Origin of the sequence: Streptomyces sp. NPDC049541, assembly GCF_044465725.1 — a bacterium.
Taxonomy (GTDB): Bacteria; Actinomycetota; Actinomycetes; order Streptomycetales; family Streptomycetaceae; genus Streptomyces.
Genome location: NZ_JBITLY010000003.1, coordinates 631,634 through 687,985, shown reverse-complemented (window position 1 = coordinate 687,985; position 56,352 = coordinate 631,634). Strand labels below are relative to the sequence as shown.

At 71.3% G+C, this 56,352-nt stretch carries 49 protein-coding genes, 1 tRNA gene and 2 pseudogenes (2 of these 52 only partly in view); 16 read left to right on the top strand and 36 right to left on the bottom strand.

Features of this window, described 5'->3' with window-relative positions; translation table 11 throughout:
* A protein-coding gene (locus ACIBW9_RS15475; protein WP_398955067.1) for a DinB family protein crosses the window boundary here: on the bottom strand, nt 1–36 show its beginning. 504 nt of this gene lie to the left of the window's left edge; 36 of the gene's 540 nt are visible here — the first part of the coding sequence; it begins with the start codon at nt 34–36; its stop codon lies beyond the left edge, outside the window.
* 267 nt (nt 37–303) lie between these two features.
* Here ACIBW9_RS15475 and ACIBW9_RS15470 point away from each other — a divergent pair, with 267 nt between their 5' ends.
* A complete protein-coding gene (locus ACIBW9_RS15470; RefSeq protein ID WP_398955065.1) occupies nt 304–786 on the top strand; it encodes a hypothetical protein in 483 nt (160 codons plus the stop codon).
* Between the two features lie 58 nt (nt 787–844).
* Here ACIBW9_RS15470 and ACIBW9_RS15465 read toward each other — a convergent pair whose 3' ends face one another.
* Nucleotides 845–2,305 (bottom strand): aldehyde dehydrogenase family protein, encoded by a 1,461-nt coding sequence (locus tag ACIBW9_RS15465; protein ID WP_398955245.1) that lies wholly within the window; start codon nt 2,303–2,305, stop codon nt 845–847.
* A gap of 95 nt (nt 2,306–2,400) precedes the next feature.
* Entirely contained in the window at nt 2,401–3,225 is an 825-nt protein-coding gene (locus ACIBW9_RS15460; RefSeq protein ID WP_398955243.1) for a helix-turn-helix domain-containing protein, read from the bottom strand.
* Between the two features lie 360 nt (nt 3,226–3,585).
* On the opposite strand from ACIBW9_RS15460, the gene ACIBW9_RS15455 reads away from it, so the two are divergent.
* Nucleotides 3,586–4,080, top strand: a complete 495-nt coding sequence (locus ACIBW9_RS15455; RefSeq protein ID WP_398955063.1) for an ATP-binding protein — start codon at nt 3,586–3,588, stop codon at nt 4,078–4,080.
* A gap of 93 nt (nt 4,081–4,173) precedes the next feature.
* Here the strand turns inward: ACIBW9_RS15455 and ACIBW9_RS15450 are convergent, their stop codons facing one another.
* The 5 genes from ACIBW9_RS15450 to rpmG all read right to left on the bottom strand — a co-directional run bounded on the left by ACIBW9_RS15450 (nt 4,174) and on the right by rpmG (nt 6,490).
* Complete coding sequence (locus ACIBW9_RS15450) at nt 4,174–4,392, bottom strand: DUF397 domain-containing protein (RefSeq protein WP_115913352.1); 219 nt, start codon at nt 4,390–4,392, stop codon at nt 4,174–4,176.
* A 306-nt stretch (nt 4,393–4,698) separates the two neighbouring features.
* Nucleotides 4,699–4,932 carry a 30S ribosomal protein S18 gene (gene rpsR / locus ACIBW9_RS15445; RefSeq protein WP_398955061.1) on the bottom strand — a complete coding sequence of 78 codons (234 nt, stop codon included), beginning with the start codon at nt 4,930–4,932 and terminating at the stop codon, nt 4,699–4,701.
* Nucleotides 4,933–4,937: 5 nt separating this feature from the next.
* Nucleotides 4,938–6,065 (bottom strand): GTP-binding protein, encoded by a 1,128-nt coding sequence (locus ACIBW9_RS15440; RefSeq protein ID WP_398955059.1) that lies wholly within the window; start codon nt 6,063–6,065, stop codon nt 4,938–4,940.
* A complete protein-coding gene (locus tag ACIBW9_RS15435; RefSeq protein WP_398955057.1) occupies nt 6,062–6,316 on the bottom strand; it encodes a type B 50S ribosomal protein L31 in 255 nt (84 codons plus the stop codon). The genes ACIBW9_RS15440 and ACIBW9_RS15435 overlap by 4 nt, the downstream gene beginning before the upstream one ends.
* 9 nt (nt 6,317–6,325) lie before the next feature.
* Nucleotides 6,326–6,490, bottom strand: coding sequence for a 50S ribosomal protein L33 (gene rpmG, locus ACIBW9_RS15430; protein WP_030573688.1), 165 nt, complete (start codon nt 6,488–6,490; stop codon nt 6,326–6,328).
* Nucleotides 6,491–6,564: 74 nt separating this feature from the next.
* Here rpmG and rpmB point away from each other — a divergent pair, with 74 nt between their 5' ends.
* The 4 genes from rpmB to ACIBW9_RS15410 all read left to right on the top strand — a co-directional run bounded on the left by rpmB (nt 6,565) and on the right by ACIBW9_RS15410 (nt 8,454).
* Nucleotides 6,565–6,801, top strand: coding sequence for a 50S ribosomal protein L28 (gene rpmB / locus ACIBW9_RS15425; protein WP_344406276.1), 237 nt, complete (start codon nt 6,565–6,567; stop codon nt 6,799–6,801).
* Complete coding sequence (gene rpsN / locus ACIBW9_RS15420; protein ID WP_398955055.1) at nt 6,801–7,106, top strand: 30S ribosomal protein S14; 306 nt, start codon at nt 6,801–6,803, stop codon at nt 7,104–7,106. The genes rpmB and rpsN overlap by 1 nt, the downstream gene beginning before the upstream one ends.
* A 173-nt stretch (nt 7,107–7,279) precedes the next feature.
* The gene (locus ACIBW9_RS15415) at nt 7,280–7,810 is read left to right on the top strand and encodes a hypothetical protein (protein WP_398955053.1); all 531 of its coding nucleotides are present in this window, start codon (nt 7,280–7,282) and stop codon (nt 7,808–7,810) included.
* Nucleotides 7,811–7,914: 104 nt separating this feature from the next.
* Nucleotides 7,915–8,454 (top strand): DUF4232 domain-containing protein, encoded by a 540-nt coding sequence (locus ACIBW9_RS15410; RefSeq protein WP_398955051.1) that lies wholly within the window; start codon nt 7,915–7,917, stop codon nt 8,452–8,454.
* 53 nt (nt 8,455–8,507) lie between these two features.
* Here the strand turns inward: ACIBW9_RS15410 and ACIBW9_RS15405 are convergent.
* Nucleotides 8,508–9,709: pseudogene (locus tag ACIBW9_RS15405) on the bottom strand (DUF2786 domain-containing protein).
* A 34-nt stretch (nt 9,710–9,743) separates the two neighbouring features.
* Nucleotides 9,744–10,688, bottom strand: coding sequence for a S41 family peptidase (locus tag ACIBW9_RS15400; protein ID WP_398955049.1), 945 nt, complete (start codon nt 10,686–10,688; stop codon nt 9,744–9,746).
* Nucleotides 10,689–10,808: 120 nt separating this feature from the next.
* Here ACIBW9_RS15400 and ACIBW9_RS15395 point away from each other — a divergent pair, with 120 nt between their 5' ends.
* Nucleotides 10,809–11,543, top strand: a complete 735-nt coding sequence (locus ACIBW9_RS15395) for a Clp protease N-terminal domain-containing protein (RefSeq protein ID WP_398955047.1) — start codon at nt 10,809–10,811, stop codon at nt 11,541–11,543.
* A gap of 48 nt (nt 11,544–11,591) precedes the next feature.
* Nucleotides 11,592–13,283, top strand: a complete 1,692-nt coding sequence (locus ACIBW9_RS15390) for a bifunctional 3'-5' exonuclease/DNA polymerase (RefSeq protein ID WP_398955045.1) — start codon at nt 11,592–11,594, stop codon at nt 13,281–13,283.
* Nucleotides 13,284–13,318: 35 nt separating this feature from the next.
* Here ACIBW9_RS15390 and ACIBW9_RS15385 read toward each other — a convergent pair whose 3' ends face one another.
* The 6 genes and pseudogenes from ACIBW9_RS15385 to ACIBW9_RS15360 form a co-directional block, all read right to left on the bottom strand.
* Nucleotides 13,319–16,348, bottom strand: a complete 3,030-nt coding sequence (locus ACIBW9_RS15385) for a BTAD domain-containing putative transcriptional regulator (protein WP_398955241.1) — start codon at nt 16,346–16,348, stop codon at nt 13,319–13,321.
* 355 nt (nt 16,349–16,703) lie between these two features.
* A complete protein-coding gene (locus ACIBW9_RS15380) occupies nt 16,704–17,606 on the bottom strand; it encodes a glycosyltransferase family 2 protein (protein WP_398955043.1) in 903 nt (300 codons plus the stop codon).
* 115 nt (nt 17,607–17,721) lie between these two features.
* The gene (locus ACIBW9_RS15375; protein WP_398955042.1) at nt 17,722–18,159 is read right to left on the bottom strand and encodes a DUF3052 domain-containing protein; all 438 of its coding nucleotides are present in this window, start codon (nt 18,157–18,159) and stop codon (nt 17,722–17,724) included.
* Nucleotides 18,160–19,853: 1,694 nt separating this feature from the next.
* Nucleotides 19,854–20,261, bottom strand: a complete 408-nt coding sequence (locus tag ACIBW9_RS15370; RefSeq protein WP_398955239.1) for an ATP-binding protein — start codon at nt 20,259–20,261, stop codon at nt 19,854–19,856.
* A gap of 174 nt (nt 20,262–20,435) precedes the next feature.
* The gene (locus ACIBW9_RS15365; RefSeq protein WP_398955040.1) at nt 20,436–21,284 is read right to left on the bottom strand and encodes a helix-turn-helix domain-containing protein; all 849 of its coding nucleotides are present in this window, start codon (nt 21,282–21,284) and stop codon (nt 20,436–20,438) included.
* 15 nt (nt 21,285–21,299) lie between these two features.
* Nucleotides 21,300–21,647: pseudogene (locus tag ACIBW9_RS15360) on the bottom strand (DUF6879 family protein); the annotation flags it as partial.
* A gap of 10 nt (nt 21,648–21,657) precedes the next feature.
* Here ACIBW9_RS15360 and ACIBW9_RS15355 point away from each other — a divergent pair.
* Entirely contained in the window at nt 21,658–22,155 is a 498-nt protein-coding gene (locus ACIBW9_RS15355) for a transcriptional regulator (RefSeq protein WP_398955038.1), read from the top strand.
* Nucleotides 22,152–23,777, top strand: coding sequence for a tyrosine-type recombinase/integrase (locus ACIBW9_RS15350; RefSeq protein WP_398955036.1), 1,626 nt, complete (start codon nt 22,152–22,154; stop codon nt 23,775–23,777). Before ACIBW9_RS15355 ends, ACIBW9_RS15350 begins: the two co-directional genes overlap by 4 nt.
* Before the next feature lie 124 nt (nt 23,778–23,901).
* Here ACIBW9_RS15350 and ACIBW9_RS15345 read toward each other — a convergent pair.
* From ACIBW9_RS15345 to bldG, 11 genes are all read right to left on the bottom strand, one after another.
* Nucleotides 23,902–23,978, bottom strand: a tRNA-Thr gene (locus ACIBW9_RS15345).
* Nucleotides 23,979–24,085: 107 nt separating this feature from the next.
* Entirely contained in the window at nt 24,086–25,669 is a 1,584-nt protein-coding gene (locus tag ACIBW9_RS15340) for an alpha/beta hydrolase (protein WP_398955034.1), read from the bottom strand.
* Nucleotides 25,670–25,775: 106 nt separating this feature from the next.
* Complete coding sequence (locus tag ACIBW9_RS15335) at nt 25,776–26,981, bottom strand: DNA polymerase III subunit delta' (protein ID WP_398955032.1); 1,206 nt, start codon at nt 26,979–26,981, stop codon at nt 25,776–25,778.
* A gap of 176 nt (nt 26,982–27,157) precedes the next feature.
* Complete coding sequence (tmk, locus tag ACIBW9_RS15330) at nt 27,158–30,373, bottom strand: dTMP kinase (protein ID WP_398955030.1); 3,216 nt, start codon at nt 30,371–30,373, stop codon at nt 27,158–27,160.
* A gap of 123 nt (nt 30,374–30,496) precedes the next feature.
* On the bottom strand, nt 30,497–33,331 hold the full coding sequence (gene topA / locus ACIBW9_RS15325; RefSeq protein WP_398955028.1) for a type I DNA topoisomerase: 2,835 nt from the start codon (nt 33,329–33,331) through the stop codon (nt 30,497–30,499).
* Nucleotides 33,332–33,580: 249 nt separating this feature from the next.
* Entirely contained in the window at nt 33,581–33,778 is a 198-nt protein-coding gene (locus ACIBW9_RS15320; protein ID WP_398955025.1) for a hypothetical protein, read from the bottom strand.
* 344 nt (nt 33,779–34,122) lie between these two features.
* On the bottom strand, nt 34,123–35,664 hold the full coding sequence (locus ACIBW9_RS15315) for a methyltransferase (RefSeq protein ID WP_398955023.1): 1,542 nt from the start codon (nt 35,662–35,664) through the stop codon (nt 34,123–34,125).
* A 43-nt stretch (nt 35,665–35,707) separates the two neighbouring features.
* Nucleotides 35,708–36,301, bottom strand: a complete 594-nt coding sequence (locus tag ACIBW9_RS15310; protein ID WP_398955021.1) for a small secreted protein — start codon at nt 36,299–36,301, stop codon at nt 35,708–35,710.
* 192 nt (nt 36,302–36,493) lie between these two features.
* On the bottom strand, nt 36,494–38,899 hold the full coding sequence (locus ACIBW9_RS15305; protein WP_398955019.1) for a sodium-translocating pyrophosphatase: 2,406 nt from the start codon (nt 38,897–38,899) through the stop codon (nt 36,494–36,496).
* A gap of 296 nt (nt 38,900–39,195) precedes the next feature.
* Nucleotides 39,196–39,630: an ATP-binding protein gene (locus ACIBW9_RS15300; RefSeq protein ID WP_398955016.1), complete on the bottom strand. Its 435-nt coding sequence runs from the start codon at nt 39,628–39,630 to the stop codon at nt 39,196–39,198.
* Between the two features lie 120 nt (nt 39,631–39,750).
* Nucleotides 39,751–40,092, bottom strand: coding sequence for an anti-sigma factor antagonist BldG (gene bldG, locus ACIBW9_RS15295; RefSeq protein WP_003975386.1), 342 nt, complete (start codon nt 40,090–40,092; stop codon nt 39,751–39,753).
* Nucleotides 40,093–40,173: 81 nt separating this feature from the next.
* On the opposite strand from bldG, the gene ACIBW9_RS15290 reads away from it, so the two are divergent.
* A complete protein-coding gene (locus tag ACIBW9_RS15290) occupies nt 40,174–42,690 on the top strand; it encodes a DEAD/DEAH box helicase (protein ID WP_398955014.1) in 2,517 nt (838 codons plus the stop codon).
* Here the strand turns inward: ACIBW9_RS15290 and ACIBW9_RS15285 are convergent.
* The 6 genes from ACIBW9_RS15285 to ACIBW9_RS15260 form a co-directional block, all read right to left on the bottom strand.
* Nucleotides 42,593–43,033 (bottom strand): Rv3654c family TadE-like protein, encoded by a 441-nt coding sequence (locus ACIBW9_RS15285; protein ID WP_398955012.1) that lies wholly within the window; start codon nt 43,031–43,033, stop codon nt 42,593–42,595. The two genes, ACIBW9_RS15290 and ACIBW9_RS15285, sit on opposite strands and share 98 nt — an antisense overlap.
* Nucleotides 43,030–43,395, bottom strand: a complete 366-nt coding sequence (locus ACIBW9_RS15280) for a TadE family type IV pilus minor pilin (RefSeq protein WP_398955010.1) — start codon at nt 43,393–43,395, stop codon at nt 43,030–43,032. The genes ACIBW9_RS15285 and ACIBW9_RS15280 overlap by 4 nt, the downstream gene beginning before the upstream one ends.
* Nucleotides 43,382–43,591 (bottom strand): DUF4244 domain-containing protein, encoded by a 210-nt coding sequence (locus tag ACIBW9_RS15275; protein WP_266958184.1) that lies wholly within the window; start codon nt 43,589–43,591, stop codon nt 43,382–43,384. Before ACIBW9_RS15275 ends, ACIBW9_RS15280 begins: the two co-directional genes overlap by 14 nt.
* Before the next feature lie 76 nt (nt 43,592–43,667).
* Entirely contained in the window at nt 43,668–44,456 is a 789-nt protein-coding gene (locus tag ACIBW9_RS15270) for a type II secretion system F family protein (RefSeq protein ID WP_398955007.1), read from the bottom strand.
* A complete protein-coding gene (locus ACIBW9_RS15265; protein WP_398955005.1) occupies nt 44,453–45,313 on the bottom strand; it encodes a type II secretion system F family protein in 861 nt (286 codons plus the stop codon). The genes ACIBW9_RS15270 and ACIBW9_RS15265 overlap by 4 nt, the downstream gene beginning before the upstream one ends.
* Nucleotides 45,306–46,511, bottom strand: a complete 1,206-nt coding sequence (locus tag ACIBW9_RS15260; protein ID WP_398955237.1) for a TadA family conjugal transfer-associated ATPase — start codon at nt 46,509–46,511, stop codon at nt 45,306–45,308. Before ACIBW9_RS15260 ends, ACIBW9_RS15265 begins: the two co-directional genes overlap by 8 nt.
* A gap of 61 nt (nt 46,512–46,572) precedes the next feature.
* Here ACIBW9_RS15260 and ACIBW9_RS15255 point away from each other — a divergent pair, with 61 nt between their 5' ends.
* Entirely contained in the window at nt 46,573–46,839 is a 267-nt protein-coding gene (locus ACIBW9_RS15255) for a hypothetical protein (RefSeq protein ID WP_398955003.1), read from the top strand.
* 4 nt (nt 46,840–46,843) lie between these two features.
* Here ACIBW9_RS15255 and ssd read toward each other — a convergent pair whose 3' ends face one another.
* On the bottom strand, nt 46,844–47,947 hold the full coding sequence (ssd, locus tag ACIBW9_RS15250; protein WP_365831812.1) for a septum site-determining protein Ssd: 1,104 nt from the start codon (nt 47,945–47,947) through the stop codon (nt 46,844–46,846).
* 577 nt (nt 47,948–48,524) lie between these two features.
* On the opposite strand from ssd, the gene ACIBW9_RS15245 reads away from it, so the two are divergent.
* A complete protein-coding gene (locus tag ACIBW9_RS15245; RefSeq protein ID WP_398955001.1) occupies nt 48,525–49,370 on the top strand; it encodes an HAD family hydrolase in 846 nt (281 codons plus the stop codon).
* A 380-nt stretch (nt 49,371–49,750) separates the two neighbouring features.
* Here the strand turns inward: ACIBW9_RS15245 and ACIBW9_RS15240 are convergent, their stop codons facing one another.
* Nucleotides 49,751–50,575: an oxidoreductase gene (locus ACIBW9_RS15240; RefSeq protein ID WP_398954999.1), complete on the bottom strand. Its 825-nt coding sequence runs from the start codon at nt 50,573–50,575 to the stop codon at nt 49,751–49,753.
* A 101-nt stretch (nt 50,576–50,676) separates the two neighbouring features.
* On the opposite strand from ACIBW9_RS15240, the gene ACIBW9_RS15235 reads away from it, so the two are divergent.
* The gene (locus ACIBW9_RS15235; RefSeq protein ID WP_398954997.1) at nt 50,677–51,657 is read left to right on the top strand and encodes an ATP-binding protein; all 981 of its coding nucleotides are present in this window, start codon (nt 50,677–50,679) and stop codon (nt 51,655–51,657) included.
* 3 nt (nt 51,658–51,660) lie between these two features.
* Here the strand turns inward: ACIBW9_RS15235 and ACIBW9_RS15230 are convergent, their stop codons facing one another.
* Nucleotides 51,661–52,932, bottom strand: a complete 1,272-nt coding sequence (locus tag ACIBW9_RS15230) for a hypothetical protein (protein WP_398954994.1) — start codon at nt 52,930–52,932, stop codon at nt 51,661–51,663.
* A 335-nt stretch (nt 52,933–53,267) separates the two neighbouring features.
* Between ACIBW9_RS15230 and ACIBW9_RS15225 the strand changes: the two genes are divergently transcribed.
* Together ACIBW9_RS15225 and acs are read left to right on the top strand one after the other, a co-directional pair.
* Nucleotides 53,268–55,673, top strand: coding sequence for a SulP family inorganic anion transporter (locus tag ACIBW9_RS15225; RefSeq protein ID WP_398954992.1), 2,406 nt, complete (start codon nt 53,268–53,270; stop codon nt 55,671–55,673).
* A 315-nt stretch (nt 55,674–55,988) separates the two neighbouring features.
* Nucleotides 55,989–56,352, top strand: partial view of an acetate--CoA ligase gene (gene acs / locus ACIBW9_RS15220; protein ID WP_398954990.1) — the start only. The gene runs 1,595 nt beyond the window's last position; the window shows 364 of its 1,959 coding nt (coding positions 1–364); it begins with the start codon at nt 55,989–55,991; its stop codon lies off the right edge, out of view.

Below are 56,352 nucleotides of genomic sequence, written 5' to 3'. Positions count from 1 at the left end.
GTCGCCGTGTGCCTCTGCCGGTACGTGTGTGACCATGACCGCCGCCTTTCATTGGATCGGAGCCTTCGGAGGCCTCCTGACACCGATGAAGTTACGGGGCCTTTAGGTCAGGTTCTGTCCTCGATCGGAGGGCGGCGTGAGGAAGTTCCGCCCGGGGAGGATCATGACGGCAGAACATCAGGGGAGGGTGCGGTGGGCAGGGGCTCCAGGAAACGGCGGGCACGCAGGAAGCGGGACGGCAAGCGGCCGGCGCGACCGAGACCGCCGTTGAACCCCACTCGGCCCGCCAAGAAGGCCTCGCCCGTGAGAGCCGCGTTGGCCGTGACGGTGTTCGTCCTGCTCTTCGGTCTGGCGCCGCTGCTCGGGAGCGGCTACATGCTGGCGGGAGCGCTCGGTCTCGTGGGGCATCAGGGCGTCTTCACCGCTGTGGACTGCCACATGACAGGGTCCGGCAAGAACCGCCACAACGTCTGTGAGGGCGAACTGGTCGCCGCCCACCGGCCGCAGCGGTACGCCTCCATCGAGGCGGAGGTGCCGCTGCAGCGGGCGACGCGGGTCCAGGTGCTCCCCAGCGGCTCGCTGGAGACCGTCGGGCCGGCCGCGGTCACCGGCTGGGCGACGCTGGGCCTCGGCGGCCTCACCGTCCTGACCGCCGGTGCGCACACCGCGCTGCGGGGGCGCCTCGAGCCGCGGGCCCGCAGCCTCGGGCGCCGACTGTGCCTCGCCCTGGCCTCGCTGACCGGGGCCGGACTCGTCGTCTACGTCGTGGTCCGGGTCGTCACGTGACGACGTACCGCCCCGATGACGTACCGCCCCGACGGCCGGCGCCGGCCTCGTCGTGACGTCAGAACGGGAACTCGCTCCGCCCGTGCTGCACGGAGATCCACTTCTGCGTCGTGAAGCACTCGACGGTGCCCTCACCGTTCAGGCGGCCGAGGCCGGAACTCTTCTCGCCGCCGAAGGGGACGAGGGGCTCGTCGTGGACGGTGCCGTCGTTCACATGGAACATGCCGGTGTCGATCTGCTTGGCGAAGGAGACGCCCCGCTCGATGTCACGGGTGTGCACGGCGCCGCTCAGGCCGTACGGGGTGTCGTTGACGATGCGTACGGCCTCCTCCTCGCCGTCGAAGGGGATGAGGAAGACGACCGGTCCGAAGACCTCCTGGCGCAGCAGGGCGGAGCCGGCGGGGACGCCGGTCAGGACGGACGGTTCGACGAGGTTGTCGGTCCGGCCGCCGCGTACCAGAGCCGCGGCGCCCTCGGCGAGCGCCTGGTCGATCACGCCTGTCACGGCGTCCGCCTTGGAGCGGTTGATGAGCGGACCGATGACCGTCTCGGGCTCGCGCGGATCTCCGGTCTTGAGCGTCTTCACCTTGGCGACGAACTTCTCGGTGAACTCGTCGAAGACCGAGCGGTCGACCAGGACGCGGTTGGCGGCCATGCAGATCTGGCCCTGGTGGATGTACCGGCTGAAGACGGCCGCGTCGACGGCGTAGTCGACGTCGGCGTCGTCGAGGACCACCAGCGCGCTGTTGCCGCTCAGCTCGAGGACCGAGCGTTTGAGGTTCGCGGCGCATACGGCGGCGATGTGGCGCCCGACCTGGTCGGAGCCGGTGAAGGAGATGACCTTCAGGAGAGGGTGGTCGATGAAGGCGTCACCGGTCTCGGCTATGTCGGTGATGACGACGTTCAGCAGGCCGCCGGGCAGACCGGCGTCCTGGAAGATCTTGGCGACCAGTGAGCCACCGACGATCGGGGTCTCCTGATGCGGCTTGAGGACGACGGCGTTGCCGAGGGCCAGGGCCGGGGCGACCGACTTGATCGAGAGGAGGAAGGGGAAGTTGTAGGAGCTGATCACACCCACCACACCGACCGGAACGCGGTGGACGCGGTTCTCCTTGCCGTCGACGGGAGAGGGGAGGATCCTGCCTTCGGGGCTCAGTGCCTGGTGGGCCGCTTCGCGCAGGAACTCCTTGGCGAGGCGCAGTTCGAAGTCCGCCTTCAGCCGGGTGCCGCCGACCTCGGTGATGATCGCGTCGGCGATGTCCTGCTCGCGTTCCTCGACCAGGCGCAGCGCCTTTTCCAGGACTGCTCGACGGGCGTACGGATTGGTCGCGGCCCACGGCTTCTGGGCGCGGGCGGCCGCCTGGTAGGCCTCATCGACCTCGTCGACCGTGGCTATGGTGATCGAGGCCAGCTTCTCGCTGTTGTACGGGTTGAAGTCGATGACGTCCCAGGAACCGGTACCAGGGCGCCACTCACCGTCGATGTACTGCTGGGCCAGATCGGTGAAGTACGACGCCATGCGATCCCTCATCCCAACTTCACGGTGTGATCACGCGTCATCGTACTTGTGTTTCAAGTGAGTTGGGTGGCTCCGCTCACATTCGAGGGGAAACCCTAGGACAGCTGGAGCAGGCCCCGCAGCACGTCCCGGCTCTCGTCCGGACCCGGGCTGTCCTGCTGCAACTCCTTCATCGCCTTCTCGTACTGGGTGACGTCCTCGTGCTTGTCGAGGTAGAGCGCGCTGGTGAGCTGTTCCAGGTAGACGACGTCCGAGAGGTCCGACTCCGGGAAACTGAGGATGGTGAACGCGCCGGACTCGCCGGAGTGGCCGCCGAAGCTGAACGGCATCACCTGCAGCCGCACGTTCGGGCGCTCGGAGACCTCGATGAGGTGCTGGAGCTGCCCGCGCATGACCTCGCGGTCGCCGTAGGGGCGGCGCAGGGCGGCCTCGTCCAGGACGATGTGGAACTCGGGAGCGTTCTCGGAGACGAGGTACTTCTGCCGCTCCAGGCGCAGCGCCACGCGCCGCTCGACGTCCGCCTCGCTCGCGCCCTTCATGCCGCGCCGCACGACCGCGCGGGCGTATTCCTCGGTCTGCAGCAGGCCGTGCACGAACTGCACCTCGTAGACACGGATGAGACTGGCGGCGCCCTCCAGGCCGACGTAGGTGGGGAACCAGCTCGGCAGGACGTCCGAGTAACTGTGCCACCAGCCCGCGACGTTGGCCTCGCGGGCCAGGGCGAGCAGTGAGGTGCGCTCCCGCTCGTCCGTGATGCCGTACAGCGTCAACAGGTCTTCCACATCACGTGTCTTGAAGCTCACCCGGCCCAGCTCCATCCGGCTGATCTTCGATTCGGAGGCGCGGATCGAGTAGCCCGCCGCCTCACGCGTGATGCCGCGTGCCTCACGCAGTCGCCTGAGTTGCGAGCCGAGCAGCATGCGCCGCACCACCGATCCGGGCTCTCCCACGCTCACGTTCGCCAGCCTCCCCAACGCTTTCAGGGGCCGAAGTCTGCCACTAAATCACTCCGAGCAGTACTCGTCCGATTACAGAGAAGCAAAGAAGCCAAAGATCCTGCGCAGGAAGGAGGAAGGAGTTGGCAAGCAGTGGGAGAGAAGATGGCGGAAAAAATGGCCAACAAGCGGTACGGGAAGGTCCAATTCGGTCGCGTGCACGTGCATCTGCACCTTGCATCTGCACCGCGCATCCAAGACCATGGTCTCGCGCAACCGCTGCATCGCAACGCAACGACCGCGAATTCCTCGGGAGTGCCTCGCATGGGGACGAATGGATCGACCATGCTCGAGCCGTTACGGCAGGGCCTTCCGCCGCTGGATCCCGCGGCCGTGTCCAACGCCGCCTCCTGCGCTCTGCCCGCCCGCTACGAAGCGGTGCGCGAGGCCAGGCTGTTCACCCGCAGAACGCTCGACCAGTGGGACATAGGCGACCGCTTCGACGACGTCTGCCTGGTGGTTTCCGAGCTGGTCACCAACTCGCTGCGGCACGGCCTGCCGGCCGGCACCCTGTGCACCGCCGACCAGAGCCCGCCGGTACGGCTGCATCTGATGCGCTGGACGGAGCGGCTGGTGTGCGCGGTGCGCGACCCGAGCCATGCGACCCCGGCGCCGCGCGAGGCGGACGACTTCTCGGCGGAGTCGGGCCGCGGACTGTTCCTGGTCGACTCCTTCGCCGACAGCTGGGGCTGGCACCCGATGGCCGGCACGCTCGGCGGCAAGGTCGTCTGGGCGCTCTTCCAGCTACCGCACCCGCCCCGTCCGCTGCCCGCCGAATAGCGCGCCCCGGCGCCGTCCGACGCCGGGGTTCTACGCGCGTTACCGCACGTTAGGCAACGATTGCCCCGGTTGTACCCAGGGGTGGGCCGGGTGTCAGCCCGCTATCAGGTGGTCGAACTCGCCGTCCTTGATGCCCAGCAGCATCGCCTCGATCTCCGCGCGCGTGTAGACGAGCGCCGGACCGTCGGGGAAGCGCGAGTTGCGCACGGCCACGTCCCCGCCGGGCAGCCGGGCGAACTCCACGCAGGAGCCCTGCGAGTTGCTGTGCCGGCTCTTCTGCCAGGCCACACCGTTCAGCTCCGTGGCAGCCATGCCGTTGTACACGTCGTGGTCCACAGGTCGCTCCCGGTGGTGCGGTGGCTTTGGGGCCAGTGATGCAGTGGTCAACTGGTCCGGATCATAGCCGTGTTCACGTGCGTCTGCATGAGCAGATGCACGTGCACGCGGGGTGGTTCTGTGGTTACAGCTGTGACGTACGGAGTGCTCCATCCGTTCCTGCGCATGCCCCGAACTCCGAACGGCATGCGCAGGGTCGAACCCCCGTCCACCGGAAGAGACGCGTACCGCGGCCTTGTTGTTCCACCCTCCAACCAATCAGCCGACCTGTGGCCGAAAGTCTCAGCGGCCCGAGTACGGCAGGAGGGCCATCTCCCGGGCGTTCTTGATCGCGCGGGCGAGCAGCCGCTGCTGCTGGGCCGTGACGCGGGTGACGCGGCGGCTGCGGATCTTGCCGCGGTCGCTGATGAACTTCCGCAAAAGGTCGGTGTCCTTGTAGTCGATATAGGTGACCCCGGCCGCGTCCAGCGGGTTGGGGCGGGACTTGGCGGGGTTGCGGTCGGGTTTGCGGGGCATGCGGGTCAGACCTCCAGGAGGGTGTCGAAGGCGGGCGGCAGCCGCTTCCAGGCGGCGCGCCCGGCGGCGTACTCGGCGTCGGTCAGCAGACAGGACTCCAGCAGGTGTTCGAGTCCGTCGCGGTCGAGGCCGGGCGAGGTGAAGACGAGGTGCTGGCAGCAGTCGCCGTGCTCGGGATGCCAGTCCAGCGCGGCGGCGGCCCGGCGCACCGGCGGGACCATGTCCCAGGCGGCGTCGGGGAGCGAGGCCAGCCAGGGCCCCGCGCTCTCCACGCACAGGGCCCCGCCCGCCGCGTCCCAGTGCAGCAGGGTGTCCGGCTTGTCGGCGAGCCAGAACCGGCCCCGGCTGCGGGCGGCGGCACAGGTCAGATCCTCCAGGGCCGCGTACAGCCGCTCCGGGTGGAAGGGGCGGCTGCGGTGCCAGACGAAGGTGGAGACGCCGTGCGCGTCGGCCTCCGCGGGGAGGAGCGCGCAGGCCGGGTGCTGGGCGGCCGCCGCAGCCTCGACGTCGAAGCCAGCGAGGGCGGCCGCCGCCAGGTCGCCGTGGCCGATGACGACCTGGCGAGCCGTCGGGTGGAGCTGGGCGAGCAGCTCGCGGTCCTCCTCGTCGGCCTCCTCGGAGTCGGTGACGGCGAGGACGGGGGCGTACTCCAGCTGGCGCGCGAACGTGTCCGCGACCGTCCGCTGGTCGGTGGCCGCCGCGGCGAGGCCGCCGTCGGCGAGGTCGTCGCCGTTGCCGAGATACGGCAGGACGAGCGCCGGGTCCACGGCAGTGATCACGCCGGTCACGGTCAGGCCTCCGGCCACGACCACCTCGGCCATGGCCTTGGGCTCCACGGAGTCCCACAGCTCGACCACGGCGAGGCGGGTCTCCCCCGCGTCCGCGAGCCGGCGCAGCTCGGGGACCAGGTCCTCCCTGAGCGCACAGCACGCGCAGTCGTTGACCAGGGGCGCCTCGCCGGCCGACACGAGACCGGTGGCGTCGCGGATCGTCCGTACGACCGTGCCCGCCGTGGCCGTGGCGAGGTCGTGGTGGAGCACGACGCTGGCGGGGACGTCGGCCAGCAGCCGGGCGACGGCCGCCTTGCGGGCGTCGGCGTGCAGCCCGCCGACGATCACCACCGACAGGCTCACGCTCCGCCCCGCTTCCCGAACCGGCGCTCGAAGCGCTCCACACGGCCGGCGGTGTCCAGGACACGGGCGGTGCCGGTGTAGAAGGGGTGGCTGACGTCAGAGATCTCGACGTCGACGACGGGGTAGGTGTGGCCGTCCTCCCACTCGATGGTCTTGTCGCTGCTCATCGTGGAGCGGGTGAGGAAGGCGTGGTGCGCGGCACGGTCGCGGAAGACGACGGGGCCGTAGGCCGGGTGGATTTCCTTGCGCATGGCGGTGGTTCAGCGCTCCTCTCGGAAGTCGACATGGCGGCCGGCGACCGGGTCGTACTTGCGCAGGGTCATGCGGTCGGGGTCGTTGCGGCGGTTCTTGCGGGTCACGTAGGTGTAGCCGGTCCCTGCCGTGGAGCGGAGCTTGATGACCGGGCGGAGTTCGTTGCGAGCCATGGTGATACCTTACTGAAAATGAATTCCATTAGCGATATCGCTTCGAGGATCACTTCAGGAGAGGTACGTCACCCATGTCCGCGCACTGCATGCTGACCGGCGCCCGGCCGGGCTTCGGCAACCGCATCTCCCACTCCCACCGGCGGACCTCCCGCCGGTTCGACCCCAACATCCAGAGCAAGCGGTACTGGCTGCCGAGCGAGGGCCGGTATGTACGGCTGCGGCTGAGCGCGAAGGGCATCAAGACCGTCGACGCGATCGGCGTCGAGGCGGCCGTGGCGCGGATCCGTGCGCGGGGGGTGCGGGTCTGATGGCGAAGAAGAGCAAGATCGCGAAGAATGAGCGGCGGCAGGCGATCGTCGCCCGGTACGCCGAGCGGCGCGCCGAGCTGAAGGAGATCATCCGGCGGCCTTCGTCGACCGAGGCGGAACGGCTCGCCGCCCAGCGGGAGTTGCGGCGCCAGCCGCGCGACGCCAGCGCGACCCGGGTACGCAACCGGGATCAGGTGGACGGGCGGCCGCGGGGGTACTTCCGGGCGTTCGGGCTGTCGCGGGTGTCGTTGCGGGAGCAGGCGCATGCGGGGTATCTGCCGGGGGTGCGCAAGTCGTCCTGGTGAGGGCGGGCGGCCGCGGTCGGGTCGGTTGGGGCGGGTGGGTCCGGTGAATCTCACAGCCGCTCCTGGTGGGCCGGAGGACCGTCCCTGGTAGCTTGCTGCGGGCGCTCGGGCCTGCGGCCCGGCCCACCGGCTACGGCTTGCCCCTGCTCGTTGCTACTGCTTGGGAGCTACCAGTGACTTCGGCGACCTCCACCCGTCCTGCCCGCACGGTGTCGCGCCGGCAGCTGCGGATCGCGGCCGCCGCCGCGGGGCTGGCGGGTGCGCTCCTGCTCACCGCGTGCAGCAGCGGCGGCGGCGGCTCCCAGGACGACTCCTCGCCCAGCCCGTCCGCCTCGGCCTCCGCCACGGCGGACACTGGCGGCGGCACCGGCGGGACGACGGGTGCGTCCGACGGTCTGCAGGGCAGTTGGCTCGCCACGACCGGCGGCAAGGCCGTCGCCCTGGTGATCACCGGCAAGCAAGCCGGGCTCTTCTCTACCGGCGGCTCCGTGTGCAGCGGGACCGCGGGCAAGGAGGCCGGTATGCAGATGATCCACCTCACCTGCACCAAGGGCGGCAAGGAGCGGGGGACGGGGATGGTCGACTCCGTGTCCAGGAACTCGCTGAAGATCACCTGGTCGGGCACCGTGGGCAAGGAGACGTACACCAAGACCGAGGGCGGGGCCCTGCCGTCGGGGCTGCCGACGGCGAACCTCGGTCAGTAGTCCGGCAGGGCGGGCAACCGCTGCGGGCGATCGTGCGTGATGATCCATGCACGCGATCAACGGCATCGCGCCGCCGAGCACCAGCAGAGCACCAGAGGATCCCCATGCGCGCCACCCCCATCACCGTCGCCGCTCTCGCCGCGGCGCTCCTTCTGACCGCCTGTGACAGCAGCGGCGGTGACAGCGGCTCCAGCAACAAGAACGCCGACAACGAGAACAAGGCCGGAGGCGCCTGCACACTGGACGCCGTCGGCGTGCAGGTCGCGGCGAGCGCCGCCCCGTCCGCCGGGGACTCCGGCAATGTCACCGTCACGCTCACCAACCGCGGCCCCCAGTGCACCCTGAACGGCTTCCCGGCCGTCGACCTCCAGGGCGGCAATACGTCGGGTGCCGTCCCCGCCGACAAGGCCGCGAAGGCACAGAAGCTGACGCTCGCCAAGGGCGCGACCGCCTCCTTCACGATCACGTACGTGCGGGGCGAGGCGGGCGGCAAGAAGAGCCTTCCGGTGACGACGGCGAAGTTCACGCTGCCCGGCTCCGCCGCCGCTCACAGCTTCAAGTGGACGTACGGCGAGGTCGCCGTCAAGGGTGCGGCGGGTGCGGCGAACGCTTCGGTGAGTCCGTTCCAGCAGGCTGGGGACTGAGCACTCCGCGGGTTGTGCCCACGTTCCGCCACGTGGCCGCAATCGGTCTTCGTTCATGTGCGGCGCCCTCGTGGCTGGTCGCGCAGTTCCCCGCGCCCCTGTCGGGGCGCGGGTCGGTTCCCCACCTGCGCCCGGTCGGCAGCCTGGGCTCCCTCCGTCCAGCCCGCCTCGTCGTTCACACCGCGTAGGCGGGTTGTGGTGGTCTCGGGGAACATGCGGTCCGTGTGGGTCGTGACCGCGACCTCGCGGGAGGCCAGTACCGGGAGCAGGTCGTCGGTCACCTGCGTTTCGGCGGCCTTCGCGAGGCGGGTGCCTATGCGGTGGGCGTAGGCCGCGAGGAAGGACTGCCGGAAGGTCTTGGTGCGTCTGCGGCCGCCCGCTCGCTGGGCGGTCTCCGCCTTCGTCATCGCCGTCGTGGCCTGGACGAGGAGCGAGGTGTAGAGGAGTTCGACGGCTTCCAGGTCGGCTTCGAAGCCTACGACGGTGGAGAAGCCCAGCGGCTCGTTCCACACGGCCCGGCAGTGGTTGGCGGTGGCGACCGCGTCCAGCAGCACCGCCTTGGCCTGCTCGTAAGGCGCCTCGACTCCGATCCTGCAGGCGCCGGGGGCGTCCGGAGAGGGCGCCCGGGCCGCGAGCAGCGCCTCGTCGATGCTGTGCCGCGCCATCAGTTCCTGCGCCTTCGCGGACAGCGCCTCCGCCTCGTCCGGGAACCCGGTCGCCTCCGCCTTGGCGAGCAGCGCGCGGATGCGGGTGAGCATGCGCGACTCGGATGCCGGACCGGCTCCACGGGCGGAATCGGGCCGCCGCCCGGGCTCGTCGAGGGGTTCGAGGGCCGGCAGGCGCAGCAGCAGGCGGTACAGCTCCAGGACGGTGGTCGCGTGCGAGAAGCGGTCGGTGCGGGGCGGGGCGCCGGTGGCCTCGGCGGTCTCGGCCGCTTCGGCGGTGAGCTCGTCAAGCTGCGCGGTCCAGCGGGGGCCGCGCGGGCCGTCGTACGGCGTCTGCGCGCGGATGAGCGCCGACGCCAGGCGTGCGTGTGTGTCGTCCAGCTCGCGCCGTACGATCCGTACGACGTCGGCGGGCTGCCAGCCGCGCCGCCAGGCCGTCGCCATGAACTCCCGGCCGCGGCGGGCGAGTTCGTCGTCCGCCGCCGGGTCCGCGGCCAGCAGGGAGGCGCCCGTGTCGAGGCGGTGTCGGTCTCGGCGTACAGGGCGGCCTTGAAGGCGCGTTCGACGGTGCTGGACGGAGTGCTGGTCACTCGTCGATCGTGCCACGCGGCACTGACAGCCGGGTCAGCCGCCGATGAGGGCGAGCGCGCGGTCGAGGGCCTCGGGAGCCGGGCACGGGACGTCGGGGAGGACGCCGGTGCCTTCCCAGTTGGTGCCGGAGACCGGGTTGACGGCACGGGCGACCGGGATGGTGGCCTCCAGGTTCGGGTGGACCGTCCAGCCCTCGCGGGGGTGGGCGCCGCCGCGGGTGCTCTCCCCCACCACGGTCGCGCGGCCCAGCTGCTGGAGGTCGTAGGCCAGTTCCTCGGCGGCCGAGAAGGTGCGGGGACCGGTGAGGACGTGGACCGGCTTGGTGCCGCCGAAGCGGGCGCCGGGGACGTGCGGCAGGGTCCAGGACTGGTCGTACCGGTCGCCCACGCGCGCGTACATGGTGTTGAGGTGGGTGCGCTCGTCCAGCAGGTAGCTGCAGACGAAGGCGACCGTGTCCGGGTCGCCGCCGCCGTTGCCCCGCAGATCCAGGACGAGCGCCTCGGCCCGGGCGACCAGGGTGAGCGCGGCGGCGAGCGGCTCGGCCGACCAGGACAGCGGGAAGAGGAAGGGGGCCAGTTCGAGCAGGGCGGTGCCGCCCGTCAGCAGCTCGATCCGGGGCACCCCGCCCAGGGAGGCGTCGAACGCGCGGCGCATCGCGGCCTCCGCTGCCTCGCCCTGGCCCGTCGGCACCTGCTCGGGGTGGTACTTGAGGCGCAGATGCAGATCGCCGTTGACGGACTGCAGATCCGTGGTGACCAGTCCGCTCAGCTCCTCGGCGCTCTCCACGTCGTACGCCCCCTCCGCCAGGCGCCGGCGCAGCAGCACGGCCAGTTGCTCGGCGGCCTCCGGGAAGACGTAGTGCTCGGTGAGGAGCCGGGCCGTCTCGTCGACGACCGCGGGAACGTCGGTGACGGGGACCGGGGTCGGGACAGCGGCAGGGGCCGTGGAGGAGCTCGTCGTCAGCGTGGTCGCGGTCATGACAGACGAGTCAATCACCGTCACCGTGCCCCCCGCATGACCTTTCCCGGCACTCGTGGCGCCCCCGCAGGGTGTCAACTCGGGGTTGACACCCCCCTTGTGTCAACCTACGGTTGACACATGTCGACGAACCCGAACTTCACGCCATCCGTGCGTCTCGACGAACTCATCGCGGCCATCAAGAAGGTCCACGCCGAACCCCTGGAGCAGCTCCAGGACGCGGTGATCGCGGCCGACCACCTCGGTGAGGTGGCGGACCATCTGATCGGTCACTTCGTGGACCAGGCGCGCCGCTCGGGCGCCTCCTGGACGGACATCGGCAAGAGCATGGGGGTCACCCGGCAGGCGGCGCAGAAGCGCTTCGTGCCCAAGGAGTCCACCGACCTGGACCCGAACCAGGGCTTCGGCCGCTACACCCCGCGCGCTCGCAACGTGGTGATGGCCGCCCACAACGAGGCGCTCGCGGCCCGCAACACCGAGGGCCGCCCCGAGCACCTGGTCCTCGGGCTGCTGGCCGAGCCGGACGGCCTCGCGGCCAAGGCCATCACCGCGCAGGGCGTCCTGCTCGACACCGTGCGCCAGGCCGCGACCGCCGCCCTCCCGCCCGCGGCCGAGGAGGTCCCGGAGCTCGTCCCCTACGGCTCCGACGCCAAGAAGGTCCTGGAACTCACCTTCCGCGAGGCCCTCCGCCTCGGCCACAACTACATCGGCACCGAGCACATCCTGCTGGCCCTCCTGGAGTTCGAGAACGGCGAAGGGGTGCTGGCCGGCCTCGGCCTCGACAAGGCGACGGTGGAGGCCGAGCTCACCAAGGCGCTCGCGCAGTACCTGCAGGTCCCCGGCGAGGAGGGCTGACGGTCCGCCGGGAGGCCACTGTCAGACCCCCCTGCGACACTCGCAACCATGACCGACCGCTGGGCGCTCGCTCCGGCCGAGGACGGTGGCGTGGAGCTCGCCCCCCTCGGTCCGGACGGGCTGCTCGCCGGGCCGGTCCTGTGGGAGCCCGACCTCGCGACGGCCGTGCGGGGACGGCCGGAGGTCGTGCGGTGGGTGTGGCGTTCCACGGCCGAGGTGTATCCGCGTCTGCTCGCCACGGGGGTGCGAGTGGAGCGGTGCTACGACATCGAGGACGCCGAGACCCTCCTGCTGGGCCACGAGGGGCGGTACGGCGAGCCACGCTCGGCGGCCGCCGCTCTGGCCCGGCTCCGCGGCGGCCCCGTACCACCCGACCCACCCCTGCGCTCCGCCGAACCGGGCGCGCAGTCCCCGCTCTTCGAACCGCAGACCGTCCACGTGCCGCTGCCCGACCTCGTCGAGGTGTACGCCGAGCAGCAGCGCCGGCACGACGCCACCGCGCACCCCGACCGGATGCGGCTGCTGACCGCCGCCGAGTCGGCGGGGATGCTGGTGGCGGCCGAGATGAACCGCGCCGGGCTGCCCTGGAGCGCCGAGGTGCACCGCCGGGTGCTGCACGAACTGCTCGGCGAGCGGTATGCGGGCGGTGGCGAGCCCCGCCGCCTCGCCGAGCTCGCGGACGAGGTGTCCGCCGCCTTCGGGCGCCGCGTCCGGCCCGATCTGCCCGCGGACGTCATCAAGGCGTTCGCGCAGGCCGGGATCAAGGTGAAGTCGACCCGCCGCTGGGAGATCGAGTCCGTCGACCACCCGGCGGTGAAACCGCTGGTCGAGTACAAGAAGCTGTACCGCATCTGGGTCGCCCACGGCTGGTCCTGGCTGCAGGACTGGGTGCGGGACGGGCGCTTCAGGCCCGAGTTCCTGGCGGGCGGGACCGTCACCGGCAGATGGGTCACCAACGGTGGCGGCGCCCTCCAGATCCCCAAGGTCATCCGGCGCGCGGTGGTCGCCGACCCCGGCTGGCGGCTGGTCGTCGCGGACGCCGACCAGATGGAACCGCGGGTACTGGCCGCCATCTCCCGCGACCCGGGGCTGATGGAGGTGGCCGGGCGGGAGACCGACCTCTACCAGTCGGTCTCCGACCGGGCCTTCTCCGGGGACCGCGCCCAGGCCAAGCTCGCCGTCCTCGGCGCGGTCTACGGCCAGACCTCCGGAGACGGCCTGAAGAACCTCGCCGCGCTCAGACGGCGTTTCCCCAAGGCGGTCGCCTACGTCGACGAGGCGGCGCGCGCGGGCGAGGAGGGGCGGCTCGTGCGGACCTGGCTGGGGCGGACCTGCCCGCCGGCGGCCGGGGCGGGCGAGGACGCGGCGGAGGAGGCGGGCATCCCGCAGGACGAACCGGCGGAGTCCCCCGCCGGGGCCGAGTGGGTGCCGGGGTACGCCTCCACCAACACCCGCGCTCGTGGCCGCTTCGCCCGCAACTTCGTCGTCCAGGGGAGCGCCGCCGACTGGGCGCTGCTGATGCTCGCCGCGCTGCGGCAGGCCTGTGCGGGCATGGCGGCCGAGCTGGTCTTCTTCCAGCACGACGAGGTGATCGTGCACTGTCCCGCGCGGGAGGCGGAGGCGGTGGTGGCGGCGATCCGGAAGGCTGCGGAGCTGGCAGGACGGCTGACGTTCGGTCAGACGCCGGTGCGGTTTCCGTTCACCACGGCGGTGGTGGAGTGTTATGCGGATGCCAAGTGAGCGGTGTCCGGCCGTAGTGAAGCGGTACCCCCTGGCTACGGCAGCGTCTCGCCGAGCAGTTCCCTCAGTTCCGCCAGCACCGCTTTCTCGTCCGTGCCGTCCAGTGCGGCGAGGGCCGCGTGCCACTGTTCGTACGCCTGATCGGCGCTTCCCCGCTCCCGCAGCAGAAGCCCGTGCTGGTGGCGGGCGAGACCGCCCGTGTAGCGGTCGGCGCGGGCATCCGCGCGGTGGAGCAGTTCGGCGCACTCGGCGGCGGCCCGTTCCGTGCGACCGAGCAGCCGCAGGGCGCGCACCAGCCCGAGCCGGGTCTGGGACTCGCCGTGCCAGTCGCCGTGGCCGCCGAGGATGCGCAGGCTCTCCTCGAAGTGGGGTACGGCGGCGGCCGGCTCGCCCAGGGTGAGGTGGGCGTAGCCGATGTTGCAGTGCGCGGAGTGCTGCACGATCACGGCACCGATCTCGTTCCCGAGGGCGAGCGACAGCCGGTGCTGCTCGATCGCGGCCCGCGGGTCGGTGTGCTCGTACAGATTGCCGAGGTGGCTGAGGGTCACGGCCTCGCCGTGCGGGTCCTTCAACTGCCGTGAGTACTCCAGGCTCTGGCGCAGGGCCCGGCCCGACTCCACGTAGCGACCGAGCCCTTCGAGGAGCAGGCCGCGGTTGTTGAGGCAGCGCCGCATCCAGGAGATGTGGTCGAGCCGCCGCCAGATCGTCAGTGCCCGGTCGTTGAGGTCGAGGGCCTCGCTCTGCCGTCCGGTCAGGAAGTGCAGCCCGGCGAGGTCGCCCAGCGCGTACGCCTCGGCGGCCTCGTCCCCGAGCCGCCGGGCCACGCGCAGGGCGGCCCGGCCGAGCACCTCCATCTCGGCGACCCGGCCACTGCGCAGCAGGTACGGGAAGACGAGGCGGATCAGCGTCGAGATGCGGGCCGCTCTGAGGGCCTGTACGTCGGGGTCGGCATCGGCGTCCTCGGCGTACCGCTCGACCAGCGTGACGATGTTGACCAGCTCGGTGTCGCCCCACGCGAAGGCCTGTCCGGCGGATTCGAAGGCGGGGAGGGCGGCGACCCGTGCCGCGTGGTCCGGCGGCTGGGCAGTGGTCGGGCGGCGGCGGTCGTCCTGGTCGAGGCCGGGTTCGACGATCGCGGTGAGGGCGCGCTCGGCGACGGCGGCGTACCAGGGCAGGGCGGCATCCACCTCACTGGCGCCCCCGGCCAGTTCGCGGGCGAAGTCGCGGACCAGGTCGTGCGGGGCGTAGCGGCCGTACGCCGTCTCCTCCAGGAGGGCCACGTCGACGAGCCGGTCCAGTGCGGCCTCGGCGCGGCGCTCGTCGGTGCCGACCAGGTGGGCGAGGAGCGGGGCACCGTACGCGGGCAGGTCGAGCGCGCCGATCCCGCGCAGCACGAGGGCGGCGTCCCGGTCGGCCTCCCGCTCCGAGGCGGCGAGGGCGTCATGGGCGACGGCCAGGGAGCGGCGGACGCTCAGGTCGTCGTACTCCAGGTGGTGCAACCGGCTCTCGGCGGCGGCGAGTTCACCGGCCAGGACCTCGGGGGTGAGCGCGCGGCGCGCGGCGAGGCGGGCGGCGACGATGCGCAGCGCGAGCGGAAGGCGGCCGGTGAGTTCGACGAGGGGATGGGCCGCGTCCAGGGCGTCGCGGCCGGAGACCGCTCGCAGCAGCTCGGCGCTCTCCTCGCCGCTCAACGGGGTGAGCGGGAAGCGGCGGGCGCCGTCGAGGGCGGTCAGCGGCGAACGGCTGGTGACGATCACGGTGCAGCCCGCGCCGGCCGGCAGCAGCGGCCGTACCTGAGCGGCGTGCGCGGCGTCGTCCAGGAGCAGGAGGGTGCGGGTCGGGGCGAGCAGGGAGCGCAGCAACGCGGCGGCCGCGTCCGGGTGTTCGGGGATGCGGCGGGGCTCGGTGCCCAGGTCACGCAGCAGTGCGGCGAGGGCCTGGGCGGGCGGGAGTGGGGTCATGCCGGGGGTGGCGCCGTGCAGGTTGATGTACAGCTGACCGTCGGGGAAACGTTCCCTCAGGGTGTGGGCGACCTGGAGGGCGAGGGCGCTCTTGCCCACGCCCGCCATGCCGCTGATGACCGCCACGGCAGGGGTCCGGCCGGGTTCGAGGGCGCTGCGGAGGTCGTCGAGAGTGGGGGTGCGGCCGGTGAAGTGGGCAGGTGGAGGCGGCAGTTGGGCGGGGCGGGGCGGCCGCGGGAGGGCCGGTGCGGGGTCGTCCGTGCTGCCGGACGGGGTCTCGTCCTCGCGCGGGGCACCGGGGAGCCCGGTGGTGGCGAGCACCTCGACGTGTGCCTCCTGCATCGCCGGGCCCGGTTCCACGCCCAGTTCCTCCACCAGGCGGGCGCGCAGATCCCGGTGGACGGCCAGGGCCTCGGCCTGGCGGCCGGTGCGGTGCAGGACGAGCATCAGCTGACGGTGGTACGCCTCCCGCAGCGGATACTCGGCGGCCAGTGCGGCCAGCTCCGGAACGAGACCGTCCAGCCGGGCACCGTCCACGGCCAGCTCAGCGTCGTAACGCCACTCCAGAAGCAGCAGCCGCGCCTCCTTCAGACGCTGGACGAAGGCGTATCCGCCCAGCTCGGCGGGGAGCCCGTTCAAGGGGGTGCCGCGCCACAGGGCGAGCGCGGACGTGCACTCACGCACGACCCGCTCCCAGTTGCGGGCGGCGAACGCGCCGCGTGCCGTGGCGAGATGCCGCTCGAAGACATGCACGTCCAGTTCGCCCTGCTCGACGCGGAGGACATAGCCGGGCGGCACCGCCCGCAGCCGTTCGGGGTCGTCGAGCAGCCTGCGCAGCCGGGCCACATGGTTGTGCAGCGAGGCCTGCGCGGACGCGGGCGGCGCTCCGCCCCACAGCGCGTCCTTGAGCGACTCGACGGAGACGACCCGGCCGGCCTCCAGGAGGAGAGCGGCGAGCAGGGTGCGGACCTTGGGGCTGCCGATGGCCTTGACGTCGGCCTCGCCGGAGGCATCCGTGGCGTCACCGCAATCGCCGGCCTCACCGTGGACGTCGTAGAGAACCGGCGGCCCCAGCAGTCCGAACCGCAGCCGGCCCCGCCTCACGCCCCCCACTGCCTTTCCGCGTCCTTGGCGGATTACCGCCCTCGTCACGGCGGTTTCCCGCCACCTGTGCCACGGCGGTCGCCGCCGGAATCCTTACGGCTGCGGCCGTCCGGCGCCGCCGGCCGACGGCTTCACGCCAGTCGGCCGAGGCTGGAACGGAGAACCGTTGGCCACATGTTAGCGATCCGTTGGTGCCACCTGATGTGATCACTTCATCGGATCTGGCCCGGGGGTGCGCGCGTAGAACGCGCAACTCGGGGGAGTGACGCCGCCGTGGCCGGATCCGTGGGACGTCAGAGGGTCCCGGTCGGCGGAGGTGAACGCCCGGGACCCTCGTCCCCTCCGCCGTTTCCCGTCAGATGACGGGCGGCCGCCCCAGCCGCGAAAGCCGCCACACGGTCCGCCACCGCATGGGCCGCCGCTCGCCCGCCGGTTCCCTGAAGCCCTCCACGAACCCGCCGAACCAGGCGCGCAGCCCCGCCCCCGACCGGGTCCGTGCGAGGGTGAGCAGCATCCAGATCGCCAGGTGTACGGGGATGAGCGGCAACGGCAGTCGACGGCGGACGAGCCAGACCCGGTTCCGTGCGTTCACCCGGTAGTAGATGGCGTGCCGGGCCGGGGAGGTCTTCGGGTGCTGGAGCAGCAGTTCGGGTGCGTACAGGATCCGCCAGCCGGCGTCGGCGGCCCGCCAGGCCAGGTCGGTCTCCTCGTGGGCGAAGAAGAACTCGGCGGGCCAGTCCCCGATCTCGTCGAGCATGGCGGTCCTGAAGCCGTGGCCGCCGCCGAGGAACCCGGTGACGTAACCGCCCCGCATCGGGTCTGAGGCGCCGACCCGGGGCACGTGCCGCTGCTGGGTCTCGCCGTGCTCGTCGGCGATGCGGAAGCCGACGATGCCGAGCTTCGGGTCGGCCGCGAACAGGTCCCGTACCCGCCGCAGCACATCGGCGTCGACGAGCAACCCGTCGTCGTCCAGTTCCACGACGACGTCGACGTCCCCGAACTCCCGCAGCCGGGCCAGCGCCTGGTTGCGGCCGCCGGGGCAGCCGAGGTTCTCGTCGAGTTCCAGGAGGGTGACCTCACCGGGAAGCGCCAGCCGCTCGGCGAAGTCCGGCAGCGGACAGCCGTTGCCGACGATCACGATCCGCGCGGGCGCCAGATCCTGCTTGGCCACGGACTCCAGCAGGGCGTCGACCTCGGCGGGCCTGTTTCCCATGGTCACCACGGCGACAGCGATCCGCAGTGCGCCCAGGTCCTGCATGCCCTTCACCCCATCACGGCCGCCGGCAATCCCGGCCGCGATGCTAGCCGTTCACGGTAAGGACTTTCTGAGTACGCCGATTCTTGGGTCGGGCGTGGCGGTTCTCATTCCTGGGTCAGGACTGTCGGTTCGTACGACGGTTCTCCCTGCGCCGTACGAACTTCAGCCCCGACCAGTCCTCCCCCAGCGCGGCGACCTTCACGTCGACCACGCCGAGCGGCAGGAAGAGGTCCCGCAGATCGTTCTCGGCGATGTCGCTGACGTGCCCGGCGGCCTTGCGGGGCCAGGCGATCCACAGCATGGCGTGGTCGGCGAGGGCGACGGCCAGCGCGGGGGCCTCGGCGGCCAGGGCGGCGTGGGTCCGGTAGAAGGCGAGGGTGACGTCGGCGCCGCGGGGGCCGTCCGCCGTGAACTCCGCCCCGTCGGGGAGACCGGGGATCTCGAACGGATCCGGAGCGTGCAGAAGTGCCACCCGGTGCCCCGCCTTGATGCCGATCTTCCTGGCGAGCGGAGTACCGGAGTACCCACCGCCCGCAGCACCGGACCCGCCCATCGCCCGCCTCCACACCTGCCTGCCGCCTCGGTCGGCCTCCATCGTGCCGGAGGGCGCGGTCAGCCGACCTGGGTACGTGGTCGGCGTGCCGCATCGTGGACAGGCGGTGGGCGACGACCAGTGCCCTGGCCAAGGCCAGACGTTGCCGCCGGCCAGCGGAAGGAGACGCAGCCAGGCCCCCACGCCACCACGCCGTCGATCATCACCGCGTCCTCGCCCGAGTGCGGCGCGTTCACCGTGTCGTACGGCGGCCTTCTCGCGTTCCCGCGTGCCGACACCCGGAAAATCGCTCAGCGAGGACGCCGGAAAGGCGGTGAAGGACCTCTATCACTCGACGGGAAGAACCTGAAGAAGGTCGCCGACAACACCGTCGCGGCCGACGCGGAACACGCTGAGGAGTTCCACAGGATTCACCGCCGTGAGCCCAGAGGGACGAGCTTCGGGAAGGCGGGCCGGAGACCGCCAGGACCAGCCATGCCGGTGCAGCAGCCGTCACACGGCCGCCGACGAGCAACGCCCGCCGACGCGGCCCCCCACAGCCCAAGCGACCGGTCGACGGTCGTCCGGTGCCGGTGGTCCGACGCCACCTCGAACTCCTCCTCAGCCCCGGGCCTCGTATCGCATCCGCCCCGCCTGTCCGCAGCCCTGCTGCCTCCGAATCGCGACGCACCGCGTGCCCCCGTGCGCAGATCGAGAGGTCACTCTCCGTGGTAGAGGCGCGGCAGGTCGATCAGTTGAATCGTGGGGTCGTTCTTTGCGAGGTGACCCAGCTCATCGGTGAAGCCGGTGCCGCTTCCCTGGCCCAGGCGCCGCACGACCGCGGACCGGAAACTTGTTAATGTGCGAGCCATGACAGCTGATGAACATGAAAAGCCTGGCACGGAGCAGGAGTTAGCGGCATCTCCTTGGAGCTGGGGAAACTTGGGCCCGGTCGGCGGCTTCCTCTTGATGCTGTCTGGACTCGGTCTGCTCCTCTGGGGGTTCCTGGGCCGGTCCAGCTCCAGCCCTTCACTGATCTACCAGGCCGCGAAGGTCGTGGCGATCGGCCTGGTGATCACCGGTACCACTCTGGTGGCGCGCCGACGCGACTCGTCACGGCGCCCCGACGCAGAGACAAAGCGTGGTTCACGGTCGTGAACGTTCCCCTTGATCGTGGATCGACGACGACTTCGCCAGCCTCGACCACGAATGGGCAACAGAACGCACCACCCGCGGGCAGGTGACCGCCCTTGTGCAGCCTGATCCCAGGTCGGGCTGCTGGCCGAGCATCTGGCCGAGGTCCTGGCCTACAGCACTGCGTTCCCCATCGCAGGGGCTGATGCCTCAGGCGTTTCATGCTATGCCGAAGCCGCGTAGCGCAGACAAGCCGCAGGAAGCGCTGATGCCCTCGCCACCGCGACCAGCCAGGGCATCGGCCTGATTAGCAGTGCCAGCACGGTACATGGAGCCTTCGATGTCTACCGGCGCTGTCGGTGCTGTTCAGTAGGTGCAGCCGCCGCTGCGATCTTGGGGCTCCAGCTCTGCTGGGTAGGAACCGAGCCGGCCAGATCGGTTCCCGTGCGCAGCCGTCGGCGGGTGTCAGGCGCAGGGTGCGGACGGCGAACGTGCCCTCGGTGCGGCGGGGGACGGCCAGCTCAACCATCGCTCTGGATCGGCGACGCCCGCGAGCTCGTCTTCGGGTAGCAGCCGCAGGGTCAGCACGCCGGGACCGCCAGCTCCGCCCAGACGGTCTTGCCCCAGCGCATTTCGTCGTAGCCCCAGCGGTGTGAAAGGGCGTCGACCAGGACCAGGCCGCGCCCGGTCTCATCGCCGTCTGTGACCAGATCCATTTCCGGCAGGGCGTGGGATTTGTCGGTGACGCCGATCCGTACGAAATCGTCCGTGACTCGCCGGACGGATACCCGGACCAGACGGCACGAGGTGTGGCGGACCGCATTGCCCACCAGTTCGGAGACGATCAGTGTGCCTGCTTCCGCCAGCTCGGCTATGCCCCAGGTGTTCAGCGCGACCGAGACAAGGCTCCGGGCACGGCGGGCCGTCTCGGGCTCGCAGGGGAGGGTTTCGGTGTAGCCGGGCGGTCCGACTGCGGTGGGTCTGGTCATGACGCTCACGGGGTCGTCTCCTCGGGGCCGGGATGTCCCGCTCGCAAAGGGGGTACGCGAGCGGGACTCTCCTGCGCTGCCGCCGAGGGGAAGCCTGGACCTGCCCGGCGACGCCAACGACCGTACGGAGAGCCGGAGTTTCTCCTCAACAAAATTGCGGGGAATTGCGCAACGTCATCCGAGGGCGATGATGGCCGGCTGGATCAAGGCGCGGGCGGCGTTGCCGTGAACGGCCATCTTCGTCAGCTCCCCGAACGCCTTGCGGTAGTCGGCGAGTTCGCGCGGCTGCACCACGTTGACCTCGGCGGTGAGGGTCTCCACGACACTGCGTGCGCCGTCATGGAGGTAGAACGCCTCCAGCGGCCACATGGTCCTTTGCGCGGTGAAGGGGATGATGCCCAGCGAGACGGAGGGCAGCGGCATCACGGTCAGCAGGTGCCTGAGCTGTCCGGCCATCGTCTCGGCGTCGCCGACGCGGTAGCGCAGAACGCACTCCTCCATCAGCACGACGAACCGGTGTCCACCCTCGTACAGGAACCGGCTCCGGGCGACGCGGGCCGCGACAGCCTCGGAGACATCGTTGGGAGTGCCCTGGAAGTCGGTGATGGCCTCCATCAGGGCCGTGGCGTAGGCGGGGGTCTGGAAGAAGCCGGGCACGACATTGGAGACGTACGCCCGGGTGACACCGCCGTGCGCGTAGCGGTCGTAGATGTCCTCCTGGGTCTTGCGCATGCCGGTCCGGTGGCTCCTGCGCCACTCCACATACATCGAGTCGACGGCGCGGGCCGTGGCGATCAGGTCGTCGGCCTGGTCTGCGGCACCACAGGCGGCGCACCATGCGCGGATGTCCCCGTCGGTGGGCTGCACCTCGCCCTTTTGGATGCGGGTGGTTTTCGCAGGGTGCCAGCCGCACCGGGCGGAGAGTTCCTTCCCGGTGCGGCCGGCGTCCTTGCGCAGGTGCGTCAGGCGCACGGCGAGCGCTTCACGGGCTGCCTGGGCGCTGGAGGAAGGGGAGGCGGGCATGGAGTGAGGTGCGGGTCAGACGGTGTACTTCTCGTGGTCGACGGCACGCTCCCATACGGCCTCGAAGGCGTCGGAGCAGAGCTTGACCACGGCGGGGTCCTCACTGAATTCCTTGGGCGGATCCGCCCAGTCGCCGTCCCCGGTGAAGATGTTGAACTGAACCAGGCGGTCGTCGAAGAGCCAGAAGTCGGCCCCCGGCAGGGCGATGTCCACGGCCCGCCGGCGGGGCAGCCAGCGCACCAGCTCTCCCGCCTCGACGTTCAGCGGGGTGGCGGCGTGCTCCCAGCGGATGTAGTCCGTCACGGGTTCGGACACGATCCGGGCCCGGCGCATCACCACGCCACGGCCGACAGCCTCCCGTACGGTGCCCAACATGGAATCCGGGCGCCGTGCCAACCTGCCCCTGGTCGACGTCATGGTCCTGGCCAAGGCACTGCACACGAACCCGATCTGCCTCATCTACCCGATCGGCTACATCGCCGAGGTCCAGCGGCTCCCGTACGAGGACCGCACTGCTCCGTGGGAGGCCATGTGCTGGTTCACCGCCCAGGACGGAGGCCCCCTGGCCGACCGCGACATGCTCCGCTACCAGCGCGAGCACATCCAGGCCCTAAGTGAGGCACAAGCCGCGATGGCAAGCGAGAGCTACGCACAGTACGCCGTCCAGCACGTAACCAGCGCCACAGAACAGGCAGAGGCGCTGCGCGAACAGGCCGCTTGCCTGGAGCGCATCGACAAGGCCAAGCAACGCCTGCGCGTAGCCCGCTCCTTCATCCGCCGCGACCGCGGCCTGCTCCCCTACCTGCCCCCCGAACTCGCCGACGTAGACCCAGACGAACCCGAAACCGACACCCCGGAGGAAAATCTTTGAAGGGCTCCGCCTACCGCCGCTGCTCGTGCCGCGACCCGAAGACCGGCAAGGAACTCGGCACTTCCTGCCCGAAGCGCAACAGCAGGAACCACTGCACATACTCCATACGGCAAGAGCTGCCGCCCCGCGCGGACGGCAGTCGCAGGTCCTTCGCTCGTGGCGGCTACGACAGCCGCAAGGCCGCCCAAGCCGACCTCGACCATGTCCGCACCCTCCTTGGCCTGGCCGAGTCGGACGATCCCGAGGGCACGGAACTGATCGCCGCCATGCTGACGGAAGTCAGCAGCGAGAAGACTCCCCTGCCCGACGTCGAGGAGACCCGGCGGCGCCTCAACGCCGGCCAGGACCTCATCGGCAGCCTGACCGTGAGCGAGTGGCTCGACCGGTGGCTGGCAGGGAAGCGCATACGCAAGTCCGGCTTGAACCGCTACGAGACCGACATCCGCGTGCACCTCAAACCGCACATCGGGCAGCGGCGCCTCGACCGTCTCCGCGTCAGCCACCTCAGCGAGATGTTCACCGCCATCCGCGACGCCAACGCCCAAATCTTGGAGGAGAACGCCCAGCGGCGAGCCGCGCTCGACGAGCTGGCGACCGTGCCGTGGAAGGGCACGGAGAACCGCGCCCGGCGCAAGGCGATGAAGGCCGCGATCGACGAGATGCCGCCCTTCCGTCGCATCACCGGCCCGGCCACGCGCCTGCACGTCAAGGCCACGCTCCGCGCGGCCCTGAACGACGCGATCGGGCAGCAGATCATCACGTTCAACCCGGCGGCCCACGTCGAGATCGACCCCGTACGCAAGCCGAAGGCCCTGGTGTGGACGGACGAGCGGGTCGCCAAGTGGGAGCAGACGGGCGAGAAGCCGTCACCCGTGATGGTCTGGACACCCCAACAGACCGGTGCCTTCCTTGACTTCGTCGCCGAGGACCGGCTTTACGCAATGTGGCACCTGATCGCCTTCCGTGGTCTGCGCCGTGGTGAAGCGTGCGGGCAGCCGTGGTCGGAGACGAACCTCGACACCCACTCCCTCACCGTCTCCTCTCAGCTGGTGCAGGACGGCTGGGAGGTCGAGGCATCCGACCCCAAGACCGACAGCGGCTACCGTGTGGTCGCGCTCGACGACGACACCGTCAGCGTCTTGAAGCGGCACCGCGAGCGGCAGGACGCGGATCGCAACGAGTGGGGCTCGGCCTGGGTCGAGACCGGCCACGTCTTCACCCAGGAGGACGGCTCCTGGCTCCACCCCGGCAAGGTGACCGACCTCTTCGAGCGCCTCGTCTCCGTATCCGGCCTCCCGCCGATCCGGCTCCACGACCTGCGCCACGGCGCTGCCACCCTCATGCTCGCCGCCGACATCGACATCAAGATCGTGTCGGACACCCTCGGGCACAGCGACACTCGCATCACGCGGGACATCTACCAGAGCGTGCTGCCCCAGGTCGGCAAGAACGCCGCCGAGGCCACAGCCAAGCTGGTCCCGCTTCAGCGCAAGGCCGAGGCAGAGAAGGCGGCCCGCAAGGCCGCCAAGAAGAACGGCAAGGGCGACTACAAGCCGAAAGGCAAGGCGAACGCCCAGGCCAAGGCCAAGAAGAAGGCCAAGCGCCGGAGGCCCGAGAAGTAGGTCCGGCCGCGCTCCGCTCACGCATCGCTCACGCAAGCCATCCCACGGCACCCCGGCCGCGCGCCCCTCCATGCCCCGAGCAACAGAAAACCCCAGGTCAGTGGCTATCCGACCTGGGGTTTGATGGAGCCGCCTTCGGGATTCGAACCCGAGACCTACGCATTACGAGTGCGTTGCTCTGGCCATCTGAGCTAAGGCGGCGCGCCGTCCGCACCATGGTGCGATCAGCAACGTCGGTAAGTCTACACAGTTTCGGAGGGTGCTCCGTACCAGCCCCGGGCGGTGGCTCCGCGGGGCTGGTCGCAGGGCTATGAGCAGCGCTTTCCCTGGGTCGGAGGGGTTCCGCGGAGCAGGTAGGCGTCGATCGTGGAGTCGATGCAGGTGCTGCCGCGGCCGAAGGCGGTGTGGCCGTCGCCCTCGTAGGTGAGGAGGTGGGCCGAGGTGAGCTGGCGGGAGAGGGACTGGGCCCAGCGGTAGGGGGTCGCCGGGTCGCGGGTGGTGCCGACCACGACGATCGGGGCGGCGCCCTTCGCCTTGATGCGGTGCGGGGCGCCGGTCGGCTGCACCGGCCAGTACGCACAGTTCAAGGAGGCCCAGGCGAGGCCCCTGCCGAAGACCGGGGAGGCCCTCTCGAAGGACGGGAGCGCTTTCTCCACCTGTTCGGGGCCGGCGAAGGCGCCCGGGAGGTCCAGGCAGTTCACGGCGGCGTTGGCGGACATCAGGTTCGCGTAGTGGCCGTCGGCGTTGCGCTCGTAGTAGCTGTCGGAGAGGACGAGCAGGCCCGCCCCGTCCTTCTCCTTGATTGCCGAGGTCAGCGCCTCGCGCAGCTGCGCCCATGTGCCCTGGTCGTACATCGCCGCGATCACGCCGGTGGTGGCGAGGGCCTCGCCGAGCTTGCGGCCGTCGGCGTCGCCGGTGGGGATGGGGTGCGCGTCCAGTTCCTTGAAGAAGGCGCTGAGGTTGGCGCCGACCTGGGCGGGCGTGGTGCCCTTGCGGCCGAGCGGGCAGTCGGGCTGCTGCACGCAGTCCTTCGCGAAGGACTGGAACGCCGTCTCGAATCCCGCGGTCTGGTCCAGATTCAGTTCGCGGCTACTCAGCGAGGGGTCCATCGCGCCGTCCAGCACCATCCGGCCCACCCGTTCCGGGAAGAGTCCGGCGTACGTCGCCCCGAGGAACGTCCCGTACGAGGCCCCCACGTACGTCAGCTTCGAGTCCCCCAGTGCCGCCCGCAGGATGTCCATGTCGCGGGCCGCCTCGACGGTGGAGACGTGCCGCAGCAGCTGAGCCGAGTGCTGCCCGCAGCTCTCGGCGAACTTCCGGTACGCGCGGACGAGTTCGTTCGTCTCATGGACGGAGTCGGGGGTGGTGTCCGTCTGTGTGTACGCGTCCATCTGCCGGCCGTCGAGGCATTCGACGGGCTCGCTGCGGGCGACGCCGCGCGGATCGACGGCCACCATGTCGTAGCGGGCGCGGACCTGGGCCGGGTAGCCGACACCGGCGTACTGCTGCAGGTACCCGATCGCCGAGCCGCCCGGCCCGCCCGGGTTCACCAGCAGGGAACCGAGCGGCTTGCCCTTGCCGGTGGCCTTCTTGCGGGCGACGGCGAGCTGTACGTCCCCGGCGTCCGGCCTGGCGTAGTCGAGCGGCGCCTTCATCGTGGCGCACTCGAAGCCCGTGGGACCGCAGGTGCGCCAGTTCAGCTTCTGCCCGTAGTACGGCGAGAGGGCTGACGGTGTCGACCGCGGCAGCGCGGCCAGCACCGCGTCCGCCGCATTGCCACCGGTGCTCGCGGTGCCTCCGGTGGAGCAGGCGGAGACGAGCAGTGCGGCCGCGGCGAGGAGGGTGGCTGCGGTTCTGGGACGGCAGGGAGGGGAGCTGCGCCTGATGTACATCAGGAGATGGTAACTCTGTGCAGCCATTCAAATGCTCTCCGTGCACGCCGTGGCTCGTACGGATTACCTCGTCAACTTCCCGTTGATCACCGGTCTTCGCGCTCCGTCAGCCCGCTCTGAGGGCCATCGTCATCGCCTCCACCGCCAGCAGCGGAGCCACATTGCGGTCGAGCGCCTCGCGGCAGGCGGCGATCGCCTCGATGCGGCGGAGGGTGGACTCGGGGGAGCCGGCGCGGGCGAGGCGCTCCAGGGTGTCCTCGGCGTCCGCGTTGGCGAGGGCGACGCGGGTGCCGAGCTGGAGAGCCAGGACGTCGCGGTAGAAGCCGGTGAGGTCGGTCAGGGCGAGGTCGAGGCTGTCGCGCTGCGTACGCGTTCTGCGCCGCTTCTGCTTGTCCTCCAGGTCCTTCATCACGCCCGCCGTGCCACGCGGCATCCGGCCGCCCTGGCCCGCGCCGAGCGCCGCCTTCAGCTCCTCGGTCTCCTTGCCGTCCCGCTCCTCGGCGAGCTGCTTGGCGTCCTCGGCGGCCGCGTCGACGAGTTCCTGGGCGGCCTTGAGGCAGCCGCCGACGTCCTCGACGCGCAGCGGAAGCTTCAGGACGGCGGCGCGGCGCTCGCGGGCGGCCGGGTCCGTGGCCAGGCGGCGGGCCCGGTCGACGTGCCCCTGCGTGGCGCGGGCCGCCGCGGCGGCCAGGGGCGGTTCGATGCCTTCCCGGCGTACGAGCATGTCGGCGACGGCGTCCACGGAGGGCGTGAGCAGGTTCAGGTGGCGGCAGCGGGAGCGGATGGTGGGCAGGACGTCCTCGATGGAGGGGGCGCACAGCAGCCAGACCGTACGCGGGGCGGGCTCCTCCACGGCTTTCAGGACGGCGTTGGCGGACTTCTCGTTGAGCCGCTCGGCGTCCTCGACGAGGATGACCTGCCAGCGGCCGTTGGCGGGCGAGGTGAACGACTTGCGGACGGTGTCGCGCATGTCGTCGGCGAGGATCTGCGTGCCGACGGCGGCGACGGTGGTGACGTCCGCGTGCGTGCCGACGAGCGCGGTGTGGCAGCCGTCGCAGAACCCGCAGCCCGGGGCTCCGCCGAGCGCGCGGTCGGGGCTGACGCACTGCAGGGCGGCGGCGAACGCCCGCGCCGCCTGGGTCCGTCCGGCGCCCGGCGGGCCCGTGAACAGCCAGGCGTGCGTCATCTTCGACGCCTCGGGCGGCGGTGCGTCGGAGGCGGCCGCGGTGACCAGCGCATCGGCGTCCCGGGCAGCGGCGCCGAGCTGCTCGGCCACCTTCTCCTGGCCGACGAGGTCGTCCCAGACGGTCATGCGCTCACCCCGCCCTTTCGTCACGTTTCACGTTGCGGGATCCATTGTGCGACCCGCCACTGACAACGACGGCCGAGCGCCCGGTTCCACCTGGGAGGCCGGCCGCGACCGCCCCGGCGCCGAGCGAGGCCGATCTCACGCACGCGCAGCCCCGCCCGCCCACGGGCCGGCCGACGTCAGCCCCGACGCCCCCGGCCGCGCCTCCCCCGGCCCGCGCCGTCGTCGTCGTGCTCGTCATCGCGCGGGCCGAGCAGTTCGTCCGCCAGCGTCGGCAGGTCGTCCAGGGGTGTCTCCTCGGCCCAGTCGGAGCGCGCCCGGCGCCGGGGCTCGCCCTCCGGGTCGATCCGGGGCATCTCCCGCGTCCGGTCCTCGGCGCCGTCCGGCCGCGCGCCCGTGCGCTCGTCCCGGAAGAGCCCCGGCGGCACCCGATGCGCGGGGTCCTCGCCCCGCACGGGAGGCAGCACAGCCGTCTCGTCGGCCGCTCCCGGCACGACCGGCGGAAGCACGGCCGTCTCGTCCGTCGCTCCCGGCACGACCGGCGGCAGCACAGCCGTCTCGTCCGTCGCTCCCGTGGGAGCCGGCGGCTGCGGCAGCTGCGCCGTCACCTCGGACTCGGACCCGCCGGTCCGCGCGGTGTCCGGCTTCTCCTCCCGCACCGGCCGCAGCACCGCGGTCTCCTCCACCGGTCCGCCCGACGCGTTCGTCGGCGTCACCACCGGCGTCGGCACCGTCGACGCCTCCGGCGGCACAGCGGGCGCCGCAGGCCGCCTGGGGCCCGCCTGCGCGGCGGCCGCGGCCTGCTCGGCGAGCCGCCTGGCCTCCTCGGCCCGCAGCAGCGCCTCCTCGGCCTTGCGCTGCTTCTCCAGCCGCCGTGCCTCGGCCTCGGCGTGCAGCCGGGCCTCTTCCTCGGCCTGCTTGCGCCGCCGCTCCTCCTCCGCCTTGCGGCGGGCCTCCTCCTCGGCACGGGCCTTCTCCTCCGCGAGGAGACGGGCCTGCTCCTCCTCGGCACGGCGGCGCGCCTCCTCGGCGCGCTGCCGGGCCTCCTCCGCCTGCCGTTCGGCCTCGCGGCGCTGCGCCTCCTCCAGCTCGCGCCGCTTGCGCTCCTCCTCCTCGGCGCGCAGCCGCTCGAGCTGTTCCTGGCGCTCGCGCTCCAGCCGCTCCTCCTCGGCCTTGCGCGCGGCCTCCTCCTCGGCCTTGCGGCGGGCCTCCTCCTCGGCCTTCTTCCGCGCCTCCTCCTGGGCCTTCACCTCGGCCTCGGACAGCGGCAGCAGCTGGTCGAGGCGGTGCCGTACGACGGTCGTGACGGCCTCGGGCTCCTGGCCCGCGTCCACCACCAGGTACCGCCCGGGGTCGGCCGCGGCCAGCGTGAGGAAACCGGACCGCACGCGCGCGTGGAACTCGGCCGGCTCCGACTCCAGCCGGTCCGGCGCCTCCGTGAACCGCTCGCGCGCGATGTCCGGCGAGACGTCGAGGAGCACGGTCAGATGCGGTACGAGGCCGTTCGTCGCCCAGCGGTTGATACGGGCGATCTCGGTCGGGGACAGGTCACGGCCCGCCCCCTGGTAGGCCACCGAGGAGTCGATGTAGCGGTCGGAGATGACCACCGCGCCACGCTCCAGCGCGGGCCTGACCACGGTGTCCACGTGCTCCGCGCGGTCCGCCGCGTACAGCAGGGCCTCCGCCCGGTGGGACAGTCCCGCGCTCGACACGTCCAGCAGGATCGACCGCAGCCGCTTGCCCACCGGTGTCGCCCCCGGCTCACGGGTCAGCACGACCTCGTGGCCCTTGCCGCGGATCCACTCGGCGAGGGCCTCGGCCTGCGTGGACTTGCCGGCCCCGTCGCCGCCCTCCAGGGCGATGAAGAAACCGTTCGACGCCGGTACGGTCACCGGGTCGTCGCCGCCCAGCAGCGCGTCCCGCAGGTCGTGCCGCAGCGGCACGCCCGAGCGGTCGTCGACCTTGGCCAGCACCAGCGCGGCCACCGGCAGCAGCAGCGCCCCCACCAGCATGAGCGTGAACGCGGCGCCGCCGTGTGCGAAAACGAACTTGCCGTTCTCCAGCCGGTGCGGGCCGATCCCCGCCGCGACCACGGGCGCGATCACCGCGCCGAGCGCCACGCACACGCGTACCACCGCGTGCAGGTGCTCCGTCGTACGCGCCCGCCGGTAGTCCTCGGCCTCCTGGTCGAGCAGCGTGTGCCCGGTGTTGGCGGCCACGCCCGCGCCGATGCCGGCCAGCGCGACGATCAGCATGACCGTGGTGACGTCCGGGACGAGCCCGGCGGCCAGCAGCGCGACCCCGGTGAAGGCGATCGCCAGCGCGAGCAGCCGGCGCCGGGACAGGGTCGGCAGCACGGAAGGCGCCGTACGGATGCCGACGACGACACCGCCGGTCAGGGCGAACACCAGCAGCCCGTACGTCACCGGGCCGCCGCTCAGGTCCTTGGCGTGCAGCACGCAGACGGCGACGGCCGCGGAGACCGCCCCCGCGACGGCTGCGCCGGAGAGCACCAGCAGCGGGATGGCGCCCGTGCGCCCCTTGTCCACGCCCGCGCCCGTCTTGGGGCGGCGCAGCCCCTCGAGCGGCGAACGTGCGCGCGGGGTGCGCGTGTCGGGCAGCTCCAGGAAGGTCACCACGGACAGCGACGCGGCGAACAGTCCGGCCGCCACATACGAAGCGAGGGCGGCCTGGTGCTGGTCGAACCAGTCGAGCCCGGTGCCGAGCAGATTGTTGAGCAGCCCCGCGACGACGAGCGCGGCAGCCGCCAGCGGGATCGCCACGAAACTCGTACGCAGCGACAGGCGGCGCAGAGCGTCCATGTGGTCCGGCAGCGGTCGTACCGTCGCGCCCTCCGGGGGCGGAGCCGGCAGCAGGGCGGGCGCCGCGCTCTCGCGGCACACCGTCCAAAAGCGCTCGGCGACTCCGGTGACGAAGGCCGTGACCAGCAGCGCGGCGAGCGCGTTGTCCGGCGTCCAGTCGATCCACAGGGGCGCGACGATCAGGGCGGCGACCCGGACGCCGTCGGCGCCGACCATGGTCCAGCGGCGGTCGAGCGGGCCCTCCTGAGAGGTGAGCGAGGTCAGCGGCCCCAGCAGGACGGCTCCGAAGAGCAGCGTCGCCAGGATGCGCACTGCGAAAACGGTCGCCACTGCGAACGCCACGCCCCGGTACCCACCGCCGAACGAGCCCTCGCCGATCGCCGCCTGGAGGGCGAGGAACACCAGCACGAGGACGGCGAGGGTGTCGCCGACTCCGCCCACGAGCTGTGCGCTCCACAGCCGTCGCAGCTGCGGTCGGCGCAGCAGGGCGCGGACGGCACGCTCGCGGGAGTCCGCGACAAGGGCGTCGTCGGGGGCCGGGTGGTGGGCCGTTGGCTGCTCGGCTCGCGTCATGCATTCAGCCTATCGGGACGGACTGACAGCCCGGGGCGCGCGTGCGGACGTGCGCACGCCCCGACACCAAAGCGATATCGGGGCGTTCGTTTTGCGAAGCGTCCGTGGGGAAGGTGCCCCGGCTCAGTCGTCCGTCGCCGTCTTCGAAGCCGTCGCCTTCTTGGCGGTGGTCTTCTTGGCGGCGGTCGTCTTGGCAGCCGTCTTCTTCGCCGTCGTCGTCTTCTTCGCAGCCGTCTTCTTGGCGGCCGTCGCCTTCTTGGCCGGGGCCTTCTTCGCGGGGGCCTTCTTCGCCGTCTTCTTGGCGGGCCCCTTCGCCCGCTTCTCGGCGAGCAGTTCGAAGCCGCGCTCGGGGGTGATCTCCTCGACGCTGTCGCCGGAGCGCAGGGTCGCGTTGGTCTCCCCGTCGGTGACGTACGGCCCGAAGCGGCCGTCCTTGACGACCACGGGCTTCTCGCTGACCGGGTCGGTGCCCAGCTCCTTCAGCGGCGGCTTGGCGGCCGCACGGCCACGCTGCTTGGGCTGCGAGTAGATCTGCAGCGCCTCTTCGAGGGTGATCGTGAAGAGCTGCTCCTCGGACTGCAGCGAACGCGAGTCCGTGCCCTTCTTCAGGTACGGCCCGTAGCGGCCGTTCTGCGCGGTGATCTCCTGGCCCTCGGCGTCCGTACCGACGACCCGCGGCAGCGACATCAGCTTGAGCGCGTCCTCGAGCGTCACCGTGTCCAGCGACATCGACTTGAACAGCGAGGCCGTACGCGGCTTCACGGCGTTCTTGCCGGTCTTCGGGGTGCCCTCGGGGAGCACCTCGGTGACGTACGGGCCGTAGCGGCCGTCCCGGGCGATGATCTGGTGGCCGGTCACGGGATCGGCACCGAGTTCGAAGTCACCGCTCGGCTTGGCGAGCAGTTCCTCGGCGAGCTCGACGCTCAGCTCGTCCGGAGCGAGGTCGTCGGGCACGTCCGCCCGCTGGTGGCCCTCGGCGTCCTTCTCGCCGCGCTCGATGTACGGGCCGTAGCGCCCGACGCGCAGCACGATGCCGTTGCCCACCGGGAACGACGACACCTCGCGCGCGTCGATCGCGCCCAGGTCGGTCACCAGCTCCTTGAGGCCACCGAGGTGGTCCCCGTCGCCGTTGCCCGCCTCGGCCGCGCCGCCGATGCCGTTGGCCTCGCCGAAGTAGAAGCGCTTCAGCCACGGCACGGACTGCGCCTCGCCGCGGGCGATGCGGTCGAGGTCGTCCTCCATCTTGGCGGTGAAGTCGTAGTCGACGAGCCGCCCGAAGTGCTTCTCCAGGAGGTTGACCACGGCGAAGGACAGGAAGGACGGGACGAGCGCCGTGCCCTTCTTGAAGACATAGCCGCGGTCGAGGATCGTGCCGATGATCGACGCGTACGTCGACGGACGGCCGATCTCGCGCTCCTCGAGCTCCTTGACCAGGCTGGCCTCGGTGTAGCGGGCCGGGGGCTTGGTGGCGTGCCCGTCGACCGTGATCTCCTCGGCGCTGAGCCGGTCGCCCTCGGCGACCTGCGGCAGCCGGCGCTCGCGGTCGTCCAGCTCGGCGTTCGGGTCGTCGGCGCCTTCGACGTAGGCCTTCAGGAAGCCGTGGAAGGTGATCGTCTTGCCGGACGCGCTGAACTCGACGTCCCGGCCGTCGGCGGCCGTGCCACCGATCTTCACCGTGACGGAGTTGCCGGTCGCGTCCTTCATCTGGGAGGCGACGGTCCGCTTCCAGATCAGCTCGTAGAGCTTGAACTGGTCGCCGGTCAGGCCCGTTTCGGCAGGCGTGCGGAAACGATCACCCGAGGGCCGGATCGCCTCGTGCGCCTCCTGCGCGTTCTTGACCTTGCCGGCGTACGTCCGCGGGGCCGACGGCAGGTAGTCGGCGCCGTACAGCTGTGTGACCTGGGTGCGGGCGGCGGCCACGGCGGTGTCGCTCAGCGTCGTGGAGTCCGTACGCATGTAGGTGATGTAGCCGTTCTCGTACAGCTTCTGCGCGACCTGCATGGTGGCCTTCGCGCCGAAGCCGAGCTTGCGGCTCGCCTCCTGCTGCAGCGTCGTCGTACGGAACGGGGCGTACGGCGAGCGGCGGTACGGCTTGGACTCGACCGAGCGCACCGAGAACTGCGTGTTCTCCAGGGCGGCGGCGAGGGCGCGGGCGTTCGCCTCGTCGAGGTGAAGGGTGTTCGCGCTCTTGAGTTGTCCCAGGGAGTCGAAGTCGCGGCCCTGCGCGACGCGCCTGCCGTCGACGGTCTGCAGGCGGGCGACCAGCGACGACGGGTCCGACGGATCCCCCGCGCGGCCGGTCGCGAAGGTGCCCGTCAGGTCCCAGTACTCAGCGGAACGAAACGCGATGCGCTCGCGTTCCCGCTCCACCACGAGTCGGGTCGCGACGGACTGGACACGGCCGGCCGACAGGCGCGGCATGACCTTCTTCCACAGGACCGGCGAGACCTCGTAGCCGTAGAGACGGTCGAGGATGCGGCGGGTCTCCTGGGCGTCGACCATGCGCTTGTTGAGGTCGCGCGGGTTGGCGACGGCCTCACGGATCGCGTCCTTGGTGATCTCGTGGAACACCATGCGCTTGACCGGGACCTTGGGCTTGAGCACCTCCAGGAGGTGCCAGGCGATGGCCTCGCCCTCGCGGTCCTCATCGGTGGCGAGGAAGAGCTCGTCGGAGTCGGCGAGCAGGTCCTTCAGCTTCTTGACCTGGGCCCTCTTGTCAGCGTTGACCACATAGACGGGCTGGAAGTCGTGTTCGACGTCCACACCGAGGCGGCGGACCTCACCGGTGTACTTCTCCGGCACCTCCGCGGCACCGTTGGGAAGGTCGCGGATGTGCCCGACGCTCGCCTCGACGATGTAGCCGGGGCCGAGGTAGCCCTTGATCGTCTTCGCCTTGGCAGGCGACTCGACGATGACGAGTCGGCGGCCGCCGTGTGCGGTCTCGCTGGTCGGGGACAACTTCGCTCTTCTCTCCGGTCGACGCTGGGGCCTCCCCGGGGGCTTCTCGGTCCCGAGGGCGGGTCGTGGTGACGCTGCGGAGTGTGACGGTACATCCCGCCCCCGTGTCAAACGGGAAAAGCCCGCAACGGCCACTCGAACGGTAACCCGACTACCGCCATTCCTGCCGCCCGGAGTACCCACCGGTCTTTTCGAGCCAGTCCGGAGGATCACCTCTCAATTAACCAAGCCGCAGCTCCGGGGCTCCTTTCAGACCCGGGTCAGGCACCATGTCCCGAGGGCCAGCATGATCACCGAGGCAAGGCTCGCGAGGGTCGCCGATGCGACGGGGCTCACACCGTGGGCGACCGGCTCGCGGTGCCGTACCCGGGTCACGGTCCATGTCAGCAGCCCCCCTCCGAACAGGGCGAACACCACTCCCGCGTAGATCGCCGGTCCGCTCTCCATGGCTTGCCGTGCCCCTTTTCTCCCGTTCGCGAGTGCCCCGCCCGGCGAGACTGACACGCGTGGGCGGCGCACAGGCGAACCCTGGGTGAACGCGGAGCCGGCGCACGCACGGACTCACCCGGGACCGGGACCCGCCCGGGCTTCCCCCGCGGCCCCAGCCGTTCCGTGGGCCACGCAGCCGTACCGATCCGCTCGCATCCCGGCTCCCAGGTCGACTCGAATTAGTTGCTGCAGAGCTTGTTCCGCAGCAACTCGTTCGCTTTGTCGACGACCTTCTCGCAGCCCAATTTGCCGGGGGCGCACGAACAGCCGTTTTCGGGACGCGGCACGGATTTGCGGGTCTGTCACGCCCCCTGCGCCGGCTCCAGGAATCCCTGCTCCACCAGCACTCTGATCTGCGCCGGCGTACGGTCGCGCAGCAACACCGGATCCTCGCCGACCAGTTGGGCGATCGCGTCCAGGATGCGGCCCGCGCTCAGCGAGCCGTCGCAGACGCCCGCGAAGCCCGCGCCGACCGTGTCCACCTTGGTGGCCCGGCGCATGCCCCGGTTCTGGCGCAGTACGACGTGCTCCGGGTCCTCGGCGCCGGGCAGCCCGACCTGCTCCTGGACGACCTCGGAGACGAGCTTGAAGTGCCCTTCCAGCAGCGCCGCGTCGTCGTGCGCGCGCAGATAGTCGAGGCGGTCGAAGTGCGCCCGTACCGTGTCGCCGAGAGGCTGCTCGACCGGGTGCGGCCATTCCTCGACGGTGATCGAGGGCACGGCGGCCGTCGTCCTGCGCAGGGTGATCCAGCCGAACCCGACGGCCTTCACCTTGCGCGCCTCGAACTCGTCCAGCCAGGCGTCGTAGCGCGCCTGGTACTCGGCCGGGTCGCCCCGGTGGTCACCGGCGTCCCTGAGCCACAGCTCGGCGTACTGCGTGACGTCCTGGGCCTCGCGCTGCACGATCCACGCGTCGCAGCCGCGCGGCACCCACGACCTGATCCTGTCCTGCCAGTCCTCCCCCTCCACGTGCTGCCAGTTGGCGAGGAACTGCGCGAAACCGCCCTCGTTCAGGCGGTCGCCCGCACCTTGAACGAGCGTGCGGCACAGATCGTCCCCGCCCATCCCGCCGTCCCGGTACGTCAGCCGGGCGCCGGGGGAGATCACGAAGGGAGGGTTCGACACGATCAGGTCGTACGTCTCGTCCTCGCGCACCGGCTCGAACAGCGAGCCCTCGCGCAGCTCGGCCGCCGGAGCGCCGGAGAGCGCCAGCGTGAGCGCGGTGATGTGCAGCGCGCGCGGGTTGAGATCGGTCGCCGTCACACGCGTGGCGTGCTGCGCGGCGTGCAGCGCCTGGATGCCGGAGCCGGTGCCGAGGTCGAGGGCGGCGGAGACGGGCGTACGGACGGTGATGCCCGCAAGGGTCGTGGACGCGCCGCCGACGCCGAGGACGACGCCCTCCTCACGGCTGCCGATCCCGCCCGCTCCGCCGACCGCGCACCCGAGGTCCGACACGATGAACCAGTCCTCGCCGCCGGGCCCGCCGTACGGCCGTACGTCCACGGTGGCGGCCACGTCGTTGGAGGCCCCGCCGACACGCACCAGCCAGCCGTCCTCCAGACACTCCTCGACGGGCAGGACGTCGGCCACGCGCGCGTGCGGCACGGGCTGCTGCAGCAGGAACAGCCGTACGAGCACCTCCAGCGGCGTGTCGCCACGGGTCGCCCGGAGTGCGGGCACGGTCTCGCTGCGCGCCAGCGCCGCGTACGCGGGGGCGCCGAGCAGCTCGAGCAGCCCGTCGGCGGTGAAGGACGCCCCGAGCAGGGCGTCCCGCAGCCGGGCGGTGACGTCACGGCGGCCGGGAGCAGGGGCAGCGGGCAGGGCGGGCAGGCCTGAGGTACTCACGCCCCCATTGTGGCGGGGCGGAGGGGTCGGCTGCAGCTTTGGCTCAGCTCGCCGCCGGCGAGGGGGCGGTGGAAGCGCTCTTGCAGCTGGACTGCTTGGCCATCGACGTGCCGACGTCGCCCGCCTCGAGGTTCTTCAGGGCGTCGTTGCCGCTCGAGCTCAGCTTGTCCAGCGAGGTGGCGATGCCCTTGAGGCCGTCGGCGAACTTGGCCTGGTCCTTGACGTCGAGCCCGTCGACCTGCTTCTTCAGAGCGGCGTACGACGCGGCGATGTCGTCGAGTTCCTTGACCGCGTCCGTCTGCTTCTTCGCGCCGTTGTCGACATCGGGGGCCCCGGCCTTCTGGACCGCGTCGCCGATCGCCTTGTAGGCGTCCGACATGTCCTGGAAGGCCTGGGCGTCGGTCTTGCGGACGTCCTCCGGCGTGCTGTTGTCCGAGGTCTGCTTCTGGATCGCGGCATTGGCGGCCTCGATCTTCTTGGCCTGCGGCTGCACCGCGTCGCAGACCTGCTTGGCCCAGGCATCCAGCTTGTCGTTGCCTTTGCTGCTGCTGGTGCATCCCGACAGCGCCAGTACCAGTACCGCACCGCCGGACAGTGCGGCCGCGAGCTTCTTGTTCACCGGATTGGTCCCTTCCATGGCTCTCGGCCCCGGAACATACACGCCGGGCGGGTGACAGCCGCATGCCGAACGATGACTATGACACCTTTTGTGACTAATTACACCAGGCGAGAGAAGGCTCACGGCGAGGGTGTGAAAACAGCGGACGGGCGGGCGACGCGTCAACACGCGCCTCCCGCCCGTCTCTTGAGCCGGGTCTCGTGGGGCCGCCTACGAAACCACCGCAGGATCGGCCGACTTGGACACCCGCTCGGCGCCTCCCTCGTCGCCCACGGCGATCCCGCGCCGCTTGGAGACGTAGACCGCCCCGACGATGACAAGCAGGGCAAGGGCCGCGATCACGATCCGTACCCCGAGGTTCTTGTCGTCGCCGTAGCTGAACTTGATCACCGCTGGCGCGATGAGCAACGACACCAGGTTCATCACCTTCAGCAGCGGGTTGATCGCGGGACCCGCGGTGTCCTTGAAGGGGTCGCCGACCGTGTCGCCGATCACCGTGGCGGCATGGGCCTCGCTGCCCTTGCCGCCGTGGTGGCCGTCCTCGACGAGCTTCTTGGCGTTGTCCCAGGCACCGCCGGAGTTGGCGAGGAACACCGCCATCAGCGTGCCCGTGCCGATCGCGCCGGCCAGGTACGCGCCGAGCGCGCCGACACCGAGCGTGAACCCGATGGCGATGGGCGCCATGACCGCCAGCAGGCCCGGCGTCGTCAGCTCCCGCAGGGCGTCCTTGGTGCAGATGTCGACGACCTTGCCGTACTCCGGCTTCTCCGTGAAGTCCATGATCCCGGGCTTCTCACGGAACTGCCGCCGCACCTCGTAGACCACGGAGCCCGCCGACCGCGAGACCGCGTTGATCGCCAGCCCCGAGAAGAGGAAGACGACCGCCGCGCCCGCGATCAGGCCGACGAGGTTGTTGGGCTGCGAGATGTCCATCATCAGGCTCATCGGGGCGCCCGCTCCGGAGAGCTTCTCGCCGACGTCCTGCGCGCCGGTCGTGATCGCGTCACGGTACGACCCGAAGAGCGCCGATGCCGCGAGGACCGCGGTGGCGATGGCGATGCCCTTGGTGATGGCCTTGGTGGTGTTGCCGACCGCGTCCAGGTTGGTGAGCACCTGGGCGCCCGCGCCGGTGACGTCGCCGGACATCTCGGCGATGCCCTGTGCGTTGTCGGAGACCGGGCCGAAGGTGTCCATCGCGACGATCACACCGACCGTGGTGAGCAGGCCGGTGCCGGCCAGCGCCACCGCGAACAGCGCGAGCATGATCGACGTGCCGCCGAGCAGGAAGGCCCCGTAGACGCCGAGACCGATCAGCAGGGCGGTGTAGACGGCCGATTCCAGACCCACCGAGATACCGGCGAGGACGACGGTGGCCGGGCCGGTCAGCGAGGTCTTGCCAATGTCCATGACAGGGCGGCGGTTGGTCTCGGTGAAGTACCCGGTCAGCTGCTGGATGACGGCCGCCAGCACGATGCCGATCGCCACCGCGACGACCGCGAGGATCCGCGGATCGCCGTCCTTGGCCTTGATGGCGGCATCGGTGACGCCGTCGAGGTCCGAGTACTTGGACGGGAGATAGATGAAGACGGCCGCCGCCACCAGCACGAGCGAGATCGCCGCGGAGATGAAGAATCCCCGGTTGATCGCGGTCATGCCACTGCGGTCGGCCCGGCGCGGGGCGACCGCGAAGATGCCGATCATGGCGGTGACGACACCGATCGCAGGCACGATCAGCGGGAAGGCCAGTCCCGAGTCGCCGAAGGCCACCTTGCCGAGGATCAGCGCGGCGACCAGGGTCACGGCGTACGACTCGAACAGGTCGGCAGCCATGCCCGCACAGTCGCCGACGTTGTCGCCCACGTTGTCGGCGATGGTCGCGGCATTGCGCGGGTCGTCCTCCGGAATGCCCTGCTCGACCTTGCCGACCAGGTCGGCGCCGACGTCGGCGGCCTTGGTGAAGATGCCGCCGCCGACACGCATGAACATGGCGATCAGGGCGGCCCCGAGGCCGAAGCCTTCGAGCACCTTCGGCGCGTCGGCCGCGTACACCAGCACCACGCAGGAGGCGCCCAGCAGACCGAGCCCCACTGTGAACATGCCGACGACGCCGCCCGTGCGGAAAGCGATCTTCATGGCTTTGTGCGAGACGGCGGTGAGATCCTTTTCCGGCTCACCTTCCGCCGGGGTCGCTTCCCGGGCCGCCGCGGCGACACGGACATTGCTGCGCACGGCGAGCCACATACCGATATAGCCGGTGGCTGCCGAGAACGCCGCGCCGATCAGAAAGAAGATCGATCGTCCGGCGCGCTGATTCCAGTCGTCCGCGGGCAGCAGCATGAGCAGGAAGAACACGACCACGGCGAATACGCCGAGCGTGCGCAGCTGCCTGGCCAGATAGGCGTTCGCACCTTCCTGAATCGCCGTCGCGATCTTCTTCATGCTGTCGGTGCCCTCGCCCGCCGCGAGCACCTGGCGTACCAGGATGCCTGCGACCACGAGCGCGGCCAGCGCGACGACCCCGATGACCGTCACGATGATCCGGTTGTCGTCCGTCAGTACTGCGGCTGCGAGGGTCGTGGGGTGGTCAAACTGATGAGGGGTAGAAAGCCCCGCCATTCGTCCTCCTTGACGCTTGGGCTGAGCTCAAGATGTGGACGGATTGTAGGTACCGGGACCTGATCAAAACAGTCCGCGGTAAACGGAATTGGCCTTCACATGCTCTTCAGCAAATGATCGACGTCAAGCCACAGAACCCGAAAGAGGTAATGCCTCAAAGGCATTGACGCCTGCATTGACGCTTGATCAAATTATCGGGTGATTGATCGTGAATTCCTTCACGAATTCCCGGGAACGGCCGGAAAAACACCAAGGGCCCTGCTCAGCAGGGCCCTTGGACGTCTTACGGGGGTGAGTCAGGCGAGCACCGCGGTGGGCGGTGGTGTGGTCGGCCACGTCATGCGGATCAGTCCGCCGTGCGCGCCGGCGGACACCTCCACGTCGTCGACGAGTCCGCTGATGACCGCGAGGCCCATTTCGTCCTCCTCGGTCTCCACGTCCTCGCCGGCCGAACCCGGCGCCCCGTCTCCCGGATGCGAGCGTGGTGCCTCGTCACCGACCTCGATGGAGAACTGTTTCTCCTCCTCGACCAGCTGCACCTTCACCGGCGCCGTGATCCCGGCGCTCTGGTGCAGTCCGACGGCACGGCTGCAGGCCTCGCCGACGGCGAGTCTGACCTCGTCGAGTACGGCCTCGTCCACTCCGGCCCTGCGCGCCACCGCTGCCGCCACCAGTCGGGCGGTCCTGACGTGCTCGGGCAGCGCGCTGAAGCGGAGTTCAACGGTGGCCATGCATCCCCCTCAGAACTACGGGCGCGTGCGGTCGGGGGGCCGGGCTGCCGAAAGCCCGGGCCCCCTCATTGAACTTCTTCCGCCTCGGGAGCGGTCCTTTCCCGCTCCGTGGGGCGGTGGTCAGTCGGTGGCCGCCACCGCTTCCTCGACCGAGGTGTGGATCGGGAACACCTTGGTGAGGCCGGTGATGCGGAAGATCTTCAGAATGCGCTCCTGGTTGCAGACCAGGCGCAGCGAGCCCTCATGGGCACGCACCCGCTTCAGGCCGCCGACCAGCACGCCGAGCCCGGTGGAGTCGAGGAAGTCCACGCCCTCCATGTCTACGACGAGGTGGAAACTCCCGTCGTTCACCAGCTCGACCAGCTGCTCGCGCAGCTTGGGCGCGGTATATACGTCGATTTCTCCACCGACCTCGACGACCGTACGATCGCCGACGGTACGGGTCGACAGGGACAGGTCCACGGATCCTCCAGCACCTTGCTATCGAGCGGTCGCCCCTCGGGACACCTCGGCAGGAGCCCCCGGGACGGTTCGCCAGCCGCGATGGCATTCAATCACTTACCGGCAGGCGTGCACGACGCCTTGGTCCCATTGTCCGTCACGCCGGTGACACACTCGGTGCCGATGGCCAAGAATCACCGATCCGATCGATCCCCGACGGAACCCGTCTCCCGGCTCTCCCCGGGCACGGTCCTGGGCCGGCTCGCCTCCGGGCCGAGCCGGGCTTCGCGCATCACTCATACGGAGCACTTGCCCCCGCGCGAGGGCAGGCATGCCGTCTGGCCTGACCGGATTCGCCCGGAGGTCATCGCCGCGGTGCAGGCCTGCGGCATCGAGCACCCCTGGGCCCACCAGGCACGCGCCGCCGAGCACGCGCTGGACGGCGAGTCGGTGGTCGTCGCCACGGGCACGGCGTCCGGCAAGTCCCTGGCGTACCTCGTCCCGGTGCTCTCGACGCTCCTGGACGGCTCCGAGGCCCCGAACGGCCGCGGGAGCACCGCCCTGTACCTGGCTCCCACCAAGGCTCTCGCGGCGGACCAGTGCCGATCCGTGAAGGAACTTTCACAACCTCTGGGAAATGCCGTACGCCCTGCCGTGTACGACGGCGACACGCCGTTCGAGGAACGCGAATGGGTGCGCCAGTACGCCAACTACGTCCTGACCAACCCGGACATGCTGCACCGCGGCATCCTGCCCTCCCACCCCCGCTGGTCCTCCTTCCTGAAGTCGCTGAAGTACGTCGTCATCGACGAGGTCCACACCTACCGCGGTGTCTTCGGCTCGCACGTCGCCCAGGTGCTGCGCCGTCTGCGCCGCCTGTGCGCCCGCTACGGCGCCTCCCCGGTCTTCCTGCTGGCCTCCGCGACCGCCGCCGAGCCCTCGGTCGCCGCCCGGCGCCTCACGGGCCTCCCGGTGGTCGAGGTGGCCGACGACGCCTCACCGCGCGGTGAACTGGTGTTCGCCCTGTGGGAGCCCCCGCTCACCGAACTGCAGGGCGAGAAGGGCGCACCCGTCCGCCGTACCGCCACCGCCGAGACGGCCGACCTGCTGACCGACCTCACCGTGCAGGGGGTCCGCTCGGTCGCCTTCGTGCGGTCCCGGCGCGGCGCCGAGCTGATCTCGGTGATCGCCCAGGAACGTCTCGCCGAGGTCGACCGCTCCCTGGCCCGGCGTGTCGCGGCGTACCGCGGCGGCTATCTCCCCGAGGAGCGCCGCGCCCTGGAACAGGCCCTGCACTCCGGCGAACTCCTCGGCCTGGCCGCGACCACCGCCCTCGAACTCGGCATCGACGTCTCCGGGCTGGACGCCGTGGTGATCGCCGGATATCCCGGCACCCGCGCGTCTTTGTGGCAGCAGGCGGGCCGCGCCGGACGCTCCGGGCAGGGCGCACTGGCCGTCCTGGTCGCCCGCGACGACCCGCTGGACACCTTCCTCGTCCACCACCCCGAGGCCCTGTTCGACCAGCCCGTGGAGTCCACGGTCCTCGACCCCGACAACCCCTACGTCCTGGCCCCGCACCTGTGCGCGGCCGCCGCGGAACTGCCGCTGACCGACGAGGACTTCGCGCTCTTCGGCCCCGCCTGCGAGGAGCTGCTGCCGCAGCTGGAGGCCGCGCAGCTGCTCCGTCGCCGTACCAAGGCCTGGCACTGGACGCGTCGGGAACGGGCCGCCGACCTCACCGACATCCGCGGTGAGGGCGGCCGGCCGGTCCAAGTCGTCGAGTCCGGCACCGGCCGCCTGCTCGGCACGGTCGACGCGGGCGCCGCCCACACGACCGTCCACGAGGGCGCGGTCCACCTGCACCAGGGCCGTACGTACCTCGTGCGCTCCCTGGACCTGGAGGACTCGGTGGCCCTGGTCACGGAGGCGAGCCCGTCGTATTCGACGGTCGCCCGCGACACGACGTCCATCACCGTCCTGGAGACGGACACCGAGATCCCCTGGGGCGACGGGCGCCTGTGCTACGGCTCCGTCGAGGTCACCAACCAAGTGGTCTCCTTCCTGCGCCGTCGGCTGATCACCGGTGAGGTGCTCGGCGAGACGAAACTCGACCTCCCTCCTCGTACGCTGCGCACCCGCGCGGTGTGGTGGACGGTCACCGAGGACCAGCTGGACGAGGCCCGTATCGACCCGGAGATCCTCGGCGGCGCCCTGCACGCCGCCGAGCACGCGTCGATCGGCATGCTGCCCCTCTTCGCGACCTGCGACCGCTGGGACATCGGCGGGGTCTCCGTCCCGCTGCACCCCGACACCCTTCTCCCCACGGTCTTCGTCTACGACGGCCACCCGGGCGGCGCGGGCTTCGCCGAACGCGCCTTCCACACCGCCCGCGCCTGGCTCACCGCCACCCGCCAGGCCATCGCGTCCTGCGAGTGCGAGGCCGGCTGCCCGTCCTGCATCCAGTCCCCCAAGTGCGGCAACGGCAACGATCCGCTGCACAAGAGGGGCGCGGTGCGGCTGCTCACGGTGCTGTTGCGGGGGGCGCCGGAGGAGAAGTCCGGGGAGGAGCCGGTGGCGGAGCCTGGTCCGGGGGCCCCGCAGGTCCCGCCCGTGCCCTGACCTCCGCCGCGAACGGCCCCCGTCCCGACGCCGCCGTCACGTCCGAGACCTCGCCGACGATCACGCACCGCACCAGCAGCATGCCCTGCGCCCGCGCGACCCGGTCGGCCCGGGCGCAGGCCGCCGCGGTGCCGTCCGCCCAGTGGTCCGCCGCCGCGAGCGCCACGAGGTCCGCACCGCCGGCTGCACGGTGCCGGACCACGACGGCCTGCCCCAGGGCGAGCACGACGCCGAACACCACGCACAGCACGGTGATCGCACCGAGGCTCCAGACGGTGGCGGAACCGCGGTCCCCGCCGCCCCGGAGGACGGCCCACCGGCGGGCGGAGAAGCCGCCGGTCACGGCCCCACCCCCACGGTCTCCTCCGCCGCGGCCACGGCCTCCTCCCGTACGTCGAAGGGCAGACCGCGCAGCAGCAGCGGTCTCGCCACCACGACCACGCGGACCTGGTCCCCCTCCCGGTCGACCGTGATCCTCGCGCCGCGCGGGGCCGCCTCACGGGCCACCTGGACGACCTTGTCGCCCGGGTCCTGGCGGGCCGCGGCACGCGCTCCGGTCCGGGCCGCGTCCACGCACTGGATCTGCGCGGCCACGACCAGCAGCGCCCCCACCAGGGCCATCGCGAACATCACCAGCACGGGCAGCACCATGGCCGACTCCGCCGTCACGAAGCCCCTGTCCCCGCCCCGCTCACATCTGCGCATCGAGCGCCCGCTTCACGATGTCCTGCAGCTCGGCGCTGACCTGTCCGCTGGTCACCACCTTGTAGAGGACCACCGCGAACGCCACCGCCGCCACGATCCCCATCGCGTACTCCGAGGTGACCATCCCCGCGTCCCTGCGCGCCGCACGCGCCCTGCACACCAGGGCACGCAGCCGCGCCCGTACCGCCTTGTACATCTCAACCCCCGTGAGGTTCCGTTCCGTTGACTTTCAGTGCTCGATGCCGGCGTCGTGCGCCGTCAGCCCCGTTCCCTCATCCGCCACCTCCTCCCAGCGCGCCACCCGCGAGCCCGATCACCACGGGCAGTACGCCGACCGTGATGAAGGCGGGCAGGAAGCACAGGCCCACGGGTGCGGTGACCATGACGGCCGCCCGCCGGGCGCGGGCCGCCGCGGTGCGGGACCGGTCGGCGCGGACGTCCGCCGCGAGCCGTGCGACCGGTGCGGCGGCGGGGATTCCGGACACGTCGGCCCGTTCCAGCAGCCGGGCGAGGGCTCCGGCGCCCGGCAGCGCGGCCAGCCGCCGCCAGGCCTCGGCCGGTTCCCCGCCGAGCCGCACCTCGGCCGCACCGCGCGCCAACGCATCCCCGACGGGGCCGCCCAGGGCCTCGCCCACGGCCTGCGCCGCGACCACGGGCCCGGCACCGGCGGCGATGCAGGCGGCCACCAGATCGGCCGAGAGCGGGAGTTGACGGGCCGCCTCCGCGGGGTCGTACGCCTCCGGGTCGCTCCCGGACGCCTGCCGGCCACGCCACCACCACAGCCCGCCCGCGACGGCCAGCCCCACCACGACTCCGGTGAGGCCGCCGACCAGCACCGGTCCGGCGCACACCACGCCCACCGCGGGCAGCCACCGCCGCGCCACGTCCCGTGCCTCGAAGCGCGGCCGGCTCCGCACCGCCTCGGCGTCGGCCACCAAACCGGCCAGCCGTCTGCGCACTCTCCGCTCACGCCGTACGGTCTCCAGCCGGCGCAGCAGCCACCCGAGGGCGAGCAACATCCCCACGGCCGCCCCCAGCCTGTGGACAACTTCCGTACTCACGCCGCCTCCGCCCCTCGCACGATCCGCATCGCCCACCACATCCCGAGGCCCTCCAGCAGACCTCCGACCAGCAGGCAGCCCAGCCCGGCCCCGGTGTGCAGCAGCACATGCAGGGGGTCGGCCCCGAGGGCGGTCCCCAGGGCGAGGCCCAGAGCCGGCAGCCCCGCGAGCATCACCGCCGTGGACTTCGCCCCCGCCAACTGGGCGAGCAGATCCGCGCGTTGGTCCCGCTCGGCGCGCAGCGCCCCTTCGAGCCGGTCGAGCCCGGCGGCGAGGCCCGCGCCCTGGTCCACGGCCACCCGCCAGCACGCGGCGAGGCCCAGCAGTCCCTCGGCGCCCGGTTGCCGGGCCGCCGCCGCGAGCGCGTCCGGCACATCGCCGCCGAACCGTGCCGCCGCCAGCACCGCCGCCTGCGCGCTGCCGAGCCCGCCGGAGTCCCGCGCGGCATGCGGCAGCCCATCCCCCGGCTGCCGCCCGGCCCGCACCTCCCCGGCGAGCGCCCCGCACAGCGCGATCACCGCGTCCCCGCGGCGCTCCCGGGCCCGCCGGGCCTCCGCGGCCAGCCGCATGCGCCGCAGCAACGGCACCCCGGCCGCCCCCGCGACGACCGGGATCACCGACGCCCCCAGCACCGCCAGCACCACCCCGAGGGCAGGCGCCCACCACTCGGGCCGCAGCCGCCCGCGGATCCGCCGCAGCCCTCCGATGACCTCACGCCAGGCCGGCGGCCCGGTGCTCACCACCCCGCCGCCCGCGAGCAAGAGCTGCGCCCGCCGCGCCCCGGAGTGCCACCCGCCCGTCAGCAGGGCCGCCGCGCCGACGCACAGCACGGCCGCTCCCATCGCCGTCTCACCCATGACGTCCCCCTTCCAAGGACTCGCCGGACTCGCCGGAACTGTCGAACTCTCCGGACTCGCTGTCGAGCAGCTCCCGCAGCCGCTCCCAGCCCCGCTCCTGCACGAACGCCTTCTCGCCCCACCGCAGCGCCGGCACCGTCCGCACCAGCCCCGAGGGATCCCGCTCCAAGACGTGCACCTCGGCGATCCGCCGCCGTCCGGTCCGGTCCCGCGCCAGATGCAGGACCACCGACAGCGCCGCCGCCAACTGGCTGTGCAGCGCGGCCCGGTCGAGCCCGGCCGCCGTACCGAGTGCCTCCAGCCGGGCCGGTACGCCGGAGGCCGCATTCGCGTGGACGGTGCCGCAGCCGCCCTCGTGGCCGGTGTTCAACGCGGCCAGCAGATGCACCACTTCGGGCCCGCGCACCTCGCCCACCACCAGCCGGTCGGGCCGCATCCGCAGCGCCTGCCGCACCAGGTCCTGGAGCGTGACGAGGCCCGCGCCCTCCTGGTTGGCGGGTCTGGTCTCCAGCCGTACGACGTGCGGATGGTCCGGCCGCAGCTCCGCGGAGTCCTCGGCGAGCACGATCCGCTCGCCGCGTCCGACCAGTCCCAGCAGGGCGCTCAGCAGAGTCGTCTTGCCGCTGCCCGTCCCGCCGCTGACGAGGAAGGACAGCCGTGCCTCGAGCAGTGCCCGCAGCACGCGGTCACCGCCCGGCGGTACGGTGCCCGCCGCGACCAGCTCGTCGAGCCTGAACGCCCGGGGCCGTACGACGCGCAGCGACAGACAGGTGCAGCCGACGGCCACCGGTGGCAGCACCGCATGCAGCCGCGTCCCGTCGGGCAGCCGGGCATCGGCCCATGGCCGTGCGTCGTCGAGCCGCCGCCCGGCCACCGCGGCCAGGCGCTGCGCGAGACGTCGTACGGCGGCCGCGTCCGGGAAGGAGACCGAGGTCAGCTCCAGTCCGCCGCCCCGGTCGACCCAGACCCGGTCCGGGGCGGACACCAGCACGTCGGTGACCGACGGATCGGCGAGCAGCGGTTCGAGTGGCCCGCTGCCGACGAGTTCGGACCGCAACTGCTCGGCCGCGCCCAGAACTTCGGCGTCCCCCAGGACCCGCCCCTGCTCCCGCAGGGCCTGCGCCACGTGCGCGGGTGTCGGCTCGGCCCCGCTCTCGACCAGCCACTGCCGCACGCCGTCCAGGAGACCGGAGGGCATCACCGGAGCCACGGCCGCGGACCCCGAATCACCGCCCGGCCGCCATTGCCCCACCGATCCGGTGCGCGGCACATCACCCGGCCGTCCACCCGTCTCCGGCGACACCCGCGACCCGGCCCACGACGGCACCCGCGGCCTGTCACCCGGCCGCCGCTGCCCCGCCGAACCGGCACCCGGCACATCACCCAGCCGCCCAGCCGCCCCCGGCGACACCCGCGCCCCGGCCCACGACGGCATCCGCGGCCTGTCGCCCGGCTGCCACACCGCTCTGGATGCTCCCCTCGGCGGAGCAGTCGCCGAGCCGTCCGTCCTTTCGCTTCCCGCGTAGGTGCTCATGCGCTCCCCGCCTCCGTCAGTGCCCGCTCCCAGAACTCCTTGCAGAAGCGCGCCAGGGGTCCGCGGCCGTCCGCGGCGGGCGGTGTCCTGCCCTCCCCGGGGCGCAGCAGCCCCGATTCGACGGGCAGTTCGCCGGCCAGGGGCAGTCCGAGCAGCCGGGCCACCTCGCGGTCGTCCAGTCCGGGCGCGTACGGCCCTCGTACCGCGACCCGCAGATCGCGCAGGACCATGCCGACGGCGGACGCCACCCGTCCGGCCGCAGCGACGGCGCGCAGTTCGCCGGGGGCGACCAGGAGGCCGAGATCGAGCTGGGCGAGAGCCTCGGCGACCCCGTCGTCGATGCGGCGCGGCAGGTCGACGACGACGGTGCCGCCCCGCCGCCTGGCCGCGGCCAGCACCGCCCGTACGGCCTGGGCCGGGACGGCGATGCGGTCGCCGCGGTCCCAGCTGAGCACCCGCAGCGAGTGGAGCTGCGGCAGCGACTCCTCCAGGGCACCGCCGCCGACCCGGCCGCGGGAGGCGGCGAAGGCGGGCCAGCGCAGTCCCTCGGCGCTCTCGCCGCCGAGCAGTACGTCGAGTCCGCCGCCCAGCGGATCGGCGTCCACGAGCAGGGTGCGCAGTCCCTCGCGTGCGGAGGTGACGGCGAGGGCGCACGCGAGCGTGGACGCCCCGGCCCCGCCGCGGCCCCCGATGACGCCGACGGTGAGGGCGGGCCGGCCCACGCCCTCGGCCACATCTGCGATGCGGTCGACCAGCCACTGTTCGCCGTCCGGCAGCACCAGCACGTGGTCGGCACCGATCTCGACGGCCCGGCGCCAGACCCCGGAGTCGTCCTGGTCGCGGCCGACCAGCACCACTCCCCGTCTGCGGGCGGCCCCGCGCACCCGCCGCGCGGCGTCGTCGCCGACCAGGACGAGCGGTGCGGCCTCCCAGCCGCCCGCTCGCTCCGGCACCGAGTGATGGACCTCGGGTGTCGCTCCTGCCGCGGCGCACAGGCGCAGCAGGTCGTCGAGGAGTTCCACGTCCTCCGTGACGATCAGTGGTCCGGCCTGCCGCCCCGAGGCGGCGGGCGGCGGTTCATGTGTGACGGCTCCGGCCACGAGTCCCCCTTCGCTGCATCTCTCGCGCAGCCCCTGCGGCCCCGCGATTCCCAAACGTGTGAAGAACCGGCAACCGGTCTCCATATGAGCGGCCGATACGAACCGGCCGAACTCGCCCGACAAACCGGAACCGGTCTTGAACTCGGCTCGAGCCGGACGCGTTTGAATCACGGTGCAGCGATCCCGGAAATCCTGCGGATCATGGTCGAAAACTGTGGACAACTCGGTGGTTGTGAATAGCGCCGTCACCCATACCGGTGACCCCTGTGCCCACGCCTGCGCGACTTCCGCAGCGCAGCCTGACGGCTACGCACGGTGACGGATCATGGGCATGCGGACGAGGCGGCCGCGGCCGCGTCATGACGGCCGTACGGCCGCGCCAGGAGATGACAGAGGGCGGAGAAACCCGCCCGGACATGCGACGACCCCCACCGGGGGGGAGAGTGGGGGTCGTCTCCACGGCCGACTCGGGGGGGGAGGAGCCGGACCGGGTTAGCACGGTCGCGAACGATCCGTGACTTCCATGGTGTACCCGAGACCCTTCTCAGGCAAACCCACGCGCCCCACCTTACGCCGAATGGGCTGCGCCTATGCTCGGGGCGTGGAAAACCACTCGTTGCCCCGCACAGCGGCCTTCTTTGACCTGGACAAGACGGTCATTGCGAAGTCGAGCACGCTCACGTTCGGCAAGTCCTTCTACCAAGGCGGGCTGATCAACCGCAGGGCCGCCTTGCGTACCGCATATGCCCAGTTCGTCTTCCTCCTCGGCGGCATGGACCACGACCAGATGGAGCGGACGCGCGCGTACCTGTCCTCGCTCGTCCGCGGCTGGAACGTCCAGCAGGTCAAGGAGATCGTCGCCGAGACCCTGCACGACCTGATCGACCCGATCATCTACGACGAGGCCGCCTCCCTCATCGAGGAGCACCACACCGCCGGCCGCGACGTCGTCATCGTGTCGACCTCGGGCGCGGAGGTGGTGGAGCCGATCGGCGAGCTGCTCGGTGCGGACCGCGTGGTGGCGACGCGCATGGTCGTGGGCGAGGACGGCTGCTACACCGGCGAGGTGGAGTACTACGCGTACGGCCCGACCAAGGCCGAGGCGATCAAGGAACTGGCCCGGTCCGAGGGGTACGACCTCGACCGCTGCTACGCCTACAGCGACTCGGCGACCGACCTGCCGATGCTGCAGGAGGTCGGCCTTCCGCATGCCGTGAACCCGGATCGCGCACTGCGCCGCGAGGCACTCGCGCGCGGGTGGCCGATTCTCGATTTCCACCGGCCGGTCCGGCTCAAGCAGCGGATCCCCGCATTCTCCGTACCGCCCCGTCCGGCCCTCGTCGCGGCCGCGGCAATAGGCGCCGCGGCGGCCACCGCGGGTCTTGTCTGGTACGCCAGCCGGCGACGGGCGGCGATCGTCTGACCTGCCGGTTCACCGGCAGCAAGGCCCCGTTCGACATTCCGGCGCCCGTTTACACCCTATTTGAGACCAAAAGTAAAGAAGTACAGCCGGGGGTTCCGCTTGCTTCGGACCTGGAGTACAAAGGGGTTAACGGCCCGCGAGACCAAGGACATCCGAAAGGATCACCTTAATAACGCATTTGGCCCCACGGACCGAAGCATGAACACCGGGCACCCACGCGACGTCGACCCGTCGATTACGGGCCAGCCACACCAGGTGACGGGCAAAGTTCCCGGCCTGATGGGCAACATATCGAGGACGCTTGGTAACTCGGTGGGCATGCCAGCGGCGGTACGAATCCTCGTACCGCCGCAACCCTTTTCCGGACCCTGCCGAGCTTCCTACGCCGCCCCGCGCTGCAGCGCCTCGCACACGGCCGTCGACTCGCGCGCCCCCAGCTCGACCGCCCTGCCGCAGTGGGCGATCCAGGCGGCCATGCCGTCCGGGGTACCGGAGACGTATCCCTCGAGTGCCGCCAGATAGGCGGCGCGCCCCAGTTCGGCGTGCCCGACCTCGGCCGGGCAGACGGACTTCGGGTCGAGGCCGCTGCCCACCAGGACGATGCGCTCGGCGGTACGCGCGACCAGGCCGTTGTGGGACGCGAAGGGGCGCAGCGCCAGGAGTTCGCCGTGCACGACGGCGGCCGTCACCAGGGCGGGCGCGGAGCTGCCGGTGATGATCAGCTCCGCGAGGCCCTCCAGCCGGCCGTGCACCTCGTCGGCGCCCGGCAGCGGCAGCTCGACCAGCGGCTCGTCGACCGGCTCGGCCGCCAGCCGCGGCCGTCCGACCTCGTCCCCGTTGGTGGCGGCGGCCACCAGATGCAGCCGGGCGAGCACCCTCAGGGGCGACTGCCGCCACACGGAGAGCAGGCCGCCCGCCTCCGCCGTCAGCCTCAGGGCCGCGCCCATCACGCGCGCGTCGTCGTCACCGCTGAAGTCGGTGCGCCGGCGCACCTCCTCCAGGGCCCAGTCGGCGCCGGACAGAGCGGCGGAGCCGCGGGCGCCGCGCAGTGCCGCCTCGGAGGTGATCTCGTTGCTGCGGCGCCGCATGACCCGGTGCCCGTAGACCCGGTCCACGGCCTTGCGCACGGATTCCACGGACTCGGCCACCCCGGGCAGCGAGCCCAGGGCCGCGAGCGGATCGGCGTTCGCGCCTGTCGTACTCATGAGTACGACACTAGCCACCCCCGGGGCGCGCCCCACGATTGAGTGGTCTTCCTCACGCCCGTCTGCCACATACAGCTATCGCCCTACTACCCTTCGTGAACATGAAAATTGCTTTCGTCGGGAAGGGCGGCAGCGGCAAGACGACCCTGTCCTCCCTGTTCATCCGTCATCTCGCGGCCACCGGGGCGCCCGTCCTCGCCGTGGACGCGGACATCAACCAGCATCTGGGCGCCGCACTGGGCCTCGACGAGGCGGAGGCCGCCGCGCTGCCGGCGATGGGTGAGCGGCTGCCGCTGATCAAGGACCATCTGCGCGGCAGCAACCCCCGTATCACCTCCGTGGAGACGATGATCAAGACCACCCCGCCCGGCGAGGGTTCGCGGCTGCTGCGGGTGTGCGAGGACAACCCGGTCTACGAGGCCTGCGCCCGGCAGGTGGAACTCGACGGCGGCGCCGTCCGTTTGATGGTCACCGGCCCCTTCACCGACGCCGACCTGGGGGTCGCCTGCTACCACTCCAAGACGGGAGCGGTGGAGCTGTGTCTGAACCACCTGGTGGACGGGCCGGGCGAGTACGTCGTGGTGGACATGACGGCGGGCTCGGACTCCTTCGCCTCCGGCATGTTCACCCGCTTCGACATCACGTTCCTCGTCGCCGAGCCGACCCGGAAGGGGGTCTCCGTCTATCGCCAGTACAAGGAGTACGCCCGTGACTACGGGGTCGTCCTGAAGGTCGTCGGCAACAAGGTGCAGGGGCCGGACGACCTCGACTTCCTCCGCACCGAGGTCGGGGACGACCTGCTGATGACGGTCGGGCACTCGGACTGGGTGCGCGCCATGGAGAAGGGCCGGCCGCTCCGGTTCGAGTTCCTGGAGGACGCCAACCGGCGTGCCCTGCGCGCCCTCCAGGTCGCCACGGACGCGACGTACGAGCTGCGCGACTGGGAGCGCTACACGCGGCAGATGGTGCACTTCCACCTGAAGAACGCGGCCTCGTGGGGCGATGCGCGCACCGGGGCCGACCTGGCCGCACAGATCGACCCCGGGTTCGTGCTCGGTGAGGGCGTCGCCGCCCCCGCCTGACGGCTACTGCCTCGCGGCCGGTGCGCCGGGTACGCCCTTCGGGGCCGGGGCGGGGTGGCCCGACAGGAAGGCCGCCCAGCCCTGCTTGGGCGCCTGGCCGACCTTGAGGGTGCGCAGTTTCGCCAGGGTCCGCGGGTCCTGGGCGTCCAGCCAGTCGGCCAGCTGGTGGAAGGACACACAGCGCACGTCGGGCTTGTTGCAGACCGTCTCGACGACCTCGTCGACGGCCCGCATGTAGGTGCCGCCGTTCCAGGACTCGAAGTGGTTGCCGATGACCAGGGGCGCGCGGTTGCCCTCGTAGGCGCGGCGGAAGCCCCTGAGCAGGCCGTCGCGCATCTGGTCGCCCCAGTGGTCGAACATGTCGGGGTCGCCCTGGGTCTGCGTGCCGGACTGGTTGACCATGAAGTTGTAGTCCATGGTGAGCTGCTCGTAGGAGTGCCCCGGGAAGGGCACGAGCTGCATCGACAGGTCCCACAGCCCTTCCCTCTTCTTCGGCCAGACCTGCTCGTTGACCCCGCTGGTGTCGTAGCGGAAGCCCAGCTTGCTCGCGGCCTTGATGAAGTTCTTCTGGCCCTCCAGACAGGGCGTGCGCGCGCCGATGAGCTCCTTGTCGTAGTCGAAGGGCAGTGGGGCCGCCTTCTCCATGCCGGAGTTGGTCTTCCAGGTCTTCACGAACTTCTTGGCCTGTGCGATCTCGCTCATCCACTGCGCGACCGACCACTCGCCGACCCCGCCGTTCTTCCCGCAGAAGTGGCCGTTGAAGTGGGTGCCGATCTCGTTGCCCTCCAGCCACGCCAGACGCAGCTGCTTCACGGTGTCGGCGATGCCCTGCTCGTCGTTGAAGCCGATGTCCGAGCTGCCCACCGAATGCTCCGGGGGCTTGTAGAGGTCGCGTTTGTCCTCCGGCAGCATGTACACGCCGCTGAGGAAGTACGTCATGGTCGCGTGGTTGGCCTTGGAGAGCTTGCGGAAGTGGGAGAACAGCTTCTGGCTGTCCTCGCCGGCGCCGTCCCAGGAGAAGACGACGAACTGCGGGGGCTTCTGGCCGGGCCGCAGCCGCTCGGGCCTGGGCAGATGCGGCTGGGCCCCGGTGTACGCGGTGGAGCCGTCGCCGATCAGGCGGACCGCACTCCCGTGCACATGGACCGGACGGACCTTCTGCGGACCGAGAGCACCTGTCCTGGAGCCGTTGGAACCGATCGCACAGCCGGCGACCCACGCGGCACAGGACGCGGTGATCACGACGCCCACGGCGATCCTCTGGGTGGCGGTCATGTTCCGCTCACCTTCTTCCTTCTCTCAGGCCGACGCCGACGAGGGCGTTTTCTGGTGGTCTGCCGGGGCGACCCGACAGCGCCGCCAAGGTCGCACGAGGCCGAGAAGGAATTAGTACGACAAGCCGATGAAATGACCGCTTCACTCATTAGAGTGATCGGTTACCCCATTTGCCAGGAAAGTCTATGCCTGGCCTTTACTCTGAATTACGATCCATTTACCGAGCGTTGATTCATCCCGCCGCTGCACGCCGTGATCCACGGCCGCGTCCCGACCCCGCCCATCGGCGGGGACGACCTGTTCCGCGACCGCGCCGCCCAGAGGAGACGGGAAACATGTCAGCCTGCGCCCCCATCCGCGCCACCGACCCGAGTGGGCCCCAGTCCGACCACCAAGCCCACAGCCCGCCGCCGGGCCCACGCCGCCGCTTCCGCATCGCGGGCGCCGACGTGTCGGCCGCAATCGCGGTCTTCCTGATCGCCCTCCCGCTGTCGCTGGGCATCGCCCTCGCCACCGGCGCCCCGCTCCAGGCCGGCCTGGTGGCCGCCGGGGTCGGCGGGCTCGTCGCCGGCCGCATCGGCGGCTGTCCGTTGCAGGTCAGTGGCCCCGCCGCGGGACTCACGGTGGTCACCGCCGACCTCATCCACCGCTACGGCTGGCGTACCACCTGCGCCGTCACGGTCCTCGCCGGCCTCGCCCAACTGGGCCTCGGCTGCCTGCGCGTGGCCCGCACCGCGCTCGCCGTCAGCCCCGCCATCGTGCACGGCATGCTCGCCGGAATCGGCGTCACCATCGCCGTCGCCCAGCTGCACATCGTCCTCGGCGGCACCCCGCAGAGCTCCGTGCTCGCCAACCTCCGGGCGCTGCCCGCCCAGTTGGCGAACCTCCACCCGGCCTCCGTGACCGTCAGCGTGCTGACCCTGACCCTGCTGCTGCTCTGGCCGCGGATCCCCGGCCGGGCGGGACGCCTGCTGCGCCGGATCCCGGCGGCGCTCGTCGCCGTGGCCGGCGCCACCGCGGCCGCCTCGCTCTCGGGGATCGGCGTGCCCAAGGTCGACCTGCCGTCCTGGAGCAGCCACGCCCTGGCCGGTCTGCCCGAGGGTCCTGCGCTCGGCCTGACCGCGGCCGTGCTGACCACCACGCTGGTGTGCAGCGTGCAGTCCCTGCTCGGCGCGGTCGCGGTGGACAAGCTGGTGGCCGCGAGACCCGGCCTGACCGCCCGCGTCAAACGGGCCGACCTGGACCGTGAACTGCTCGGGCAGGGCGCCGCCAACATCGTCTCCGGCACACTCGGCGGGCTGCCGGTCGCCGGTGTCGCCGTGCGAAGTTCGGCGAATGTGAACGCGGGCGCGGTGAGCCGGAACTCCACGATGCTGCACGGCGTTCTCGTAGTGATCGCCGCGCTGCTGATGGTCCCGCTCCTGGAGCTCATCCCGCTCGCCTCGCTCGCCGCCCTGGTGATGGCCGTCGGCATCCAGATGGTGTCCCTGCACCACATCCGCACGGTGACCCGCCACCGAGAAGTGCTGGTGTACGCCGTCACCACACTCGGCGTGGTGTTCCTCGGCGTCCTGGCGGGCGTGCTGCTCGGGATCGCCGTGGCCGTCGCCGTCGCCATGCAGCGCCTCGCCCGCACCCGCATCACATACGAGCACGACGAACAGGAGGGAGTCCATCACGTCCATGTACGGGGCCAGTTGACGTTCCTCGCGGTACCACGGCTCAGCCGGGCCCTGCACCTCGTACCCCAGGGCGCGCACGCCGTGGTGGAGTTGGACGGGTCGTTCATGGACCACGCGGCGTACGAGTCGCTGCAGGACTGGCAGAACACCCACACCGCACAGGGCGGCTCCGCCGAGGTGACCGGCCGCCGGACCGGAACCCGAACCCTCACCGACCCCGCCCCGCTCCACGAGCAGCACGGCGAGTCCTCCGTCGGCTGCCGTTGCCGTCCCTGGACACCGTGGCGCAACCACCAGTGCGAGCGCCCCCAGCCCGAGCCGGACGCCGATCACCCCGGTGCGCCCGGCGGGCCGACCGGACCGGGCGGGCCCCACGGTCCCGGCGGCCGCAGCGGGCACCAACTGGCGCGTGGCATCAGCGCGTTCCAGCGCAACACCGCGCCGCTCGTGCGCGGTGAGCTGGCCCGGCTTGCCCGGGAGGGGCAGCAGCCGTCCCAGCTCTTCCTCACCTGCGCCGACTCACGACTCGTCACATCGATGATCACCTCCAGCGGTCCGGGTGATCTGTTCGTGGTGCGCAACGTGGGCAACCTCGTTCCCCTCCCCGGTGAGGAGAGCGGTGACGACTCGGTGGCGGCCGCGATCGAGTACGCGGTGGACGTGCTGCAGGTGCGGTCCATCACGGTGTGCGGGCACTCCGGGTGCGGGGCCATGCAGGCGCTGCTCGACGCCGAGCCCGGCGGCGCCCGGACACCGCTGAAGCGGTGGCTGCGGCACGGGCTGCCGAGCCTTGAGCGCATGGCCGACACGAGCCGGCCGTTGGCTCGGCTCGCGGGCCGGACACCGGCCGACGCGGTCGAGCAGCTCTGTCTCACCAATGTGGTCCAGCAGTTGGAGCACCTGCGCGCCCACGAGTCGGTGTCCCGGGCCCTGCGGGACGGCGCGTTGGAGCTGCACGGGATGTACTTCCACGTGGGCGACGCGCAGGCGTATCTGCTCACCGAGGCCGACGGGGGCAAGGTGTTCGATCATGTGGAGGCGGCAGACCGGTCCGCCTGACCGGCGCCGGTCCGCCACGGGTGTGCGGCTCCGCTCGGTGCGGGTCGCGCACCGTGGCGTGTGCCGGGCCGTCCCGACACGCCCGGGCCAGGAAGACGTGGCCGTCTCCGTGCGGCGCGGTGCACCGGGACGTGAGAGGCGTGACACGTGCTGAACTCCCCCCTGTCGGCATCCGTGAGTACCGATGACTGCGGGCGCCCCAGTAGACCCACCCACAGGTCTAAACCAATTCCATGTCGGCCCTTGTCATCGGCACCCCGGGTCTGATGAGCTGTGGCCTGGGACACAACGGACACCCTGGGAAAGGGAGATGTCGTGAGCAACGAGAGCCTGGCCAACCTCTTGAAGGAGGAGCGACGCTTCGCGCCGCCGGCTGACCTGGCCGCTGGCGCCAACGTCACGGCGGAGGCGTACGAACAGGCCAAGGCTGACAGGCTCGGCTTCTGGGCCGAGCAGGCCCGGCGGCTGACCTGGGCCAAGGAACCGACCGAGACGCTGGACTGGTCGAACCCGCCGTTCGCCAAGTGGTTCAAGGACGGCGAGCTCAACGTCGCGTACAACTGCGTGGACCGGCATGTCGAGGCGGGCAACGGCGACCGCGTCGCCATCCACTTCGAGGGCGAGCCCGGCGACAGCCGTGCGATCACCTACGCCGAGCTCAAGGACGAGGTGAGCAAGG

What these genes read in the sequence shown, in the direction of transcription:
- ACIBW9_RS15280 (WP_398955010.1), bottom strand. Translation starts at nt 43,395, where the DNA reads ATGCGCAGATGTGAGCGGGGCGGGGACAGGGGCTTCGTGACGGCGGAG.
- rpmB (WP_344406276.1), top strand. Translation starts at nt 6,565, where the DNA reads ATGTCCGCGCACTGCATGCTGACCGGCGCCCGGCCGGGCTTCGGCAAC.
- ACIBW9_RS15305 (WP_398955019.1), bottom strand. Translation starts at nt 38,899, where the DNA reads ATGGCGGGGCTTTCTACCCCTCATCAGTTTGACCACCCCACGACCCTC.
- ACIBW9_RS15400 (WP_398955049.1), bottom strand. Translation starts at nt 10,688, where the DNA reads ATGACCGCGACCACGCTGACGACGAGCTCCTCCACGGCCCCTGCCGCT.
- ACIBW9_RS15300 (WP_398955016.1), bottom strand. Translation starts at nt 39,630, where the DNA reads ATGGCCACCGTTGAACTCCGCTTCAGCGCGCTGCCCGAGCACGTCAGG.
- ACIBW9_RS15245 (WP_398955001.1), top strand. Translation starts at nt 48,525, where the DNA reads ATGGGCTGCGCCTATGCTCGGGGCGTGGAAAACCACTCGTTGCCCCGC.
- ACIBW9_RS15380 (WP_398955043.1), bottom strand. Translation starts at nt 17,606, where the DNA reads ATGCAGGACCTGGGCGCACTGCGGATCGCTGTCGCCGTGGTGACCATG.
- ACIBW9_RS15225 (WP_398954992.1), top strand. Translation starts at nt 53,268, where the DNA reads ATGTCAGCCTGCGCCCCCATCCGCGCCACCGACCCGAGTGGGCCCCAG.
- ACIBW9_RS15455 (WP_398955063.1), top strand. Translation starts at nt 3,586, where the DNA reads ATGCTCGAGCCGTTACGGCAGGGCCTTCCGCCGCTGGATCCCGCGGCC.
- rpsN (WP_398955055.1), top strand. Translation starts at nt 6,801, where the DNA reads ATGGCGAAGAAGAGCAAGATCGCGAAGAATGAGCGGCGGCAGGCGATC.
- ACIBW9_RS15230 (WP_398954994.1), bottom strand. Translation starts at nt 52,932, where the DNA reads ATGACCGCCACCCAGAGGATCGCCGTGGGCGTCGTGATCACCGCGTCC.
- ACIBW9_RS15435 (WP_398955057.1), bottom strand. Translation starts at nt 6,316, where the DNA reads ATGCGCAAGGAAATCCACCCGGCCTACGGCCCCGTCGTCTTCCGCGAC.
- rpsR (WP_398955061.1), bottom strand. Translation starts at nt 4,932, where the DNA reads ATGCCCCGCAAACCCGACCGCAACCCCGCCAAGTCCCGCCCCAACCCG.
- ACIBW9_RS15275 (WP_266958184.1), bottom strand. Translation starts at nt 43,591, where the DNA reads ATGTACAAGGCGGTACGGGCGCGGCTGCGTGCCCTGGTGTGCAGGGCG.
- ACIBW9_RS15410 (WP_398955051.1), top strand. Translation starts at nt 7,915, where the DNA reads ATGCGCGCCACCCCCATCACCGTCGCCGCTCTCGCCGCGGCGCTCCTT.
- tmk (WP_398955030.1), bottom strand. Translation starts at nt 30,373, where the DNA reads ATGACGCGAGCCGAGCAGCCAACGGCCCACCACCCGGCCCCCGACGAC.
- ACIBW9_RS15335 (WP_398955032.1), bottom strand. Translation starts at nt 26,981, where the DNA reads ATGACCGTCTGGGACGACCTCGTCGGCCAGGAGAAGGTGGCCGAGCAG.
- ACIBW9_RS15235 (WP_398954997.1), top strand. Translation starts at nt 50,677, where the DNA reads ATGAAAATTGCTTTCGTCGGGAAGGGCGGCAGCGGCAAGACGACCCTG.
- ACIBW9_RS15395 (WP_398955047.1), top strand. Translation starts at nt 10,809, where the DNA reads ATGTCGACGAACCCGAACTTCACGCCATCCGTGCGTCTCGACGAACTC.
- ACIBW9_RS15465 (WP_398955245.1), bottom strand. Translation starts at nt 2,305, where the DNA reads ATGGCGTCGTACTTCACCGATCTGGCCCAGCAGTACATCGACGGTGAG.
- rpmG (WP_030573688.1), bottom strand. Translation starts at nt 6,490, where the DNA reads ATGGCTCGCAACGAACTCCGCCCGGTCATCAAGCTCCGCTCCACGGCA.
- ACIBW9_RS15365 (WP_398955040.1), bottom strand. Translation starts at nt 21,284, where the DNA reads ATGCCCGCCTCCCCTTCCTCCAGCGCCCAGGCAGCCCGTGAAGCGCTC.
- ACIBW9_RS15375 (WP_398955042.1), bottom strand. Translation starts at nt 18,159, where the DNA reads ATGGGCGGGTCCGGTGCTGCGGGCGGTGGGTACTCCGGTACTCCGCTC.
- ACIBW9_RS15370 (WP_398955239.1), bottom strand. Translation starts at nt 20,261, where the DNA reads ATGACCAGACCCACCGCAGTCGGACCGCCCGGCTACACCGAAACCCTC.
- ACIBW9_RS15450 (WP_115913352.1), bottom strand. Translation starts at nt 4,392, where the DNA reads ATGGCTGCCACGGAGCTGAACGGTGTGGCCTGGCAGAAGAGCCGGCAC.
- ACIBW9_RS15460 (WP_398955243.1), bottom strand. Translation starts at nt 3,225, where the DNA reads ATGCTGCTCGGCTCGCAACTCAGGCGACTGCGTGAGGCACGCGGCATC.
- ACIBW9_RS15390 (WP_398955045.1), top strand. Translation starts at nt 11,592, where the DNA reads ATGACCGACCGCTGGGCGCTCGCTCCGGCCGAGGACGGTGGCGTGGAG.
- ACIBW9_RS15310 (WP_398955021.1), bottom strand. Translation starts at nt 36,301, where the DNA reads ATGGAAGGGACCAATCCGGTGAACAAGAAGCTCGCGGCCGCACTGTCC.
- ACIBW9_RS15355 (WP_398955038.1), top strand. Translation starts at nt 21,658, where the DNA reads ATGGAATCCGGGCGCCGTGCCAACCTGCCCCTGGTCGACGTCATGGTC.
- ACIBW9_RS15340 (WP_398955034.1), bottom strand. Translation starts at nt 25,669, where the DNA reads ATGTACATCAGGCGCAGCTCCCCTCCCTGCCGTCCCAGAACCGCAGCC.
- ACIBW9_RS15320 (WP_398955025.1), bottom strand. Translation starts at nt 33,778, where the DNA reads ATGGAGAGCGGACCGGCGATCTACGCGGGAGTGGTGTTCGCCCTGTTC.
- ACIBW9_RS15240 (WP_398954999.1), bottom strand. Translation starts at nt 50,575, where the DNA reads ATGAGTACGACAGGCGCGAACGCCGATCCGCTCGCGGCCCTGGGCTCG.
- ACIBW9_RS15290 (WP_398955014.1), top strand. Translation starts at nt 40,174, where the DNA reads ATGGCATTCAATCACTTACCGGCAGGCGTGCACGACGCCTTGGTCCCA.
- ACIBW9_RS15260 (WP_398955237.1), bottom strand. Translation starts at nt 46,511, where the DNA reads ATGCCCTCCGGTCTCCTGGACGGCGTGCGGCAGTGGCTGGTCGAGAGC.
- ACIBW9_RS15265 (WP_398955005.1), bottom strand. Translation starts at nt 45,313, where the DNA reads ATGGGTGAGACGGCGATGGGAGCGGCCGTGCTGTGCGTCGGCGCGGCG.